Annotated in this window: 58 protein-coding genes and 3 tRNA genes (1 of these 61 only partly in view); 33 read left to right on the top strand and 28 right to left on the bottom strand. The window is 71.7% G+C overall.

What is annotated here, in order from left to right:
• The 11 genes from H2038_RS07775 to H2038_RS07730 form a co-directional block, all read left to right on the top strand.
• On the top strand, positions 1-498 hold the 3' portion of the coding sequence (locus H2038_RS07775) for an isoprenylcysteine carboxylmethyltransferase family protein (protein WP_292111266.1). Its footprint begins 9 nt before the window's first position; 498 of the gene's 507 nt are visible here — the last part of the coding sequence; the start codon falls outside the window, past its left edge; it ends in the stop codon at positions 496-498.
• Positions 489-755 carry a hypothetical protein gene (locus tag H2038_RS07770; RefSeq protein WP_292111263.1) on the top strand — a complete coding sequence of 89 codons (267 nt, stop codon included), beginning with the start codon at positions 489-491 and terminating at the stop codon, positions 753-755. The genes H2038_RS07775 and H2038_RS07770 overlap by 10 nt, the downstream gene beginning before the upstream one ends.
• 88 nt (positions 756-843) lie before the next feature.
• On the top strand, positions 844-1,605 hold the full coding sequence (locus tag H2038_RS07765) for a hypothetical protein (RefSeq protein WP_292111261.1): 762 nt from the start codon (positions 844-846) through the stop codon (positions 1,603-1,605).
• A 50-nt stretch (positions 1,606-1,655) separates the two neighbouring features.
• Positions 1,656-2,663, top strand: coding sequence for a fumarylacetoacetate hydrolase family protein (locus H2038_RS07760; protein ID WP_292111259.1), 1,008 nt, complete (start codon positions 1,656-1,658; stop codon positions 2,661-2,663).
• A gap of 107 nt (positions 2,664-2,770) precedes the next feature.
• Positions 2,771-3,601, top strand: a complete 831-nt coding sequence (locus H2038_RS07755) for a hypothetical protein (RefSeq protein WP_292111256.1) — start codon at positions 2,771-2,773, stop codon at positions 3,599-3,601.
• Positions 3,602-3,805: 204 nt separating this feature from the next.
• Positions 3,806-3,890 (top strand) — tRNA-Leu (locus H2038_RS07750).
• A gap of 80 nt (positions 3,891-3,970) precedes the next feature.
• On the top strand, positions 3,971-5,224 hold the full coding sequence (locus H2038_RS07745) for a multidrug effflux MFS transporter (protein ID WP_292111254.1): 1,254 nt from the start codon (positions 3,971-3,973) through the stop codon (positions 5,222-5,224).
• A gap of 87 nt (positions 5,225-5,311) precedes the next feature.
• Positions 5,312-6,310 carry a hypothetical protein gene (locus H2038_RS14875; RefSeq protein ID WP_366926489.1) on the top strand — a complete coding sequence of 333 codons (999 nt, stop codon included), beginning with the start codon at positions 5,312-5,314 and terminating at the stop codon, positions 6,308-6,310.
• Positions 6,201-7,253: a leukotriene A4 hydrolase C-terminal domain-containing protein gene (locus H2038_RS14870; protein ID WP_366926490.1), complete on the top strand. Its 1,053-nt coding sequence runs from the start codon at positions 6,201-6,203 to the stop codon at positions 7,251-7,253. Before H2038_RS14875 ends, H2038_RS14870 begins: the two co-directional genes overlap by 110 nt.
• A gap of 115 nt (positions 7,254-7,368) precedes the next feature.
• Entirely contained in the window at positions 7,369-8,472 is a 1,104-nt protein-coding gene (gene hppD, locus H2038_RS07735; RefSeq protein ID WP_292111251.1) for a 4-hydroxyphenylpyruvate dioxygenase, read from the top strand.
• Between the two features lie 7 nt (positions 8,473-8,479).
• Entirely contained in the window at positions 8,480-8,671 is a 192-nt protein-coding gene (locus H2038_RS07730) for a hypothetical protein (RefSeq protein ID WP_292111248.1), read from the top strand.
• Position 8,672: 1 nt separating this feature from the next.
• Here H2038_RS07730 and H2038_RS07725 read toward each other — a convergent pair whose 3' ends face one another.
• The 8 genes from H2038_RS07725 to aroA all read right to left on the bottom strand — a co-directional run bounded on the left by H2038_RS07725 (position 8,673) and on the right by aroA (position 18,974).
• Positions 8,673-11,966, bottom strand: coding sequence for an error-prone DNA polymerase (locus tag H2038_RS07725; protein ID WP_292111246.1), 3,294 nt, complete (start codon positions 11,964-11,966; stop codon positions 8,673-8,675).
• Positions 11,963-13,573 carry a DNA polymerase Y family protein gene (locus tag H2038_RS07720; RefSeq protein WP_292111244.1) on the bottom strand — a complete coding sequence of 537 codons (1,611 nt, stop codon included), beginning with the start codon at positions 13,571-13,573 and terminating at the stop codon, positions 11,963-11,965. The genes H2038_RS07725 and H2038_RS07720 overlap by 4 nt, the downstream gene beginning before the upstream one ends.
• Positions 13,479-14,132 carry a hypothetical protein gene (locus tag H2038_RS07715; protein WP_292111241.1) on the bottom strand — a complete coding sequence of 218 codons (654 nt, stop codon included), beginning with the start codon at positions 14,130-14,132 and terminating at the stop codon, positions 13,479-13,481. Before H2038_RS07715 ends, H2038_RS07720 begins: the two co-directional genes overlap by 95 nt.
• Before the next feature lie 95 nt (positions 14,133-14,227).
• Positions 14,228-14,650: a large-conductance mechanosensitive channel protein MscL gene (mscL, locus tag H2038_RS07710; protein WP_292111239.1), complete on the bottom strand. Its 423-nt coding sequence runs from the start codon at positions 14,648-14,650 to the stop codon at positions 14,228-14,230.
• A gap of 4 nt (positions 14,651-14,654) precedes the next feature.
• Positions 14,655-14,945 carry an integration host factor subunit beta gene (locus tag H2038_RS07705; protein ID WP_292111237.1) on the bottom strand — a complete coding sequence of 97 codons (291 nt, stop codon included), beginning with the start codon at positions 14,943-14,945 and terminating at the stop codon, positions 14,655-14,657.
• A 221-nt stretch (positions 14,946-15,166) separates the two neighbouring features.
• Positions 15,167-16,870 (bottom strand): 30S ribosomal protein S1, encoded by a 1,704-nt coding sequence (gene rpsA, locus H2038_RS07700; protein WP_292111235.1) that lies wholly within the window; start codon positions 16,868-16,870, stop codon positions 15,167-15,169.
• A gap of 152 nt (positions 16,871-17,022) precedes the next feature.
• Positions 17,023-17,673, bottom strand: coding sequence for a (d)CMP kinase (cmk, locus tag H2038_RS07695; protein WP_292111232.1), 651 nt, complete (start codon positions 17,671-17,673; stop codon positions 17,023-17,025).
• The gene (gene aroA / locus H2038_RS07690; protein ID WP_292111423.1) at positions 17,670-18,974 is read right to left on the bottom strand and encodes a 3-phosphoshikimate 1-carboxyvinyltransferase; all 1,305 of its coding nucleotides are present in this window, start codon (positions 18,972-18,974) and stop codon (positions 17,670-17,672) included. The genes cmk and aroA overlap by 4 nt, the downstream gene beginning before the upstream one ends.
• A 127-nt stretch (positions 18,975-19,101) precedes the next feature.
• Between aroA and H2038_RS07685 the strand changes: the two genes are divergently transcribed.
• The 4 genes from H2038_RS07685 (at position 19,102) to H2038_RS07670 (ending at position 20,753) form a co-directional block, all read left to right on the top strand.
• On the top strand, positions 19,102-19,578 hold the full coding sequence (locus H2038_RS07685; RefSeq protein ID WP_292111229.1) for a TIGR02300 family protein: 477 nt from the start codon (positions 19,102-19,104) through the stop codon (positions 19,576-19,578).
• A 177-nt stretch (positions 19,579-19,755) separates the two neighbouring features.
• A tRNA-Ala gene (locus H2038_RS07680) sits at positions 19,756-19,831 on the top strand.
• 160 nt (positions 19,832-19,991) lie between these two features.
• Positions 19,992-20,408: an Hsp20 family protein gene (locus tag H2038_RS07675; protein WP_292111227.1), complete on the top strand. Its 417-nt coding sequence runs from the start codon at positions 19,992-19,994 to the stop codon at positions 20,406-20,408.
• An 87-nt stretch (positions 20,409-20,495) separates the two neighbouring features.
• The gene (locus H2038_RS07670; protein WP_292111225.1) at positions 20,496-20,753 is read left to right on the top strand and encodes a DUF1150 domain-containing protein; all 258 of its coding nucleotides are present in this window, start codon (positions 20,496-20,498) and stop codon (positions 20,751-20,753) included.
• A 25-nt stretch (positions 20,754-20,778) separates the two neighbouring features.
• Here H2038_RS07670 and H2038_RS07665 read toward each other — a convergent pair whose 3' ends face one another.
• From H2038_RS07665 to H2038_RS07620, 10 genes are all read right to left on the bottom strand, one after another.
• A complete protein-coding gene (locus H2038_RS07665) occupies positions 20,779-21,246 on the bottom strand; it encodes a PTS sugar transporter subunit IIA (protein WP_292111223.1) in 468 nt (155 codons plus the stop codon).
• Between the two features lie 73 nt (positions 21,247-21,319).
• The gene (raiA, locus tag H2038_RS07660) at positions 21,320-21,985 is read right to left on the bottom strand and encodes a ribosome-associated translation inhibitor RaiA (protein ID WP_292111221.1); all 666 of its coding nucleotides are present in this window, start codon (positions 21,983-21,985) and stop codon (positions 21,320-21,322) included.
• An 84-nt stretch (positions 21,986-22,069) separates the two neighbouring features.
• Positions 22,070-23,578: an RNA polymerase factor sigma-54 gene (gene rpoN, locus H2038_RS07655; protein WP_292111219.1), complete on the bottom strand. Its 1,509-nt coding sequence runs from the start codon at positions 23,576-23,578 to the stop codon at positions 22,070-22,072.
• Positions 23,579-23,722: 144 nt separating this feature from the next.
• Positions 23,723-24,151 carry a glyoxalase superfamily protein gene (locus H2038_RS07650; RefSeq protein WP_292111218.1) on the bottom strand — a complete coding sequence of 143 codons (429 nt, stop codon included), beginning with the start codon at positions 24,149-24,151 and terminating at the stop codon, positions 23,723-23,725.
• A gap of 102 nt (positions 24,152-24,253) precedes the next feature.
• Complete coding sequence (locus tag H2038_RS07645; RefSeq protein ID WP_292111217.1) at positions 24,254-25,465, bottom strand: alkaline phosphatase; 1,212 nt, start codon at positions 25,463-25,465, stop codon at positions 24,254-24,256.
• Between the two features lie 80 nt (positions 25,466-25,545).
• Complete coding sequence (gene lptB / locus H2038_RS07640; protein WP_292111215.1) at positions 25,546-26,340, bottom strand: LPS export ABC transporter ATP-binding protein; 795 nt, start codon at positions 26,338-26,340, stop codon at positions 25,546-25,548.
• Between the two features lie 19 nt (positions 26,341-26,359).
• On the bottom strand, positions 26,360-26,830 hold the full coding sequence (locus tag H2038_RS07635) for an LptA/OstA family protein (protein WP_292111214.1): 471 nt from the start codon (positions 26,828-26,830) through the stop codon (positions 26,360-26,362).
• A 2-nt stretch (positions 26,831-26,832) separates the two neighbouring features.
• Positions 26,833-27,489, bottom strand: coding sequence for an LPS export ABC transporter periplasmic protein LptC (gene lptC, locus H2038_RS07630; protein WP_292111213.1), 657 nt, complete (start codon positions 27,487-27,489; stop codon positions 26,833-26,835).
• On the bottom strand, positions 27,489-28,103 hold the full coding sequence (locus H2038_RS07625) for a ribonuclease D (RefSeq protein WP_292111212.1): 615 nt from the start codon (positions 28,101-28,103) through the stop codon (positions 27,489-27,491). Before H2038_RS07625 ends, lptC begins: the two co-directional genes overlap by 1 nt.
• A gap of 164 nt (positions 28,104-28,267) precedes the next feature.
• A tRNA-Leu gene (locus H2038_RS07620) sits at positions 28,268-28,354 on the bottom strand.
• Positions 28,355-28,528: 174 nt separating this feature from the next.
• Here H2038_RS07620 and H2038_RS07615 point away from each other — a divergent pair.
• Positions 28,529-29,497 (top strand): complex I NDUFA9 subunit family protein, encoded by a 969-nt coding sequence (locus H2038_RS07615; RefSeq protein WP_292111210.1) that lies wholly within the window; start codon positions 28,529-28,531, stop codon positions 29,495-29,497.
• 15 nt (positions 29,498-29,512) lie between these two features.
• Here the strand turns inward: H2038_RS07615 and H2038_RS07610 are convergent, their stop codons facing one another.
• Both H2038_RS07610 and H2038_RS07605 read right to left on the bottom strand, forming a co-directional pair.
• Complete coding sequence (locus tag H2038_RS07610) at positions 29,513-30,319, bottom strand: undecaprenyl-diphosphate phosphatase (RefSeq protein WP_292111208.1); 807 nt, start codon at positions 30,317-30,319, stop codon at positions 29,513-29,515.
• Between the two features lie 29 nt (positions 30,320-30,348).
• Positions 30,349-31,515 carry a citrate/2-methylcitrate synthase gene (locus H2038_RS07605; RefSeq protein ID WP_292111206.1) on the bottom strand — a complete coding sequence of 389 codons (1,167 nt, stop codon included), beginning with the start codon at positions 31,513-31,515 and terminating at the stop codon, positions 30,349-30,351.
• Positions 31,516-31,638: 123 nt separating this feature from the next.
• On the opposite strand from H2038_RS07605, the gene H2038_RS07600 reads away from it, so the two are divergent.
• From H2038_RS07600 to queG, 3 genes are read left to right on the top strand one after another with little or no spacing between them, the layout of a single operon-like run.
• A complete protein-coding gene (locus H2038_RS07600) occupies positions 31,639-32,547 on the top strand; it encodes a cation diffusion facilitator family transporter (RefSeq protein ID WP_292111204.1) in 909 nt (302 codons plus the stop codon).
• A 48-nt stretch (positions 32,548-32,595) separates the two neighbouring features.
• On the top strand, positions 32,596-33,282 hold the full coding sequence (locus H2038_RS07595) for a glutathione S-transferase family protein (RefSeq protein ID WP_292111202.1): 687 nt from the start codon (positions 32,596-32,598) through the stop codon (positions 33,280-33,282).
• Positions 33,283-33,322: 40 nt separating this feature from the next.
• Complete coding sequence (gene queG / locus H2038_RS07590) at positions 33,323-34,369, top strand: tRNA epoxyqueuosine(34) reductase QueG (RefSeq protein ID WP_292111200.1); 1,047 nt, start codon at positions 33,323-33,325, stop codon at positions 34,367-34,369.
• 15 nt (positions 34,370-34,384) lie between these two features.
• Here the strand turns inward: queG and H2038_RS07585 are convergent, their stop codons facing one another.
• Complete coding sequence (locus tag H2038_RS07585; RefSeq protein ID WP_292111198.1) at positions 34,385-34,912, bottom strand: FKBP-type peptidyl-prolyl cis-trans isomerase; 528 nt, start codon at positions 34,910-34,912, stop codon at positions 34,385-34,387.
• Positions 34,893-36,095: a threonine ammonia-lyase gene (locus tag H2038_RS07580; protein ID WP_292111196.1), complete on the bottom strand. Its 1,203-nt coding sequence runs from the start codon at positions 36,093-36,095 to the stop codon at positions 34,893-34,895. Before H2038_RS07580 ends, H2038_RS07585 begins: the two co-directional genes overlap by 20 nt.
• A gap of 136 nt (positions 36,096-36,231) precedes the next feature.
• On the opposite strand from H2038_RS07580, the gene H2038_RS07575 reads away from it, so the two are divergent.
• The 3 genes from H2038_RS07575 (at position 36,232) to H2038_RS07565 (ending at position 37,727) form a co-directional block, all read left to right on the top strand.
• On the top strand, positions 36,232-36,756 hold the full coding sequence (locus tag H2038_RS07575) for a hypothetical protein (RefSeq protein WP_292111195.1): 525 nt from the start codon (positions 36,232-36,234) through the stop codon (positions 36,754-36,756).
• A gap of 47 nt (positions 36,757-36,803) precedes the next feature.
• A complete protein-coding gene (locus H2038_RS07570; protein WP_292111193.1) occupies positions 36,804-37,403 on the top strand; it encodes a BA14K family protein in 600 nt (199 codons plus the stop codon).
• Positions 37,404-37,529: 126 nt separating this feature from the next.
• On the top strand, positions 37,530-37,727 hold the full coding sequence (locus H2038_RS07565) for a hypothetical protein (protein WP_292111192.1): 198 nt from the start codon (positions 37,530-37,532) through the stop codon (positions 37,725-37,727).
• A 3-nt stretch (positions 37,728-37,730) separates the two neighbouring features.
• Here H2038_RS07565 and H2038_RS07560 read toward each other — a convergent pair whose 3' ends face one another.
• From H2038_RS07560 to rplU, 3 genes are all read right to left on the bottom strand, one after another.
• A complete protein-coding gene (locus H2038_RS07560) occupies positions 37,731-38,264 on the bottom strand; it encodes a GNAT family N-acetyltransferase (protein ID WP_292111190.1) in 534 nt (177 codons plus the stop codon).
• A 167-nt stretch (positions 38,265-38,431) separates the two neighbouring features.
• A complete protein-coding gene (gene rpmA, locus H2038_RS07555; RefSeq protein WP_092312565.1) occupies positions 38,432-38,713 on the bottom strand; it encodes a 50S ribosomal protein L27 in 282 nt (93 codons plus the stop codon).
• 27 nt (positions 38,714-38,740) lie between these two features.
• Positions 38,741-39,250 (bottom strand): 50S ribosomal protein L21, encoded by a 510-nt coding sequence (gene rplU / locus H2038_RS07550; protein WP_292111186.1) that lies wholly within the window; start codon positions 39,248-39,250, stop codon positions 38,741-38,743.
• 203 nt (positions 39,251-39,453) lie between these two features.
• Between rplU and H2038_RS07545 the strand changes: the two genes are divergently transcribed.
• Both H2038_RS07545 and H2038_RS07540 read left to right on the top strand, forming a co-directional pair.
• Complete coding sequence (locus H2038_RS07545) at positions 39,454-40,113, top strand: hypothetical protein (protein WP_292111184.1); 660 nt, start codon at positions 39,454-39,456, stop codon at positions 40,111-40,113.
• A gap of 9 nt (positions 40,114-40,122) precedes the next feature.
• Entirely contained in the window at positions 40,123-41,079 is a 957-nt protein-coding gene (locus H2038_RS07540; protein ID WP_292111183.1) for a cation diffusion facilitator family transporter, read from the top strand.
• Here H2038_RS07540 and H2038_RS07535 read toward each other — a convergent pair whose 3' ends face one another.
• Positions 41,080-41,979: a retropepsin-like aspartic protease gene (locus tag H2038_RS07535; RefSeq protein ID WP_292111182.1), complete on the bottom strand. Its 900-nt coding sequence runs from the start codon at positions 41,977-41,979 to the stop codon at positions 41,080-41,082.
• Positions 41,980-42,060: 81 nt separating this feature from the next.
• On the opposite strand from H2038_RS07535, the gene H2038_RS07530 reads away from it, so the two are divergent.
• The 7 genes from H2038_RS07530 (at position 42,061) to H2038_RS07500 (ending at position 49,499) form a co-directional block, all read left to right on the top strand.
• Complete coding sequence (locus H2038_RS07530; RefSeq protein ID WP_292111181.1) at positions 42,061-43,149, top strand: GTP-binding protein; 1,089 nt, start codon at positions 42,061-42,063, stop codon at positions 43,147-43,149.
• Positions 43,146-43,589 carry a DUF1330 domain-containing protein gene (locus H2038_RS07525; RefSeq protein ID WP_292111179.1) on the top strand — a complete coding sequence of 148 codons (444 nt, stop codon included), beginning with the start codon at positions 43,146-43,148 and terminating at the stop codon, positions 43,587-43,589. Before H2038_RS07530 ends, H2038_RS07525 begins: the two co-directional genes overlap by 4 nt.
• The gene (locus H2038_RS07520; RefSeq protein WP_292111178.1) at positions 43,586-43,804 is read left to right on the top strand and encodes a DUF2093 domain-containing protein; all 219 of its coding nucleotides are present in this window, start codon (positions 43,586-43,588) and stop codon (positions 43,802-43,804) included. Before H2038_RS07525 ends, H2038_RS07520 begins: the two co-directional genes overlap by 4 nt.
• On the top strand, positions 43,801-44,766 hold the full coding sequence (locus H2038_RS07515; protein ID WP_292111177.1) for a WD40 repeat domain-containing protein: 966 nt from the start codon (positions 43,801-43,803) through the stop codon (positions 44,764-44,766). The genes H2038_RS07520 and H2038_RS07515 overlap by 4 nt, the downstream gene beginning before the upstream one ends.
• Positions 44,767-44,807: 41 nt before the next feature.
• On the top strand, positions 44,808-45,518 hold the full coding sequence (gene mtgA / locus H2038_RS07510) for a monofunctional biosynthetic peptidoglycan transglycosylase (protein WP_292111175.1): 711 nt from the start codon (positions 44,808-44,810) through the stop codon (positions 45,516-45,518).
• Between the two features lie 78 nt (positions 45,519-45,596).
• Positions 45,597-47,483, top strand: a complete 1,887-nt coding sequence (locus H2038_RS07505) for a M2 family metallopeptidase (RefSeq protein ID WP_292111173.1) — start codon at positions 45,597-45,599, stop codon at positions 47,481-47,483.
• Between the two features lie 120 nt (positions 47,484-47,603).
• Positions 47,604-49,499 (top strand): TadE/TadG family type IV pilus assembly protein, encoded by a 1,896-nt coding sequence (locus H2038_RS07500; protein ID WP_292111171.1) that lies wholly within the window; start codon positions 47,604-47,606, stop codon positions 49,497-49,499.
• 49 nt (positions 49,500-49,548) lie between these two features.
• On the opposite strand, the gene H2038_RS07495 is transcribed toward H2038_RS07500, so the two are convergent.
• On the bottom strand, positions 49,549-50,460 hold the full coding sequence (locus H2038_RS07495) for a 2-oxoglutarate and iron-dependent oxygenase domain-containing protein (RefSeq protein ID WP_292111421.1): 912 nt from the start codon (positions 50,458-50,460) through the stop codon (positions 49,549-49,551).
• A 240-nt stretch (positions 50,461-50,700) separates the two neighbouring features.
• Between H2038_RS07495 and H2038_RS07490 the strand changes: the two genes are divergently transcribed.
• Complete coding sequence (locus tag H2038_RS07490) at positions 50,701-51,369, top strand: OmpA family protein (protein WP_292111170.1); 669 nt, start codon at positions 50,701-50,703, stop codon at positions 51,367-51,369.
• 134 nt (positions 51,370-51,503) lie between these two features.
• Positions 51,504-51,674 carry a hypothetical protein gene (locus tag H2038_RS07485; protein ID WP_292111168.1) on the top strand — a complete coding sequence of 57 codons (171 nt, stop codon included), beginning with the start codon at positions 51,504-51,506 and terminating at the stop codon, positions 51,672-51,674.
• Here H2038_RS07485 and H2038_RS07480 read toward each other — a convergent pair.
• On the bottom strand, positions 51,671-52,981 hold the full coding sequence (locus H2038_RS07480; RefSeq protein ID WP_292111166.1) for a UDP-glucose/GDP-mannose dehydrogenase family protein: 1,311 nt from the start codon (positions 52,979-52,981) through the stop codon (positions 51,671-51,673). The two genes, H2038_RS07485 and H2038_RS07480, sit on opposite strands and share 4 nt — an antisense overlap.
• Positions 52,982-53,136: the final 155 nt, after the last annotated feature.

The raw sequence follows: 53,136 nt of genomic DNA, 5'->3' as shown, positions 1-53,136 counted from the left end.
CGCGACCACCCCGGCGTCATCGCGCCGCCGCCGCTGATCTACTTCGCCTTCCTGCTCGCCGGCTGGGGGCTGCTCGCGCTGGGCCAGCGGCCCGAGGCCGCCGACGCCGGCTTCGGCTGGCTGGCGTGGGGCTTCGGTCTGGATACCCCGGTCCGCCGCGGCGTCGCCCTCGCGCTGATCCTCGGCGGCCTGCTGCTGGACGGGGCGGCGGCCGGCTACTTCCGCCGCATCGGCACGGCGGTGGAGCCGTGGAAGCCGTCGACGGCGCTGGCGACGAAGGGGCTCTACGGCCTGAGCCGGAATCCGATCTATCTGGGCTTTGCGATCACCTATGTCGGCCTGTCGATCGCCATGGACAGCCTCCTCGCCCTCGCCCTGCTGGTTCCCTGCCTCATGGTCGTCGACCGGTTCGTGATCCGGCGGGAGGAACGCTACCTGGCGGCGAAGTTCGGCGCGGAATACGAGGCCTACCGGGCCCGGGTGCGCCGATGGCTGTGAGCGACGACGAACTGTCGGAGATGGCGCTCGAGGAGCTGGACGCCGCCTGCGCCCTGCCCTGGCCCGACATCCGCAAGATCACGCCCTGGGGCGACAGCTTCACCGGCTTCGCCCCCTCGGGCCGCGAGGTCGAGATCGAGCGTCGCTACCTGTGGGCCCACGATTCCGAGGGATCGGTCGCGGTCGAGGTCGAGGTGCGCGCGGTCGGGGCCCGCCAGGGGGCCGAGGCCCGGGCGCTGATCACGCCCAACGCCTGATCCGTTAACCTTTCGCATTGCCAAGCGTGGCCGTGGCGGCAGAATGCGCCGGCCGCGGCAAGCGCGGTCGCGTCAGCGGGGAAGGTTCATGTCGTACGGCGCCGACTACGTCACGGCCGATCCGGCCAACGCGCCGCTGGATGCGCCGCTGCTGGTCGGGGCGGATCCGGTGCTCTGGCTGGCGCTCGCACTGCTCCTGCTGGCCGCCGGCCTGTTCGGCTGGTGGCTCGGCGCCCGTCGCCCGTCGGGCGGGCGGGATGCGACGGCGGCGATCTGGAAGGCCATCGACGCCGCCGCCAAGGAGGCGATGAAGGCTGACGACCACGCCCTGCGCGGCCAGGCCCAGAAGCTGGCGGAGGCTCTCGATCGGCGGCTCGGCCACACCCTGGCGATCTCCGGCGGGGACAAGGGGCTGGGGCGGCGGATCGCCGCCCTGCGCGCGGCCCTCGCCGGCGAGGCGGACCCGGCCCACGCCCACGACCACCGGCCGCACGGCGGCGCGCATGAGGCGCACGAGGCGGGAGGACATGACGGACATGGCGCGCCGGGCGAGCGGCCGGCGGACAGCCCCCATCCCGCGACGATCGCCTCGGCCATCACCATCAACGTCAGCGGCGGCGCCGCCGTCACGCACGACCACGCCGGGCACGACAAGCCGGGCCACGACAGGCCCGGCCCTCACGGCGCCCGGGAGATGACCGCGCGCGAGCAGACGGACGCCCTGCGGCTGGCCGTCGCCGCTTTCAACGAGCACTGGCGGCATGAGGCCCGACGCACGGGGGAACTGCGGGCGGCGCTCGCCGAACTGTCGGGCGCGGCCGGAGACGGGTCGTCCTCCGGGTCCGCCTGAGCCGGCGCCGGAGGTTCCCCCCACCGCCGAAACCGGCTACGCCTCGGAGCATGAAACTCGCCTCGCTCAAGCACGGCCGGGACGGCCGCCTCGTCGTCGTCTCGGACGACCTCGCCTGGTTCACCGACGCCTTCCTGATCGCGCCGACCCTGCAGGACGCCCTCGACGACTGGGAGCGGGTGGAGCCCGACCTGCGCGCCCTGGCCGAAAGCCTCGAGCACGGCGGCGTGCCGCGCGGCCGCTTCCACGAGCGCGAGGCCGCCTCGCCCCTGCCGCGCGCCTACCAGTGGGCCGACGGCTCGGCCTATGTGAACCACGTCGCCCTGGTGCGGCAGGCGCGCGGCGCCGAGATGCCCGAGAGCTTCTGGACCGATCCGCTGATGTACCAGGGCGGCTCCGACAGCTTCCTCGCCCCGCGCGATCCGATCCCGCTGAAGGACGAGGCCTGGGGCTGCGATCTGGAGGCCGAGGTGGTGGTGGTCACCGGCGACGTGCCGCAGGGCGTGTCGCGCGAGGAGGCCCTGTCGCACATCCGCCTCGTCGGCCTGGTCAACGACGTCAGCCTGCGCAACCTGATCCCGGCCGAGCTCGCCAAGGGCTTCGGCTTCGTCCAGTCCAAGCCCGCCTCGGCCCTGTCGCCGGTCTTCGTCACCCCGGACGCCCTGGGCGATCGCTGGAAGGACGGCAAGCTGCACGGAACGCTGTCGGTGCAGCTGAACGGCCAGGACTTCGGCCGCGCCGACGCCGGCGTCGACATGACCTTCGACTTCGGAACCCTGATCGCGCACCTGGCGAAGACCCGCAGCCTCGGCGCCGGATCGATCATCGGCTCGGGCACCGTCTCCAACCGCGACGCCGACGGCGGCCCGGGCAAGCCCGTCTCCGAGGGCGGCCTCGGCTATTCGTGCATCGCCGAGGTCCGGACGGTGGAGACCATCCTCCGCGGCAAGCCGGAGACGTCCTTCCTGCGCCACGGCGACACGGTGCGGATCGAGATGCTCGACGAGAAGCATCACTCGATCTTCGGGGCCATCGAGCAGACGGTGGCGCCGGTCTGAGCTCCGGAAGACCGACCTTCGGCGCCCCTGAGGTGCGCCGACGGCCCCCGAACCATGGCGTGCGTCCCGATCTCTCGCTAGGATGACGCGAAACCCCCGGAGGCCGCATGCGCACATCCCTTCTGTCCGTCGCCCTCGCGGCTCTCCTCGCCGGGCCTGTCGCCGCACAGGACGCCGGTGACGACTGGGATATCGTCCGCGAGCCGGACCAGAAGCTGGTCATGGCCTACACCGCCTTCGACAACGGCCTGAGCATCGGCCTGCGCTGCGCCGACGGGGGCTACGAAGCCCTGATCGCCGGTCTCCCCGCTGTGGCGGAAGATGAGGAAACCCGCTCCCTCGGCATCGCCTTCGGGGACGAGGAGATGCGGACGCAGAGCTGGAACGTCGCCACCAATCCGACGGTGGCTATCGGCGAACTTCCGGCGCCCTTCGCCCGCAAGCTGCGCCTCGGCGGCAGGCTGCAGATCCTCGTCGAGGGCGGCGCCGAGGACGGACGTAACCTCCGCTACGCGCTCGACCTGCCCGCGTCGGCTTCCGCGGTGGACGAAACCCTGACGCGCTGCGGCCGGCCGCTGGTCGACCCGCGGGACGCCGAGCTCGAGGCGCTTCCCGACAGCGGGCTCCCGGCGAACATCGTCTGGACGCAGCCGCCGAGCCCCCGTTTTCCGGCCGCCATGCGCTACTCCCGCGGCTTTGCGGTCCTGAGCTGCCTTACCCGTCCGGACGGCGCGTTGCGCGACTGCGTGATCGAGAGCGAGCACCCCCGCGGCGGAGGGTTCGCCGCCGCCGCCCTGCGGGGAGCGGAGCGGGCCCGGGTGAGCGCCTCCGATGGAGGCCCGATTCCGACGGGCCGACTGGTTTACCGCACCAACTTCCGCATGGCGGAGACCAACGCCCGCTATCGCACCGGCAGTCACGTCGTGCCGGCGGAATGATCCCGACGCCGTCATCGTCACCGACGCCTTCATCCTGTTCGCCGTCGGCCTGATCGCCGCGCAGCGGCTGGAGATGTACCTGCGCGCCCGCCGCCTGCTCGAGACTCCGGCGCCGGCGAACCCGGCCGACGATTGAGACGCCCGGCGGCCGCGGGGCCGATTGCATTGCGCCCGCCCGCGCGATAGGGCGGGTTCGCCGACGCTGCGGGCGTGGTGAAACTGGTAGACGCGCCGGACTCAAAATCCGGTTCCGAAAGGAGTGTCGGTTCGAGCCCGACCGCCCGCACCATCCGCCTCCAGGCCAGGTGAAACCGCGAAATCGGCGGGACCCAGGTTGCGCATGCGACATTCCGTCCGCATTTGCCCGCGATGACCTCTCTCGCGCCCGCCGGCGCCGGGCGCCCGCGGGGGCCCGGCTTTCCCGAATTCGTGTGTCTGATCGCCATGATGATGGCGCTCAACGCGCTCGCGATCGATTCCATGCTGCCCGCCCTGCCGATGATCGGCGAGGCGCTGGGCGTGGCCCGGGAGAACGACCGGCAGTGGATCGTCACCGCCTACCTGCTCGGCTTCGGCGGGGCCCAGATCATCTACGGCCCCCTCGCCGACCGCTACGGGCGCAAGCCGGTGCTGATGGTCGGCATCGGCCTCTATGTGCTGTTCAGCGCCCTGGCGGCCTTTGCGCCGTCCTTCGAGCTGCTGGTGCTGGCGCGGATCGGCACCGGCCTCGGGGCGGCGTCGCTGCGCGTGCTGGCGGTGTCGATCGTGCGCGACCGCTACAGCGGCCGGACCATGGCGCGGGTGATGTCGCTCAGCTTCCTCGTCTTCCTCGGCGTGCCGATCCTGGCGCCCAGCGTGGGCGCGGCGATCCTGCTGGTCGGGCCGTGGCCGTGGATCTTCGGCCTGCTGGCGGCGGCGGGCGCGGCGGTGATGCTGTGGGCGGCGATCCGCCTGCCCGAGACCCTGCACCCGGAGGACCGGCTGCCGATCGACGCCCGCCGCATCGGCGGGGCCTTCCGCGAGGCCCTGACCAATCGCCAGTCGGTCGGCTACACCCTGGCCATGACCGCCATCACCGGCGCGCTGTTCGGCTTCATCAACTCCTCGCAGCAGATCTTCGCCGACGTGTTCGACGCGGCGGACGCCTTTCCCCTCGTCTTCGCCGCGATCGCCAGCGGCATCGCCGCGGCCAGCCTGCTGAACGCCACCTTCGTCGAGCGCCTGGGCAGCCGGGTGCTGTCGCACACCGCCCTGCTGGCCTTCACCGCGGTGGCGGCCGTGCACACCGGCGTGTCGGCGCTCGGCCACGAGTCGATCTGGACCTTCGCCATCCTGCAGGGGCTGACCATGTTCTGCTTCGGCTTCGTGGCCGGCAACTTCGGCGCCATGGCCATGGAGCCGATGGGCCACATCGCCGGCACCGCCTCCTCGGCCCAGGGCTTCATCTCGACGACCGCCGGCTCTCTGATCGGCTTCCTCATCGGCCAGCAGTTCGCCGGCAGCGCCACGCCCATGGCGGCGGGGATCGCCGGCTGCGGCCTTGTCGCCATCGTCTTTGTACTGATCGCCGAGCGGGGGCGGCTGTTCCGGGCGCGCCACCCGTCGCCCGCCGGCTCCGGCTGAGGCGGCGGCCCTTGATCTTTTCGGCGTGACCGGGCGTTGTCCGCGGCGACGAAGACGGCTGCGGCCGACAAGGAAGAGGAACCGCCGATGCTCCGCCTGACTGGACTGGTCTCCGCGCTCGCCCTGGCGACCGCGCTTTCGGGATGCGCGGCCATGGGCGCCTCTTCAGACATGCCGCCGGTTCCCGCCTCCGCCGTGGCGGCGGCGGACTACGTCCGCGACGTGCACAGCCACGCCCGGCCCGAGATCGCCCGGGTCCGGCATGTGTCGCTCGACCTGACGGCGGACTTCGCGGCGCAGGTGCTGTCCGGCACGGCGACCCTGGATGTGCAGGGGGTCCCCGGCGCCAATGAGGTGGTGCTGGACGTGCGGGACCTCGACATCCGCAACGTCACCGACGCCGCCGGCGCGCCGCTGCAGTACGAAACCGGCGCGCCGGCGGAGTTCATCGGCCAGCCGCTGACCGTCCGCTTCCCCGCGCTGGCGCCGGGCGCCACGCAGCGGATCGTCATCCACTACGCCACCCGCCCGGACGCCGCCGCCCTGCAGTGGCTGACCCCGGCCCAGACCGCCGGCGGCGAGGAGCCCTATCTGTTCAGCCAGGGCCAGGCGATCCTGACCCGCACCTGGGTCCCGACCCAGGACAGCCCGGGCATCCGCCAGACCTGGGACGCCCGCATCGTCGCCCCGTCGGACCTGAAGGCGGTGATGAGCGCCGAGATGCTGACGCCCGAGGGCGAGCCGGCCGGCGAGGGGCTGACCGCCTGGCGGTTCCGGATGACCAATCCGGTGCCGCCCTACCTGATCGCCCTGGGCGTCGGCGACGTCGACTTCGCCGCCATCGACGAACGCACCGGCGTGTGGACGGAACCGTCGGAGCTGCGCGCGGCGCACGACGAACTGGTCCCGACGGCCGACATGGGACGTGGCCGAACGGCTGTACGGCCCCTACCGCTGGGGCCGCTACGACCTGCTGGTGCTGCCGCCGAGCTTCCCCTTCGGCGGCATGGAGAACCCGCGCCTGACCTTCGCCACCCCGACCATCATCGCCGGCGACCGGTCGCTGGTGTCGCTGGTGGCGCATGAGCTGGCCCACAGCTGGTCGGGCAACCTGGTGACCAACGCCACCTGGGACGACTTCTGGCTCAACGAGGGCTTCACCGTCTATTTCGAGAACCGGATCATGGAGGCGCTCTACGGCCGGGAGCGGGCGCTGATGCTGCAGTCGCTCGGCTGGGGCGGTCTGCAGGACACCCTGGCCAGCCTGCCGCCGGCCGACACACGGCTCAAGCTCGACCTCGCCGGCCGCGATCCGGACGAGGGCATGACCGACATCGCCTACGAGAAGGGCGCGGCCTTCCTGACCACCATCGAGCGGATCGTCGGGCGCGAGCGCTTCGACGCCTGGCTGAAGGGCTATTTCGAGCGCAACGCCTTCCGGCCCATGACCACCGAGCGCTTCCTCGAGGACATCCGCACCCACCTGATCCGCGGCGACGCGGCGCTGGAGGCGCAGCTGATGATGGACGCCTGGATCTATCAGCCGGGCATGCCGTCGAACTGGGTCCCGCCGGTGTCCGACGCCTTCGTCCCGGTCGACGCCGCGGCCGCGGCCTTCGCCGCGGGCGGTCCCGCCTCGGCCATCCCGTGGGCCGGCTGGTCGACCCAGGAGCGCCAGCGCTTCCTCGCCTGGCGGCCGCAGGGCGGCGCCGAGGGCGCCGACTGGCTGACGTCGGCCCAGCTGGCCGACCTCGAGGCCACGCTGAACCTGCGCCAGGAGGGCAACGCCGAGGTGCTGTTCGCCTGGCTGCAGATCGCCGTCCAGCACCGCTACCAGCCCGCCGTGCCGACGCTGGAGAAGTTCCTCACCACCATGGGCCGGCGCAAGTTCGTCCTGCCGCTGTTCCAGAGCCTGTGGGCCGAGGGCGACTGGGGCCGGCCGATCGCGCGGCGGATCTACGCCGAGGCGCGGTCCGGGTATCATCCGGTGACGACGGGCTCGGTGGACGCGGTGGTGGGCCGCCCCTGAGGGCGGGTCCTCCCGAACCTGTGCACGGGGCGACGCTTGGCTTGGCCGTCCCGGGCCACTAGGTTCCGCGCCACAAGAGCGGTTCCGGCCGCCCCGCCTTCACAGGAGACCCGCCATGCACGACGCCCCGCAATCGGAAGCCGCCGCCCGGCTCGACAAGGAAAATCCGCTCGGCGTCGACGGCTTCGAATTCGTCGAGTTCACCGGGCCCGATCCGGCGGCCATGGTCGCGCGGCTGGAGCTGATGGGCTTCACCCGCACCCATGTGCATCCGCAGACCGGCGCGGTGCGGATGAAGCAGGGCGACGTCACCCTGCTGGTCAACCAGTCGCCGAAGGGGCAGGCCGCGGAATTCGCCCGCGAGCACGGCCCGTCGGCCAACGGCATGGCCTTCCGGGTCGCCGACGCGAAGGCGGCTTACGAGGGTGCGGTCGAGCGCGGCGCCCGTCCGGCCGAGGGTCACGACGGCGGAGCCCTGGGCGACGGCTATCCCTGGATCCTGCAGGGCATCGGCGGCTCGCTGCTCTACATCGTCGACCGCTACGGCGACAAAGGCTCGCTCTATGAGGGCTGGAACGAGATCGAGGGCTGGCAGGAGGCCGAGAAGAAGAACTCGGTCGGCCTCTACTGCCTCGACCACCTGACCCACAACGTGCGCCGCGGCCAGATGCGGACCTGGTCGGGCTTCTACGGCCAGGTGTTCAACTTCGAGGAGCAGAAGTACTTCGACATCAAGGGCAAGGCGACGGGCCTGTTCTCGCAGGCGATGATCGCGCCCGACCGGGCCATCCGCATCCCGCTGAACGAGAGCCAGGACGAGAACTCGCAGATCGAGGAGTTCCTGCGCCGCTACAACGGCGAGGGCATCCAGCACATCGCCCTGGCCACCGACGACATCTTCGAGACGGTCGAGGAGATGCGCCGCCGCGGCATCGAGTTCCAGGACACCATCGAGACCTACTTCGAGCTGATCGACAAGCGCCTGCCGGGCCACGGCGAGGACGTGGAGCGGATGCGCAAGAACCGCATCCTGATCGACGGCTCGGAGCAGGACGGGCTGCTGCTGCAGATCTTCACCCAGGACACCTTCGGTCCGATCTTCTTCGAGATCATCCAGCGCAAGGGCAACCAGGCGTTCGGCGAGGGCAATTTCCAGGCCCTGTTCGACTCCATCGAGCTGGACCAGATCCGGCGCGGCGTCATCAAGGTGGATGCCTGATCCCCGGATGACGGGATTTCGCTTCGGGCCGCCCGGCTGGCTGCCCTGGCTCGGCCCGCTGCTGGCGGCCGGGGTCGGGGCGGCGGTCGGGGAGTACGGCCTCGGCGGCGGCTTCTGGACGGTGCTGATCGCCGCCCTCGTCGGCGGCTTCCTGCCCATTCTGGGTTACCGCATCTGGAAGTGGCGCCACCACCGGTAGGTTAGTGGAAGTCCCGTGATCCCGGCAGCACCCGCACGTCGCGCGGGTGGCGTCCCCGCGCCGGCTCGTGCGCCGAGCCGGGGGCGCGGTCAGGGGTGAGGTCGCCCAGCGCCGGCGTCCAGTCCTCCAGCGCCTCGACCACCAGATGGCTGACGCCGTCGGCGTTCTGGACCCGCCCCTTCGCCAGCACCATGCGCGCCCCCATGGCCGTCGGCCGGAAGCGTTCGAACACCGACTCCCACAGCACCAGATTGGCCACCCCGGTCTCGTCCTCGAGGGTGATGAAACAGACCCCCCTGGCCGTGCCCGGGCGCTGGCGGACCAGCACCACCCCGCCGACCTGCGCCCGGCGGTTGTTGGGAAGGCGGCCGTAGGCTGCGGCCGTCAGCGCCCCCGCGCGGGTGAGGCGCTCGCGCAGGAAGGCGACCGGGTGGCCCTTCAGCGACAGGCGGATCGACTGGTAGTCGCCGACCACCTCCTCGGAGGGGGCCAGCTCGGGCAGGGCCCCGGGCGGGCGGCCGTCGGTCTCGACCAGGCCCATGGCCTCGAACAGGGGCGCCGAGGCGGCGGGCGGGGCGCCCTTCGAGGCCCACATCCCCTGCCGGCGCGTCAGGCTGAGCGAGCCGAGGGCGTCGGCCTCGGCCAGACGGTCCAGCGCCGCCGGGGGCAGTTGCGCCCGCAGCCGCAGGTCCTCGACATCGGCGAAGGGGCCGGCGGCCCGCGCCGCGACGATGGCGTCGGCCCAGGCCTGGCGGAAGCCGTCGATCGACCGCAGCCCCAGCCGCAGGGCGCGCCGCTTGCGCCCGTCGCGCGGCTCCAGCGAGGCGTCCCAGCCGCTGGCGTTGACGTCGGGGTGGCGCACCTCGACCCCGTGCTCGCGGGCGTCGCGGACCAGCTGGGCGGGGGCGTAGAAGCCCATCGGCTGGCTGTTCAGCAGGGCGGCGGTGAAGGCCTCGGGCCAGTGATGCTTCATCCACGCCGAGACGTAGACGAGGTGGGCGAACGAGCAGGCGTGGCTCTCGGGGAAGCCGTATTCGCCGAAGCCCTTGATCTGCTCGAAGCAGCTCTGCGCGAACGCCGGCGGATAGCCGCGTGCGATCATCCGGCCGACGAACATCTCCTCGTACTCGTGGATCGTGCCCATGTGCCGGAAGGTGGCCATGGCCCGGCGCAGGCCGTTGGCCTCCTTCGAGCTGAACCGCGCCGCCTCCATGGCGATGCGCATGGCCTGTTCCTGGAACAGGGGCACGCCGAGGGTCTTGTGCAGCACCCGCCGCAGCTCGTCGCGATCGCCGTGCTCGGGGGCCGGGTGCGGGAAGTCGACGACGTAGGGACGGCCCTGCGCCTCGGCCTCGCGCTTCTCCTTCCGCCGCTGCAGGTAGGGGTGGACCATGCCGCCCTGGATCGGCCCGGGCCGGACGATCGCCACCTCGACCACCAGGTCGTAGAAGGTGCGCGGCTGCAGCCGCGGCAGCATGGCCATCTGGGCCCGGCTCTCGACCTGGAAGACGCCGATGGAATCGCCGCGGCACAGCATGCCGTAGACGGCCGGATCCTCCTGCGGGACGGTGTCCAGCACGAAGCGCCGGCCGTAGGCGTCGGCGATCAGGTCGAAGCCGCGCCGGATCGCCGTCAGCATGCCCAGGGCCAGCACGTCGACCTTCATCAGGCCGAGGAAGTCGATGTCGTCCTTGTCCCACTCGATGAAGGTGCGGTCCTCCATCGCCGCATTGCCGACGGGAACGATCTCGATCAGCGGCGTCCGGCTGAGCACATAGCCGCCGACGTGCTGACTGAGGTGGCGGGGAAATTTGATCAGCTCGGCGGTCAGCTCCAGCGCCAGGGCGAGGCGCGGGTCGTCGCGGTCGAGGCCGGCGCGGTCGACGTGCTCGTCCTTCACCCCGTCGCCCCAGCCGCCCCAGACGGTGTCGGCCATGCGGGCGGTGACGTCCTCGGTCAGGCCCAGCGCCTTGCCCACGTCGCGGATCGCCGAGCGCGGCCGGTAGTGGATCACCGTGGCCACGATCGCCGCCCGGTCGCGGCCGTAGCGGCGGTAGACGTACTGCATCACCTCCTCGCGCCGCTCGTGCTCGAAGTCGACGTCGATGTCGGGCGGCTCGTTGCGGTCGGCCGACATGAAGCGCTCGATCAGCACGTCCTGCTCGGCCGGGTTCACATTGGTCACGCCGAGGCAGAAGCACACCACCGAATTGGCCGCCGAGCCGCGCCCCTGGCACAGGATCGGCTGCGGCTGCGCCCGGGCCCAGGCGACGATGTCGTGCACGGTCAGGAAGTAGTTCGGATACTTCAGCTGCTTGATCAGCTTCAGCTCCTTGACGATGGTCGCGCGGATGCGGGCGGGCACGCCTTCAGGCCACTTCTCCCGCGCGCCGCGGAACGCCAGACGGATCAGCCGGCGCTGGGCCGTCCAGCCCTCGGGCACGGGCTCGTCGGGATAGAGGTACTCCAGCTCGCGCAGCGAAAAGCGGCAGGCGCGCACCACCTCCAGGGTCCGCTCCAGCGCCGCCTCGTGGCCGCGGAACAGGCGCGCCATCTGCGCCGGCGGCTTCAGATGCCGTTCGGCGTTGGCCTGCAGCCGGCGGCCGGCGCGGTCGATGGTGGTCCCCTCGCGCACGCAGGTCAGCACGTCCTGCAGCCGCCGCCGGTCGGGGTGGTGGTAGAGCACGGCGTTGGTGGCGATCATCGGCGCGCCGGCGCGCTCCGCCATCGCCGCCAGCCGGTTCAGCCGCCGCCGGTCGTCGCCGCGCCACAGGGGGGCTGCGGCCAGATACAGGTCGTCGGGCCAGGCCCGCCGCCACGCCGCCAGCCGCGCCTCGAAAGCGGCGTCCGGCCGCTCCGGCGCCGGGACGAGGGCGATCAGGCCCTCGCCCAGGGCGGCCGCCTGTTCGAACGTCAGCCGGGTCTCGGCCTTGGGAATACGTTCCGCCTCCTCCCCGTCCTGCGGCGGGGAGGGGCCGGCGAACACCTCGCTCTTGCCCAGCGACAGCAGGCGGCACAGGCGGCCGTACGCCGCCCGGTCGCGCGGAAAGACGATCAGTTCGGTTCCGTCGACGAAGCCCGGCCGCGAGCCGACCAGCAGCGGGATATCCGCCTCCTCGGCCCCCATCAGGGCCCGCACCACCCCCGCCAGGGTGTTGCGGTCGGCGACGCCCACCGCCGCCAGACCCAGCGCCTTCGCCTGCAGCATCAGCTCGCCCGGGTGCGACGCCCCCTCCAGGAAGCTGAAGTTGGTCATCACGCCGAGCTCGGCGTAGGCGCCGCTCCAGCCGCTCACGGCAGCACCCCGTGCATCCACCACGACGGCGCCCGCTCGCCCTCGCCGCCGCCGTACTCGCGCCCGTACAGCCCCTCTCGGAACAGCCAGTAGCGGCCGCCGGCCTCGTCCTCGACGCGGTAGTAGTCGCGGGTGCGGATCGCGCGGCGGTCCGCGGCGGGCCGCCACCACTCGGGCGACAGGCGCTCGGGACCGTCGGCGCGGATCACCCGCCGCGACAGCCGCCGCCAGGTGAAGCGGGCCGGGGCTCCGTCGGGCAGTTCGGCGATGGCCTCGACCGGCTCGGGCGGGTCGAACAGCAGGATCGGCCGGCGGCCGGGCTCGCCCGCCAGCGCCGCCGGCGGACCCGCCAGGGCGGGACGCCAGCGTTCGGCCCGTTCCGGAATCCAGCTGTCGGCGGTTTCAGGGGTCAGCACCCGGTCCGGACCGAGGCGGGCGGACAGCCGGTCGACCAGCGCCGCCAGATCCTCCGCCTGCCGCGCCGCCGCCTCGTCGTGGAGGGCGGCCTGGCGGACGGCCAGCGGCTCGACCTCCGCCGCGGCCAGCATCAGGGCGTCGACGCCGAAGCCGAGCTCCAGCCGCCCCAGCCCTGCCTCGCGGAACAGGCGCAGCCACACCGCCGCGTCGCGTCCCGGCCGGCCGGTGCGGATCGACAGGGCCGGGGCCCCGCCGTCGGTGCGGAAGCCGGTCAGGGTCAGGCGGCGCGCGCCCTGCCCGTCCCGCTCCAGCGCCGCCGCCAGGTCATCGGCCAGCGCCGGCAACCGCGCCTCCACGCCGGCGAGATCGCCCAGCGGCTCGGCGAAGGCCTGCCAGGCGCGGTAGCGGGCCGGCGGCCGCACCGGCGTCAGGGCCTCGCCCTCGTGGCCCAGCGCCTGGTCCAGCCGCCGCACCAGGTCGAGCCCGCCCGCCCCGCGGAAGCGACGCGCCAGACCGGCGCGGGGCATGGCGTAGAGGTCGCCGATCCGCTTCAGCCCGAAACGCCGGGCCTGCGCCAGGGCGGCGGCGTCGAGCCGCAGCGCCTCCAGCGGCAGCCCGGCCAGCCGCTCGCGCAGGCGGTCCTGACCCACGACCGGCGGGCGGCCCTCCAGGTCGCTCCAGCGCGCCAGGGCCCAGGCCGCGCCCGGCGTCGGAGCGGCGGCGGCCCGGGCGGCGATCCCGGCCTCGGCCAGCCGGTCCCGGATGCGGGCCAGCAGGGCCCGCTCGCCGCCGAACAGATGGCCCGCCCCGGTGATGTCGAGGAACAGTCCCTCCAGCCCGTCGGGCGAGGCGTCGAGGCTGACCGAGGGGGACCAGCGCTCGGCCCAGATCGCCAGCGCCTCCAGCGCCCGGGCGTCGGCGGCCGGGTCGGCCGGTCGACAGACCAGGTGCGGGATCATGGCCAGGGCGTCGGCCTGGCCCTGGCCGCGGCGCAGCCCGGCCGCGCGCGCGGCCGGATTGAGGGCGTGCAGCACCACCGCGCCCCGGCTGTTCTTCAGGGTCAGGGCGAAGGGCTGGCGAGGGTCGAGGGCGGGCTCAGGCGGCGAGGCCGGAGCGCACGCCCGCGCCAGCGACCGCCGCCGGACGGAGACCGGCCAGTCGATCAGCCAGACGGAGACGATGCGTCTCATCATCCTGCTCCAGAATCCAGACGCCCGGGCGTTCGCCGCGGCTGCGGACCAGTTCGACGCTGAACCGGGCCGGACCGGGCGCCCGGGGGTCGTCCCGGTCGCCCTCGCCGATCCGGCTGGAAATCCGCCAGCGGCGGCGGGCGGCGCTCAGCCCGTCCAGACGGCGCGACAGGGTGACGCCCACGGCGCCCCCGTGGCGGGCGGCGAAGTCGAGCCGGCGACTCTGGGCCAGGGTCGCCTCCTCCACCGCGCCCAGCGCCAGCGCCACCGCCCCGGACCGCAGTCCCTGTTCCAGCGCCCACAGCGCCTCGGCCGGCGTCGCCACGGGCGCCAGGATCGGCGGCGGCCCGGCCAGTCCGGGCGCATAGGGCCGGCCATACTCCCCCAGCCACGCCCGCGGCAGGGCCATCAGCACCGGCCGGTCATCCTCCGCCGGCCGTCGCGACAGGGCGAACAGCAGGGCGCCGGCCACGTCCCGCGGCAGGGGCGCGCACGCCTCCTCCAGCGGGGCGGCCGCGGCGGGGAACAGCTCCGGCGATGCGAGGGACGGCAGGCTCATGGGAGTCCGGAAGGGAGGTTGTTCCCTTTTTGTTCCCCCACTTCCGGAGAGTCAAACGCGGAATCCGGCCGCTTCTTCCGAAACCGTGGACGGCGTCAGTCGCGCGAACGCGCCCGCAGTTCGTCGCGGATTTCCGTCAGCAGCGCCTCGGTCGGGGTGGGCGCCGCGGGCGCGGGATCGGGCTGGGCCGCCTGCTTCCGCCGCAGGCTGTTGATCCCCTTGACCAGGAGGAAGACCACCACCGCCACGATCAGGAACTGGATCAGGGTGTTGACGAAGGCGCCGTACTGGATGGCCACCTTCTCGACCGCCTCGGTGGCGGGGTCCTCGGGCCGCAGCACCCACTCCAGCTCGGAGAAGTCGATCCCGCCGGTCGCCAGCCCGATCGGCGGCATGACCACCTGGTCGACCAGACTCTTGACGATGCTGTTGAAGGCGGCGCCGATGATCACCCCGACGGCCAGGTCGATGACGTTGCCGCGGGCGATGAACTCCCGGAATTCCGAGGCCACGCTCATCGGCTCAGGCGTCGCCCGAGGCGTTCAGCCGTTCGCGCAGCTCCTTGCCGCTCTTGAAGAAGGGCACGGCCTTGGCCGGAACCTCGACCGTCTCGCCGGTGCGGGGATTGCGGCCGGCCCGCGCCGGGCGCGAACGGACCGAGAAGGCGCCGAAGCCGCGCAGCTCGACGCGACCGCCCTCGCCGAGGGCGTCGACCATCCGGCCGAGCACCACATTCACCACCCGCTCCACCTCGGCGTGGGTCAGGTGCGTGTTCTCTGCAGCGAGCTTTTCGATCAGCCCGGACTTGATCATTCGGACCCCCGCCCTGTTCAGCCTGCCCCGGCCCCATACGGGTGCATCCGGGCGCCGGATGCAAGCCCACCCTAGCGGTCGCTTGCGGGGGGAAAAAGGGCCAACCGCCGGTTCGGGCGCAGAAATATGAGTTGACCGCCCCGACGCGGGGACGATCCGGAACGACAAAGGGCGGCCGGATCGCTCCGGCCGCCCTCCTGTCTCCGCCGCGGCGGAAGGCCTTACTCCTTCGAGCCGGCCTTCTCGCGCAGGGCCGCGCCGAGGATGTCGCCCAGCGAGGCGCCCGAGTCCGACGAGCCGAACTGCTCGATGGCCTCCTGCTCGTCCTTCATCTCCAGCGCCTTGATCGACACCGAGACGCGGCGCGAGGCCTTGTCCACCGAGGTGATCATGGCGTCGACGCGGTCGCCGACCGAGAAGCGCTCGGGGCGCTGCTCGTTGCGGTCGCGCGACAGGTCCGACTTGCGGATGAAGGCGGTGACCGGCGCGTCGTCCTCGCCGAACTTCACCTCGATGCCGCCGGTCTCGATCGAGGTCACGGTGACGGTGACCTGCTGGCCCTTCCGGTAGGTGTCGCCTTCCATCGGGTCGCCGCCGAGCTGCTTGATGCCCAGGGAGACGCGCTCCTTCTCGACGTCGACGTCCAGCACCTTGGCCTTGACGGTCTCGCCCTTGCGGTAGCGCTGGATGGCTTCCTCGCCCGACACGTTCCAGTCGAGGTCCGACAGGTGGACCATGCCGTCGATGTCGTTGTCCAGGCCGATGAACAGGCCGAACTCGGTGGCATTCTTGACCTCGCCCTCGACGGTCGAGCCGATCGGGTGCGCGGCGACGAAGGCGTCCCACGGGTTGTCCTGGGCCTGCTTCAGGCCCAGCGAGATGCGGCGCTTCGAGGCGTCGACGTCCAGCACGACCACGTCGACTTCCTGCGAGGTCGAGACGATCTTGCCGGGGTGGACGTTCTTCTTGGTCCAGGACATTTCCGAGACGTGGACCAGGCCCTCGACGCCGGCTTCCAGCTCCACGAAGGCGCCGTAGTCGGTGATGTTGGTGATGCGGCCCGACATCTTGGCGCCGACCGGATACTTGGCTTCCACGCCGTCCCACGGGTCGGCCTGCAGCTGCTTCATGCCGAGGCTGATGCGCTGGGTGTCCGGGTTGATCTTGACGATCTGGACCTTGACGGTGTCGCCGACGGCGAGGACCTGCGACGGGTGCGAGACGCGCTTCCACGACATGTCGGTGACGTGCAGCAGGCCGTCGATGCCGCCGAGATCCACGAACGCGCCGTAGTCGGTGATGTTCTTGACCACGCCTTCGCGGACTTCACCTTCCTGCAGCTGGCCGACCAGCTCGGTGCGCTGTTCGGCGCGGGCCTCTTCCAGGATGGCGCGACGCGAGACGACGATGTTGCCGCGCGGACGGTCCATCTTGAGGATGGCGAAGGGCTGCTCCTTGCCCATCAGCGGGGCGACGTCGCGCACCGGGCGGATGTCGACCTGCGAGCCCGGCAGGAAGGCCGAGGCGCCGCCGAGGTCGACGGTGAAGCCGCCCTTGACGCGGCCGACGATGACGCCGTTGACCGGCTGGCCTTCGGCGAAGACCACTTCCAGACGGGTCCAGGCTTCCTCGCGGCGGGCCTTGTCGCGGCTGATGACCGCCTCGCCCAGGGCGTTCTCGACGCGCTCCAGGTAGACCTCGACGTTGTCGCCGACCTTCGGGATCACCGCGCCTTCGCCGATGCCGAATTCGCGGGCCGGGATGCGGCCTTCGGTCTTCAGACCGACGTCGATGATCAGGATGTCCTTTTCCATGCCGACGACGCGGCCGTGGACGACCTGGCCTTCGCCGAGGTCGCGACCCTGCAGCTGCTGGTCGAGGAGGGCGGCGAAATCGTCGCGGGTGGGGGAGAGGGTGTCGGTCATGTAGCTCTTGGGTTGGAGAATGGGTTGTGGCGCGCGGCCGGACGGCCCCGCGCAAGGTGGTGGACTGTGAGACAGGTCGTCGGGATGCGAGGCTGCGAAGGCCAGAACGCCCGCGGCTGGCGAGGTTGGGAGCGTTGGATTTGCGAAGCTGGTCAGAGACCGTGGTTCGCGCGCGCCGCCTCGACGATACGGCGGGCCGCATCGAAGGCGGCCTCTATATCCATATCGGACGTGTCCAGCAAGACGGCGTCGGCCGCCTGCACCATCGGGGCCGCCCCCCGGCCCGCGTCGCGCGCGTCGCGCCGGACGATGTCGGCCAGCATGTCCTCGAAGGCGATCGTCTCGCCCCGGCCGGTCAGTTGTTTCCAGCGCCGCCGGGCCCGCACCTCGGGCGCGGCGGTGACATAGAGCTTGGCGGGCGCTTCCGGGGCGATGACCGTGCCGATGTCGCGGCCGTCCAGCACGGCGCCGCCCGGGCGGGCGGCGAAGGCCTTCTGGAAGTCGAGCAGGGCCGCGCGAACGCCCGGATACCCCGCCACCCGGCTGGCGGCCTCGCCGGCGCCGCGATCGGTCAGGCGGTCGATGTCGGTCAGGTGGCTGGCGTCCAGGCGGCGGGCGACCGCTTCGGCCGCCGCGGCGTCGTCCAGCGAACCGCCGGCGTCGAGCACGCCCAGCCCCACCGCCCGGTAAAGCAGGCCGGTGTCGAGGTGCGGCAGGCCGTAGAGCGCGGCCAGCCGGGCGGCGATGGTGCCCTTGCCCGAGGCGGCGGGTCCGTCGACGGCGATGATGAGAGAACCGGTCATGAGGCCGTCGCGATATCGGCCCCGAGCCGCCGCATCAACTCGACAAATCCCGGAAAGCTGGTGGCGATCATCCCCGGCTCGTCGACCGACACCGCCTCATCCGCCGCCAGACCCAGCACCAGATGGCTCATGGCGATGCGGTGATCGTGGGCGGTGTGGACGGTCGCGCCGCCGCGCACGCCGCCGCCCGTGACGATGAATCCCTCCGGCTCCTCCTCGACCTGCACGCCGCAGGCGCGCAGGCCGGCGACCATGAGCGCGATGCGGTCGCTCTCCTTGACCCGCATCTCGCCGACGCCGCGCATCACGGTCTCGCCCGCGGCGAAGGCGGCGGTGGCGGCGAGGATCGGATATTCGTCGATCATGGAGGCGGCGCGGTCCTCCGGCACGACCACGCCGGTCAGGACGGAGTGGCGGGCGGTGACGTCGCCGACTTCCTCGCCCCCCGCCATGCGCCGGTTGGCGACGGTCAGGTCGGCGCCCATCTCGCGCCAGGTCTCGAACAGGCCCGTGCGCAGCGGGTTGAGCATGACGCCCTCCACCGTCACCTCCGAGCCCGGGACCACCAGGGCGGCGGCCAGGGGGAAGGCGGCGGAGGACGGGTCGCCCGGAACGGCGACGGCGGTTCCGGTCAGCGGCTGGCCGCCGCGCAGCGACACGCGCCACCCGTCTCCCTGCGGCTCCACCCCGACCTCGACCCCGAAGGCCCGCAGCATCCGTTCGGTGTGGTCGCGGCTCTTCTCCGGCTCGGCCACCGTGGTGACGCCCCCGGCGTTCAGGCCCGCCAGGAGGATGGCCGACTTCACCTGGGCCGAGGCCACGGACTGGACGTAGTCGATCGCCGCCAGCGCGCCGCCGGCGAGCCGCAGCGGCAGGCGGTCCTCGTCGCCCAGCCATTCCAGACGCGCGCCCATCTGCGCCAGCGGAGCCGTGACCCGCTTCATCGGGCGCTTGCGCAGGGAGGCGTCGCCGTCGAACGTGGGACTGACCGGATAGCCCGCCGCGGCGCCCATCAGCAGGCGGACGCCGGTGCCGGCGTTGCCGCAGTCGATCACGCCGGCGGGCTGGCGGAAGCCGCCCTGGCCCGTGACCCGCCAGCGGCCCGGGCCGAGCCGTTCGACGCCGGCGCCGAAGGCCCGGGCGGCGCGGGCGGTGGCGAGGACGTCGTCGCCCTCCAGCAGGCCCTCGACCTCCGTCACGCCCGTCGCCATGGCGCCGAGGATCAGGGCCCGGTGCGACATGCTCTTGTCGCCCGGCGCGCGGACGAGTCCCCGCAGGGCGGCGCCCCGGCGGGCGATCAGATGGGAGGGGGTCGTCACCCGGCGGACTCCGGCGGAACAGGGCGGCGCGGAGATCGCTTTTGACAGCGGCCCCGGGCAGTGGCAAGGGAGCCGCCCGAATTCCCCACTCGTTGCGAGAGGCGCCCCCGTGGCCAATCCCGAACTGGGCCAGAAGCAGGTCTGTCCGAACTGCCAGGCCAAATTCTACGACCTGAACCGTCGTCCGGCCCACTGCCCGAAGTGCGACACCGACTTCGATCCGGAGGAAGCGCTGAAGCTGCGCAACCGTCGCGGTCGCCCCGGCGGCTACACGCCGGACGAGACCCCGGACGAGGACGCCGAGGATCAGGTCGCGAAGAAGACCGCCGCCGACGACGAGGACGAGGACGAAGCCGTCTCCGCCCCGGAGATCGACGAGGAAGGCCACGAGCCGATCCTCACCCCGGACGATGACGACGACGACGCCGTCGACCCGACCGAGGAGCCCGGGATGGGCGAGGCGACCGACGACGACGACGACGTCCTCGCGGACGACGACGATGACGACTCCGTGCCCTTCATCGAGGACGAGGACGACGACGCGTTCGACGAGGACATCGTCAAGCCGGAGAAGGACGAGGACTAGGTTTTCGGGCGGTTCCGACGCGGGTCGGGACCGCCGCGAACGCCCTGCCGGCGGCGGTTCCGGGAGGGTGAAAATAAATGCCGGAACCGGGCTTGATCACCAATCGGGCCTGACATAGGTTCCGCCGCCTCGCCGGGGGGTGACACCAATACCCCCGACGATCCGACCGAAAGGTTCGGGGCTATAGCTCAGTTGGTAGAGCGCTTGAATGGCATTCAAGAGGTCAGCGGTTCGACTCCGCTTAGCTCCACCATGAAGGCCCCGCGGGAGACCGCGGGGCCTTCGCCCTTTCCGGGACCGCCCGGCGCCGCGGGCCGTTGAAGACGCCCCCCGCAGATCCCATCTCCGTGGTCCGGAGCCTTGCCGATGCGGGAGGCGCCGGATCGCAACGCCTGCTTCGGGGGCCAGAGACAATGAATACGCGCGCCATCCTGTTCGACAGCCCGTTCCTGCTCGGGTTCGACCACACCCGGGCGCTTATCGACCGGGCCGCGCGGGCGGCGGCCGACAGCTATCCGCCCTACAACGTCGAGCAGCGCGGAGACCGCGCGGTCCGGATTACGCTGGCGGTGGCCGGCTTCGGGCCCGACGACCTGACCATCACCCTCGAGGGGCGGCAACTGACCATCGCGGGCAAGCGCGAGGAGGCGGGCGACCCGCAGGCCTTCCTGCATCGCGGCATCGCCGGCCGCGGCTTCGTGCGCAGCTTCGTGCTGGCGGACGGGCTGGAGGTCGACGGGGCCCGGCTGGAGCACGGCCTGCTGCATGTGGAGCTGAGCCGGCCGGATGACAGCCCGGCGGTCCGCCGCATCCCGATCACGACGGGCTGACGCCGTCGCGATCGCTTCGGTCGCCGATCCCGGGGCCGAACCAGTGCGCCTTTCGGCGCGTTAGCAGAGTGCAAGGAGGCGGTCCTGATGACGCCTATGATGATGACGAGAGAAGACTTCGCCGACCTCGGGGCCCCCGACCTGGTCTATGTGCGGGAAATCCGGGCGGCCGACATCCTGGCCGACGCGCCGGTCGCGGACGTGCAGGGGCTGTCCATCGATCCGGACGCGACCCTCTATGCGGTGCACGGCGCCGACGGCGAACGGCTGGCGGTGATGATGGACCGCGAGACCGCCTTCGCCACGGCCGTCGCCCACGAGCTGGAGCCCGTTTCGGTCCACTGATGAGGGCGGACCGTCCCCGCCTGAGTCAGGCGGCGGTGGCGGGCGCCTGGTCGCGCACGAAGAGCGCGCGGATGGCGTCGGCCGTCCGGGCCTGGCGGAGCTGTTCGCGCATTTCCGGAGAGCGCAGCGCGCGCGACACGGCCGCCAGGGCGCGCAGGTGCTCGGCCCCTTCGCGGGGCGGGGCGAACAGGGCGAACAGCAGATCCACCGGCCGGTCATCGACCGAGCCGTAGGCGACCGGCGTGTCCAGACGGACGAACACCGCCGTCACCCGATCAAGGCCCTCGATCCGCGCGTGCGGAACCGCAACGCCGGCGCCGAGGCCGGTCGAGCCCAGCGCTTCACGTTCCAGCAGGGCCTCGAGGACCCGCTCCACCGGCAGGCCCAGGGCTTCCGCGGCGGCGTCGGCCACCACATGCAGGGCCTGGCGCTTCGACGAAGCCCCGCTGCGCAGGACAACGCCGTCCTCCGCCAGCAACTCACCGATGTCCATGGGAACCCCGACTCTACCCGATCATCCCGTCGGGCGGGCGCCGTTTAGACGACCCGCCCGGTTGTGGGAAGCACTATGAACCCTGACCGTTTACAGAACGGTGTCCGTCGAGCGACTTCATGGTGCGCTCCGGGTCGATCCAGCCGACATTGCCGTCGGGGCGGCGATAGACGACCGAAAGGCCGCCGTGCGCGGCGTTGCGGAACACGACCACCGGATAGCCGGTCATGTCGAGCTCGGCGACCGCACGGCCCACGGTGATGGTCCGGATCTCGGTTTCGGTCTCGGCGATGACCATGCCCACCGGGGGCGGTTCGTCGGGCCGGCCGGCCTCGCCGAAGGCCTCGTCCTCGATCGCGTCGGGGTCGCGCAGGACGATGCTGCGGGCGACCTCGCGGGCGGCCATCTCGGTCTTCTCGGGGGACATCCCCTTGGGACCGATATGGTGGTCCTTCAGCCGGCGCTTGTAGCGCCGGACCCGCTTCTCAAGCTTGTCGAGGCTCTCGGTGAAGGCCGCATGGGCGTCTCCGGCGAGGCCGGAGGTGAAGACCACCTGCCCCGAGGCGAGACGGACCCAGCAGTCGACCTTGAAGCTGTGCCCTTCCTTGGCGACGATGACCTCGGCGTCCTGGGCGCCCCTTTCGAAATACTTCCCGATGCCGTCTTCGAGTTCCTGGGAGATGCGCGAGCCTAACGCTTCGCCGACATCCACGTGCTTGCCGCTGACCTGGACTTGCATGCCCGTAGAACGCTCCCGCGCGGGGTTGGTGTCAACGATGATCACTGTTTTGTGGTGACGCGGATCGCCGCAGCCACGCTTGCCTCAGCCGGCCCGCAGCATGCGCTTGCGTTCGACCGAGGAGGGGATGCGCAGGGCCTCGCGGTACTTGGCCACGGTGCGCCGGGCGATGTCCACGCCCGCCTCCTTCAGCAGCTCCACGATCCGGTCATCCGAGAGCACGTCGCCGTCCCGGCCCTCGCCGTCGATCATCGAGCGGATGCGGTGCCGCACGGCCTCGGCCGAATGCTGGGCGCCGCCGTCGGAGGACTGGATGGCGGCGGTGAAGAAGAACTTCAGCTCGAACACGCCGCGGGGGGTCGAGACGTACTTGTTCGAGGTCACGCGGCTGACCGTCGACTCGTGCATCTCGATGGCGTCGGCGACGGTCTTCAGGGTCAGGGGCCGCAGGAACTCGACGCCGAAGGCGAGGAAGGCGTCCTGCTGGCGGACGATCTCGGAGGCCACCTTGAGGATGGTCTTCGCCCGCTGGTCCAGCGACTTGACCAGCCAGCTGGCCTGGGCGGCGCAGTCCGCCACGAAGGTCTTTTCGACGTCGGAGCGGGCCCCCGCCGCCACCACCCCGTGATAGCGCTTGTCCATGATCAGGCGCGGCAGGGTGTCGGCGTTGAGCTCGACCTTCCAGCCGCCGGCCGGGTCGGGACGCACGTGGACGTCGGGAATCACGGTCTGGGCGGGTTCGCCGCCGAAGCCGGCCCCCGGCCGCGGCGTCAGCGCCTTCAGCTCGGCGACCATCTCGGCCATGTCCTCGGCGTCGACGCCGCAGATCTTGCGCAGGGCGGCGAGATCCCGCTTCGCCAGCAGGTCGAGATGGTCCAGCAGGCAGGCCATGGCCGGGTCGAAGCGGTTGCGCTCGAGCAGCTGCAGCTTCAGGCACTCGGGCACCGAGCGGGCCATCACCCCGGTCGGCTCGAAGCCGTGGCAGACCGTCAGGACGGCCTCGACGCGCGCCGGGTCGACCCCCAGCCGGTCCGCCACCTCGGCGAGGTCGCCGCGCAGGTAGCCGCCCTCGTCGACCATGTCGATCAGGGTCAGGGCGATGGCGTGGTCCGCCGGAGAGAGCCCCGCCTGCGACGCCTGGGCCTGCAGGTGCTCCCACAGGGTGGCGTCGCGGGTGTCCGGCTGTTCGCGCCCCTCCCCGTCCGGCAGCCCCCCGCCCGCTCCCGTCCGCGACCAGTCGGACAGGCCCGGCTGGGCCTCGTCGGTCATCCGGTCGGAGGTCCGCTCGCCCGGCGCGGCGTCGCCATAGAGGTCGTCGGCGCGGGCGTCGACGGCATCGGCCGCCTGGGCGGAGCCGCCCTCGTCGAAGCTCATCTCGGCGCGATCGCCGGTCTCGGCGGCCTCGGGCAGGGCGTCGTTGGCGTCGCCCGGTTCGGCGTCCTCGCGCTGCAGCAGCGGATTGCGCTCCAGCTCGGCCTCGACGAAGGCCTCGAGCTCGAGGTTCGACAGTTGCAGCAGCTTGATCGCCTGCTGCAGCTGGGGCGTGATGACGAGCCCCTGCCCCTGCCTGATCTCCAGCCTTTGTCCGAGCACCCGAGCCCCCAGCCGGGCCGTCTGGCCCGAAACTTGCTGGCGGCCACTGTGTGGCCGGAACGGTTAACGGGGGTCTAAGCCGGAGCGGGGGTCGATGAACCGGCGAGACCGGTTTGCTTCGCCGGCCGCAGAACGGCTGCGGCGTCAGTCGGCCGGGCGCCAGCCGGTCTCCGGCGCGTAGACCCAGCGGGCGCCTTTCGCGTCGATCCAGTCGCCGTCCGGCTCGCCGGTGGCGTCGGAGCCGAACCTCAGCACATTGCCCTCGGTGTCCTCGATGTGCAGCTCGCGGGCGCCCCACGGGTAGTTGGCCGGCCCGGTCCGGACGATCGCCCCCTTGGGCGCGATCTCGTCCCGGAGCGCGTCGACGTCATCCACGCCGACGTATATCCAGCCTTCGCCCCGGCCCTGGTCGCCGGTCGCCAGCATGAGCACCGCCTCATCCCGGCGTACCGAGGCGGAGTGCTCATCCCCCCATTCCCGGGTGAACCCCAGGACATCCCTGTAGTAGGCGAGAGCCCGCTTCTGGTCGGCGACGCGCAGGATCGGCGTGGTCCGGCCAAACGTCACGCTCATCCGAGCCTCCCGCGGTTTGTTGGCAACAGACTATCACAGAACGCCGTTCCGTCACGCCTGCACGCTCGTGCTCTGACCCCCGTCGGGGAGACGGAACAGGGATCAGGGCCGGCTTGAGCCGCGGCGGACCTCGTTCGACGGCGTCGCGTCCGCCGTCCAGCCCCAGGCGTCCATCATCACCCCGAACAGATGCGTATTGGGGAAATAGCCGCGGACGCCCTCGGCGCCGGGGCCGATGGCGAGGACCGGCACCTCCTCGGCGGTGTGGGTGTCGTTGACGATGACATTGTCGAGCCGGACGATCTCGCCCTCCCCGCCCGCGGCCTTCCAGGCGTCATAGCCTTGCAGCAGCGGCTGGCCGCGGCGGCCGCCGTCGACCTGGAGGGCGAAGGAATGGTCGGCGGTGAACAGCAGCAGGGTGTCGGAGAGGTCGACGCGGGCCTGGACCTCGGCGATCAGCCGGTCGAGATCGACCATGTTCTGCAGGCCCCGGCGCGGATCGTCGGTGTGGGCGTCCCATTCGACGACGAGGAAATAGCCGGTCGGGGAGCGCTGCAGGAGGTCGAGGGCGCGCAGGGTGGCGGCGTGGACGTCCATCTCGTCGGCGACGACGACGGGGCGCAGGTTGCTCGCCGGGGCCGCGTCGAGCGCGGCGTAGATCGGCCGGTCGTGCGCGGCGCTGAGGGCGTCGAAGCCCGAGCCGCGGGCGGCCAGCTGTTCGCCGATCTCGTCGCGGCCGGCGCCGAACAGGACGTCGACGCCGTCGCCGAAGCGGGGCGTAAAGGCCTGGGGGAAGATCTCGCCCCATTTCGAACGGTCGTTGGCGTGGGCGTAGTTGGCCGCCGGGGTGGCGTCGGTGATCGCCATATTGGTGACGACGCCGGTCAGCAGGCCGCGCTGCTCGGCGTATTCGAGCAGGGTCTTGGTCGGCGTCCCGTCGGTGCGGCCGCGCACGGCGTCGGGGCCCTGGCTGATCACGCCGTTACGGGTCTTCACGCCGGTGACGATGGCCGACATGCCGTTGGCGGAATCGGAGACGAAGTCGTCGACCGGCGAGGTCTCGCTGAGGCCGAGGTGCGGCCAGGTCTGGACATGCAGGCGCAGCGGCTCGCCATAGGCCATCAGGCTGGCGGCCGAGAGGGTCGGCACCCCGGCGGCGTCGGCGAGGAACAGAATGACGTTGCGGGCGCGGCCGGGCGCTTCGGCCGACACCGCGGCGGGGGGCGCGCCGGCGTCCTGGGCCGCGGCGGGAACGGCCCCGAGGGCGAGGGCGGCGGACAGGGCGAGGGCGGTGAGGCGGCGGAGCGTCATCATGCCCGTCGGATACACCCGCTTCGATGTCAGCCCCGCGACGGACGGATGAAGTCCCGGTATCGCCTTCGCCGGAAGGCCGGTCAGCCGTACATGTCGCCGAGGTAGACGCGGCGCACCTCGGGGTCGCGGATCACATCCTCGGCCTTGCCCTCGAACAACACGGCGCCGCCCGAGATGATCGAGGCGTGGTCGATGATCTCCAGCGTCTCGCGCACATTGTGGTCGGTGATCAGCACGCCGATGCCCTGCCCGGCCAGGTAGCGGATCACCTGGCGGATGTCGGCGATGGCCAGCGGGTCGATGCCGGCGAAGGGCTCGTCCAGCAGCATGAAGGACGGCTTGCCGGCCAGCGCCCGGGCGATCTCGCAGCGCCGCCGCTCGCCGCCCGACAGCCCGGAGGCGGGGGCGTGGCGCAGGTGGTCGATGCGCAGCTCCTCGAGCAGGCGGGTGACCTCCTCCTCGATCGCCTGCCGACCGGCGTGGTGCAGCTCGACCACCGCGCGGACATTGTTCTCGACCGTCATGCCGCGGAAGATCGAGGCTTCCTGGGCGAGGTAGCCGAGACCCATCCGGGCCCGCTGGTACATCGGCTGGGCGGTGATGTCCTCGCCGTCGAGATAGATCTTGCCCGAGTCCGGCGGGATCAGGCCGGTGATCATGTAGAAGCAGGTGGTCTTGCCGGCGCCGTTGGGTCCGAGCAGGCCGGCGACCTCGCCGCGCTGGACGGTCAGGGAGACGTCGCGCACCACCTGGCGCGGGCCGAAGGAGCGGGCGAGGTGCTCGGCGCGCAGCCCCGTCGGGTGCGGCGCGGCGGCCGGCGCCTCGGGGGCGACCGCCTCATGGACGTTGAGGGCCGAGAGTTCCTTGCGCGCCACGCGTCCTCCGAGCCGGGGCTCAGTCCCCGCTCTGCGGGTAGAAGACGCCCTGGACCCGGCCGTTCGAGCCGCCGTCCATCTGCGCGGCCTCGGTGCGCGTGTTGTAGGTCAGGCTGGCGCCGGTCATGACGTTCTCGCCCTGGGTCAGGATCACGTCGCCGGTCAGGACGATGGTGTCGTTGGCCGGCGTGTAGACGGCGCGATCGCCGCGGATGGTCTGTTCCGGGGTGACGAAATAGACGTCCCCGGTGGCTTCGACGCGGGTCAGGTCGCCGTTGGAGATCGTGCCCTCCACCCGGTCGGCGCGGATGCGGCTGTCGCCCTGGGTCAGTTCGGCGCGGCCGCGCAGCGACAGGGTGGTCGGGGTTCGCGCCACCTCGTCGGCCCCCCACATGATCGGCTGGCCTGCCTGGAAGCTCTGGGCGTCGCCGAGGGTCGGCAGGGCCGCCAGCGACAGGCCGAGGATCGCGGCTGCAAGGGTTCTGCTCATGCTCATCCGTCCGAACTCGCCGCGTTGATGGTCCCCCGGACCTTGTTGTCGCCCGAGCCGCTGAACACGACCCGTTCGCCCTGTTCATAGATCGCATAGGACGAAGCGGTCACGGTTCCAAGGGGGCCGGAGCCCTGCACCCCCTTCGTACCGGTCACGACGCCGGTGCGGGTGTCGACCACGGCCTCGGGCGTGACGAGGGTGAAGCCGGAGCCGCCGTCGGAGATGCGGACGTTCGGCCCGATGGTGACCTTGCGCGAGCCTTCGTCGTAGGTCCCGCCGTCGGCGGTCAGGGTGGTGACCTTGCGGCCGCCGAGGTTGAGGCGCAGGGCCGGGCCGACGAGGCGGTAGCGGCCGGTGTCGCCATCGCGCACCGCGCGCTCGAAGCCGACGACGAAGCTGCGCCCCTGGGCGTCCTGGCCGAGGAAGCGGGAGTTCTCCAGCGTCACCTCGCGGCTGGCCCCCGCCTTGCGCTCGACGTCCGACATGACGCTGCGCAGCACGATCCAGCTGATCGTCCCCCCGGCGAGGATCACGATCAGCACCGGCAGCACCCGGCGCATCAGCCGCACCCGCCGCGAACGCGTGCGGAAGGCCTCGGCCGTGGCGGCGACGCGGGCCTCGTCCTCGGCGGCGCGCGGGTCGGCCGGGCCGCTCATCAGGCGTGCGCGAAGATGTCGATCTCGTCCCAGCCGGCGAGGTCGAGGGCGGATCGGGTGGGCAGGAAGTCGAACAGGCGCCGCGCCAGCTCGGTGCGGCCCTCGCGCGCCAGCATCTCGTCGAGGCGCTCCTTGACCGCGTGCAGGTACAGGACGTCGGAGGCGGCGTACTCGAGTTGCGCCGGGCTCAGTTCGGCCGCGCCCCAGTCGGAGCTCTGCTGGGCCTTCGACAGCTCCACGCCGGCGCACTCGCGGACCACGTCCTTGAGCCCGTGACGGTCGGTGTAGGTGCGGGCCAGCCTGGAGGCGATCTTGGTGCAGTACACCGGCCGGGTCTCGACCCCGAGGTGCAGCTGGAACATGGCGATGTCGAAGCGGCCGAAGTGGAACAGCTTCAGCACCGCGGGATCGGCCAGCAGGCGCTTCAGGTTCGGGCAGTCGTAGGCCGGGCGGTTGAGCCGCACCACGTGGGCGTCGCCGTCGCCCGCCGACAGCTGCACCACGCACAGGGGATCGCGGCGGTAGCGCAGGCCCATGGTCTCGGAGTCCACCGCGACCACCGGGCCGAGGTCGAGATCGGCGGGCAGGTCGCCTTCGTGGAGGTGGATCGTCATGGGCGGGTCTTGTGTCAGTGAAAAGTGCGAGTGAGCAAGTGGTGAGCGGCCGGGATCGGCAGCCTGCGCCCTCGGCTCACCTCTCGCTCACTAGCACTTTTCACGACCGGAGACGCCAGAACAGAAACGGCCCCGCCTCGTGCGAGGGGGGCCGTTTCGAAAGATGGTGCCCAGAAGAGGACTCGAACCTCCACGGCCGTTAAGCCACTGGCACCTGAAGCCAGCGCGTCTACCAATTCCGCCATCTGGGCCCAGACATCGCCGCGCGAGGCGCGTTTCCGTCCGGAAGGCGCGGACCCTTAAGGCAGGGTCCGGTGCGGGTCAACAGGGTTTTGTCGCCTTTGCGTTGCGGCCCTCGCGGGCATCGTCTAATCCCCGCCGCACCGCCGGTTCGCGCCGGCGTCCTGTCTCTCTCGGAGTGCATCATGAGCGAAGTCGCGCCCGGTCTGGTCACCGTCTTCGGCGGCTCGGGCTTCGTCGGCAGCCAGGTCGTGCAGGCGCTCGCCCGGCGCGGCTGGCGCATCCGGGTGGCGGTGCGTCGCCCCGACCTCGCCTTCAAGGTGCACACCGCCGGCCACGTCGGCCAGATCTACACCAAGCGCTGCGACGCCACCGACCCGGCCCAGGTGGCCGAGGCGCTGCAGGGCGCCGACGCCGCCATCAACCTGATCGGCGTACTCTACGAGTCCGGGCGGAACACCTTCGAGGCCGCGCACGTCCAGACCGCGCGCAACATCGCCGAGGCCTGCGCCGCCGGCGGCGTCGACCGGCTGGTTCATGTCTCCGCCATCGGCGCCAATCCGGAGAGCGACTCCGCCTACGCCCGCACCAAGGCGGCGGCCGAGATGGCGGTGCGCGAGGTCAAGCCGAACGCCGTCATCGTCCGGCCGTCGGTGGTGTTCGGCCCCGGCGACGACTTCCTGAACCGGTTCGCCTCGATGGCCGGCTGGGCCCCGGCCCTGCCGCTGATCGGCGGCGGCCGGACCCGCTTCCAGCCGGTCTACGTCGGGGACGTGGCCGCCGCGATCGCCACGGCGCTGTCGCGCACGGAGACGGACGGCCGCACGTTCGAGCTGGGCGGTCCCGCGGTGATGACCTTCGAGGACATCCTGCGCCTGATCATGCGCGAGACGCACCGCTCGCGGCCCCTGCTCCCCCTGCCCTTCTTCGCGGCCCGGATGATCGGGAGCGCCGCCCAGCTGACGGCCCTCGTCGGCCTCAAGCCGATGCTGACCCGCGACCAGGTCGTGCTGCTCGAGACCGACAACGTGGTCTCGCCGGACGCCGAGGGACTCGCGGAGCTGGGCGTCGAGCCCACGGGCGTCGAGGCTGTGGCCGCCGCCTATCTGTGGCGCTTCCGCCGCGGCGGGCAGTTCGCCGAAGCCAAGGCCTGAGGCGCCCGTCCTGACTCAGAGGGCCCCGGTCAGCGCCAGGCCGGCGAGGCCGAGGAGGCCGACCGCGATCCGCCACCAGGCGAAGGGGGCGAAGCCGTGCCGGCTGACGAAGTCGAGCAGGAAGCGCACCACCAGCAGGGCCGTCAGGAAGGCGACCACGAAGCCGATGGCGATCAGCCCGGCGTCGCTGAAATCCAGCACGTCCCGGTTCTTGTAGAGGTCGTAGACCACCGCCCCGCCCATGGTCGGCAGGGCGAGGAAGAAGGTGAACTCCGCCGCCGACCGCTTGTCGGTCCCGAGCAACAGGCCGCCGGCGATGGTCGCGCCCGAGCGCGACACGCCCGGGATCATCGCCAGGCACTGGAACAGGCCGATGAGGAAGTAGACGCGGAAGGGATAGGCGTTCACGTCGAGGTAGGTCGGGACCTTCTTCATCCGGTCCAGCAGCAGCAGCAGCACCCCGCCGACGATCAGGGCGATGCAGACGATCAGCGGCGTCTCGAAGAAGATGGTCTTGATGACGTCGTAGGCGAGGACGCCGACGAGGACCGCCGGCAGGAAGGCGATGATCACGCCGATGATGAAGTGCCGCGCCTGCGGATCGGTCGGCCAGCGCGTCGCCAGCCGCCAGAGCCGGCTGAAGTAGACGCTGACGATCGCCAGGATCGCGCCCAGCTGGATGACGATCTCGAAGGTCTTGCCGGTGCTCTCGAAGCCGAGGAAGTGGCCCAGCAGCAGCAGGTGGCCGGTCGACGACACCGGAATGAACTCGGTCAGGCCTTCGACCAGGCCGAGGATGATCGCCGCCAGCCAGTCCGCCATGCGCGCCCCTTGTGCGAGATGCGGGCGAGTCAGTGCGCGCCCGGTTCGGGCCCCACATAGCGCAGCCGCGCCCGGATAGGCGAGCCGTCGATCATCTGGTCGAGCACATGGGCGAGCAGGCCCGCCAGCCGGCCGATCATCAGGATGTCGGCGGCGCCCTCCCGCGGCAGCTCGAGCCGGCGCGCGGTCACCGCCAGGGCGAGGGAGAAGGCGGGAGGGCGACCGGCGGCCAGCTCCCCTTCCCGCACCGCGCGGGCCAGGTCCGGCGGCAGGTCCGCGGCCGCCAGCAGGGCGGCGGCGCGGGGATCGCCCGCCGGCCAGGCGGGGTCCCCGAACCCCTCGAGCGAGCCCGCCTCCGCGGCGCGGCGGGCGGCGTCGAAGGCCTGGCGGCGCACCGCGATGATCCAGGCGGAGGCGCGCGCCATCCCGGTCACCTCCGCGGAAGCCGCCAGCGTCGACAGGCCCGCCAGGGCCGCGGCGGCCGGGGCGGCGCCGCCGGACGCGGCCGCCCGGGCGGCGACGATGGCCGGGTCGAAACCGGGATCGGCCGCGAGCACCAGCGCGCGCCGGAGAAGGGGGCCGTCGCGCTCGGGGATCTTCCAGGCCCGGGCGAGGCGCTGGTGCAGGAACAGGCGCGGCCCCGGGCCGGCGACGGCGTCGACGGCCTCGTCCAGCACGCGGGCGCATTCGAGCCGCAGGGCCGCCGGCGACCGGTCGGGGGTCTCGGCGTCCTCGTCCGCGCGGCGGGCCAGCGCCGCGAACAGCCGGGCGCGGGCCGATCCCCCGGGCGTCGCGCCGATCCGGGGCCGGGTGAGGGCGAAGGGGTTGTCGAGGCGCGCGCTCCACAGCACCCGGGCGGCGTCCTCCAGGGTGGCCGTCTCCGCCAGCTGCACGGCGTCGAGCCCCCGGTAGAACAGCCGCTCGCCGGCGATCACGCTGACCGAGGACCAGATCTCGGCCTCGCCCCGGCCCGCGCTGCTCCGCGCCGCCGGCCGCGGCTCCGGATCTCCGGCGTCCGGCGCGCCCGCGAGCCGGGCGATGTCGCGGGCGGCGTAGAGGCTGCGCCGGGGATCGTCGGGGTCCGGGCGGGCGGCGATCCGGCCGCGACTGACGTAGGCGTAGAGCGTCTGGGCCTTTACGCCCAGCCGCCCCAGCGCCTCGCCCCGCCTGATCCAGCGGCCTTCGTCCGCCGACATCCCAGCTCCTCCGCCTCCCGGCGACGATCGCCGTTCGGCCAACATGCGGCGACTTCATGACGATCCCGCTAACCATCCCGGATGCTCTTGGCGCCGCCGCGCCTTTCCGCGACAAGGGCGGCGATGACCCGCGCCGCCGTGGAAGACGCCAACGCCGCCACCCGCAGCATCACCCGCCTGTCCGTCGGGGTGGCGGTGGTCCTGATCCTGATGAAGGCCTTCGCGCTCGGCGCCTCCGGCTCGGTCTCCATCCTGGCCTCGCTGACGGACTCCGCTCTCGATCTGGTCGCCTCGCTCGCGACCTTCTTCGCCGTCCGCTGGGCGGCGGCGCCGCCGGACGAGGATCACCGCTTCGGCCACGGCAAGGGCGAGGCGATGGCGGCGCTGGTGCAGGCCGGGCTGGTCTTCGCCTCGGCCGTCTTCATCGGCTGGGAGGCGATCCAGCGGATGTTCGATCCCCGCCCGGTGACGGCGGGGCACTGGACCGTCGCCGTGGTGGTGGCGTCGATGCTTCTCACCGGCTGGCTGATCTGGCGGCAGGGACGGGCGATCCGCGCCAGCGGCTCGGTCGCGGTCGAGGCCGACCGCTCCCACTACGCCGCGGATCTCGCCTCCAACCTCGTGGTTCTGATCGGCGTGATCTCGGGCGCCTGGCTGGCCGCGCCGGGGCTGGACGCGGCCGCCGGCCTGGTCGTGGCGGTCTGGCTGTTCTGGGGCGCGGCCGGCGTGCTGCGCGGCGCCGCCGACCAGCTGCTGGATCGCGCCGCGCCCGAGGCGGATCGCGTCGCCATCACCACCGCCATGCTGTCCGACCCGCGCATCACCGGGGTGCATCGCCTGCGCACCCGCCTGTCCGGTCCCGTCATGACCATCCAGATGCACGTCGACATGGACCCCGGGCTGTCGCTGGCCGAGGCGCACGGGATTCTCGTCGAGGCGGAGAACCGGCTGCTGGAGCGGTGGCCGGCCGCCGACATCCTGATCCACCCGGACCCGCGCGCGGCGCCCGCCGGCAAGGGCCCGTGGAGCTGATCCGCGGCCCATGGCTAACGCCCGCTTAACGGGCTCGGGCGCATGGACATGCGGATGTCCGCCGTCCTCTACCATTTCGCTTTCGATCCCGGCTCGCGTGCGGCCCGGCTGGCGCTGGGCGAGGCGAAGGTCGCGTTCGAGGAGACCCCGGTCCGTCCGTGGGAGCCCGGCTGCCCGGTGGCGGGGCTGAACCCCTCGGGCATGCCGCCGGTGCTGCAGGTGTCCGAGACCTCCCGCCCCCTGACCCTGTGCGAGACCGCGGCCATCCTCGGCTGGCTCGAGGATCGCGCGCGCGAGCCCTTCCTGATGCCGGCCGATCCCGCCGAACGGGCCGAGACCCGCCGGCTGGTGGGCTGGTTCGACCGCCGCTTCACCGACGAGGTCGACGCCGTCCTGCTGCACGAGCGCATGGAGAAGCCCCTGCTGCGCCTCGGACCGCCGGAGGCCCGCGCCCTGCGCGCCGGGCGCGAGGCGCTGCGGGCCCACCTGGGCCAGTTCGAGGGCCTGCTTGCCGAGCGCGACTGGCTGGCCGGGCGGCGGCTGGGCCAGGCCGACATCGTCGCCGCGGCGCACCTGTCGGTGCTCGACTACTTCGGCGAGGTCGCCTGGGCCAACTGGCCGGGCCTGAAGACCTGGTACATGAAGCTGAAGTCGCGGCCCTGTTTCCGGCCGCTGCTGACGGACCGTTTCCCGGGGGTGCAGCCCTCGGCCTCGTACGCCGACCTCGACTTCTAGCCCGACTTTCGCCCCCATCGGCGCTATGAAGGCGCCGACCATGGCCCGCGACCCCCGCATCTTCATCCGCGAGCGCGCCGCGGCGCTGGGCTTCGACGTCTGCCGTTTCGCCTCGGCGTCGGAGCCGTGGAGCGCCGGCGAGCGGCTGGCGCATTTCGTCGGCGAGGGCCGCCATGGCGAGATGGGCTGGATGGAGACGACGCTGGCGCGCCGGGCCCACCCGACCGCCATGTGGCCGGAAGCCCGGACCGCCGTCGTGCTCGGCCTCAACTACGGGCCGGGAAAGGATCCCCTGCCCGAACTGGACGACCGTTCGGCCGGATACCTGTCGGTCTACGCCCGGGGCGACGACTATCACGAGCTGATCAAGGGACGGCTGAAGACGCTGGCGGGGCAGATCGCCGCCCGCACCGGCGAGGCGGTCAAGGTCTTCGTCGACACCGCGCCCCTGATGGAGAAGCCGCTGGCCCAGCGGGCCGGCCTGGGCTGGCAGGGCAAGCACACCAACCTGCTGAGCCGCGACCACGGCAACTGGCTGTTCCTCGGGGTGATCCTCACGGCTGCGGAGATCGAGCCGGACCCGCCGGAGCGCGAGCACTGCGGCAGCTGCACCGCCTGTCTCGACGCCTGCCCCACCCGGGCCTTCCCGGCCCCCTTCCAGCTCGACGCCCGGCGCTGCCTGTCCTACCTGACCATCGAATTCTCGGGGGCGTGGCCGGAGGCGTTCCGCGTCGCCGCCGGCAGCCGCATCTACGGCTGCGACGACTGTCTGGCGGTCTGCCCCTGGAACAAGTTCGCCGCCGAATCGCACGAGAGCCGGCTGCAGGCGCGCGAGGCGCTGGTCTCGCCGCGTCTGGCGGATCTGGCGGCGCTGGACGACGCCGGCTTCCGGGCGCTGTTCTCCAAGAGCCCGGTCAAGCGCATCGGCCGCAACCGCTTCGTGCGCAATGTTCTCTACGCCATCGGCAACAGCGGCGACGTGGCGCTGCTCCCTGCGGCGCAGGCCCTGCGGGCCGACCCGGACCCGGTGGTGCGGGACGCGGCGGCGTGGGCGGCGTCGCGTCTGGACTCCCTCTCGCCGGTCTAGGGGATCAGAGGCCCCTCACCCCGCCGCCACGCCCACGCCGCGGTTCCCGCCGGGCGCGCGGGCGATGTCGAGCAGCTTGACGCGGAAGACCAGCACGCTGTTGGGCGGGATGCCCGGACGGCCCTGCTCGCCATAGGCCTGCTCCGGCGGCAGGTAGACGATCCACTCGTCGCCGACCCGCATGTGCTGCAGCGCCTCGGTCCAGCCCTCGACCACCTCGCCGAGGGTGAACACCGCCGGCTGGCCGCGCTGGAACGAGCTGTCGAACACCGTGCCGTCGGTCAGCGTCCCCTCGTAGTCGACGCGGACGAGGTCGTTGCTGTCGGGGCTCTCGCCGCCGGACGGGCCCGACTGGACGACCTTGTACTGCACGCCGGACGGCAGGGTGCGGACGCCCTCCTCCCGCGCATTCGACTTGAGGAAGAACTCGGCGGCCCGGGCGTTCTCGGCCGCGGCGTCGGCGGGGTTTCCGCCGCGATCGCAGCCGACCAGCGCCACGGCGATCGCGAGGACGACGGCGCCCCTAGCCCATGCGAAGTTCATAGCCTGCTTCCTCCAGCGCCTGTCTGATGTCGTGCGCGTGCGTCTCGCCGCGCGTCTCGACCATGATGTCGAATTCGGCGCCCTTGGCCGGCACATCGAGCGCCAGCCGGTTGTGCACCACGTCGATGATGTTGCCGCCCAGACCGCCGATCACGGCGCTCATCTTCGACAGCATGCCGGGGCGGTCGTCGCCGAGGATGCGGTAGACGACCAGCCGCTTCTCGCGCACCAGCTCGCGGTTCAGGACCACGGCCAGCATGCGGGAATCGATGTTCCCGCCGGTCAGCTCGAGCCCGACCTTCATGCCCCGGAACCTGTCGGGATAGGCCAGCAGGGCGGCCAGGCCGCCGGCGCCCGCGCCCTCCGCCACCGTCTTCTCGAGGGTGGCGAGGAAGGCGACGCCCTTCTCGAAGTCCGCCTCCTGGCAGACCATGACGTCCTCGACCAGCGGATCGGCGAGGGCGAAGGGGATCTCGCCCACCGCCTTGATGGCGATGCCCTCGGCGATGGTCTGGCCGCCGCACTTCGGCGGCTCGCCCCGGCGCCGGGCCGTGAACGACGGGTACATGGCCGCCTCCACCCCGAAGATGCGCACCGACGGCTTCAGCCCCTTCGCGGCGATGGCCGAGCCGGCGATCAGGCCGCCGCCGCCGATCGGGATGATCAACGCCTCGAGGTCGGGCGCGTCCTCCATGAACTCCAGCCCGCAGACGCCCTGACCGGCGACGATGCCGGCGTCGTCGAAGGCGGAGACGAAGACGAAGCCCTCCTCGTCGCGCAGGCGGTGGGCCTCCTCGGTGGAGCCGGTGAAATCCTGTCCCTTGATGACGACGTTGGCCCCGTGGGCGCGGGTGCCGTCGATCTTCACGAAGGGCGTGCCCTCGGGCATGACGATGGTCACGGGCACGCCGAGGCGGCCCCCGTGATAGGCCAGGGCCTGGGCGTGGTTGCCGGCGCTGGCGGCCACCACGCCGCGTCGCCGCTCCTCGGGCGTCAGCTGCAGCAGCCGGTTGAGCGCGCCGCGCTCCTTGAAGCTGCCGGTGAAGTGCAGGTTGTCGAACTTGATCCAGACCTCGGCGCCGGTGAGCTGCGACAGGCGACGGGAGTGGCGGACCGGGGTGCGGTCGACCTGGCCGGCGATGCGCTGGCGGGCCGCCAGGATGTCGTCGAACGTAACCGTCATGGGCGCTCCCCGGACCCCGGTCTCGGGCCGGGCTCGGGCGCTTGTGAACCACCGCCCGGCCGCTCGCAACCTTGACCTTGGGCGAACGTTCAGCCTCTGATCCGGCGTTCGACCCGCGCGTCCCACGGAGAGAGCCATGCCCGCCGCAAAGTCCGTCCCGTCCCTGCTCGCCCTCGGCGCCGCCGCCGCCCTCCTGACCGCCTGCGAGACGGTTCCCGTCGGCGGCGGATTCGGCCCCGCGCCCGGCGGTCCGGCCCCGTTCCGCCCGGACGACTTCGCCTGGTCGGCCCGCCCCGGCCGGGCGGTGATCGACGGCCGCGTCGACTACCGCCGCGACGGGCAGCGCTACGACTGCACCGGATCCGTGGCGCTGACGCCGGACACGCCCTACACCCGCGCCCGCTTCCGCACCCTCTACGGCGCGACCGATCGCGCCGCCGTGCCCGAGGCCGTGGTCCGCGCCCGGACCGTGCCGGATCCCAACGCAGACTACCGCTCGTTCGTGCGGACGGAGACCTGCCGCGACAACCGGTTCGAGTTCACCGGCCTGCCGTCCGGCGGCTGGTTCATCATCGCTCCGGTCAGCGCCGGCGGCGACGACCGGATCGTGCTGATGCGCCATGTCGACACCCGCAACGGACGGGTGTCGGTCACCCTCTGAGTCAGATGCTTCCCGGCCGCGTATCGGGCCGCTCCGGAGAGTTCGCCATGTCCCGCCTCGCCCCGATCATCCTCGCCGCTTCGCTCCTGATCCCGGCGCACGCCGCCGCCCAGAGCCGGGGCGATTACGGCGGCTACGGTCCTGACCGGTTCCATGCCGGCGAGCGGCGGGAGGACGGCGACGGCTGGAACGCCGCGCCCTCCGCCTTCGACTGGCGCAGCCAGCTGGACCGGCCGGGCGATTATCGCTGCGACGCCTACTGGGACGCGCACCGTGCCGATTGCGGCGCCGGCTGGCGGGACCAGCGCCGCCGGGCGAGCCCGGAGGCTCGCCGGGACTACCGGGAACTGGCCGGGTACGACGCCGGCTACGGGTACGGGGACGGCTATGCGGATCGCTACGGCTCCCACGGCCGCCCGTGGTCACGCCGCGGCTATGGCTCCGGCCGGGGCGACGGGAGCCGGTCCGGCGACGTCTACACCGCGGCCTACGGCCGGCCGGACATCGTCTATCCGGGCGGCGGCGGGCGCGGATGGAGCGCCCGCGACCCGGGCCGGATCGCCTGGTGCCGCGCCACCTACCGGTCCTACGATCCACACAGCGGCTACTATCGCGCCTGGAGCGGCCGGCTGATCTTCTGCGGCTGAGGGCGAGGCAGAACCCGGTTCGTCCGATCACAGACGCGTGCCCGATCCGCGTTCGCCATCCTTTCGCCCTGACCACACCGCTTCGCTGCCCCTTCGCCCGCGGGCGCAGTCGAGGGGAAGCGTTCCATGTCCCAGCACAACATCTCCGGGTCCGAAGTCTTCGGGCCCAAGCCGTTCGTCATCCTGCGGTCGGTGAAGACCGGCGGCCTGCGCCGGCAGCGCCGGGCCCGGACCTGGCTGGCCTTCGCCGCCGGCCTGTCGGTGGCGCTGGTCGGCGGCGCGATCGCCGTGGCGGCCGTGTTCGGCCCGGGCCTCGCCGGCTGACGCTCAGGCCAGCCAGATCATCCGCCGGGTGCGCGCCTCGCCGCCCCGGGCGCGGCTGAAGCCCGGCCTGACCTCGCCGGTGTACAGGAAGCCGGCCTTTTCCAGCACGCGGCCGGACGCCGGATTGTCGTCGAAGTGGCCCGCCACCAGCGCGCGCCGCCGCCACTTGCGGCTGGCCCAGACCACGCCCGCCTCCAGCGCCTCGGTGGCGTAGCCGCGGCCCCAGAAGGGCCGGCCGATCCAGTAGCCGACCTCCGGCGCCAGATCGCCGGCCTCGAACAGGCCCAGCACGCCGACCGGACCGTGATCCTCGTGCTCGATCAGGAAGGTGCGGGCGCGGTCCGGATCCTGCCCCGCGACCTGCAGCACGAAGTCCTCGGCGTCCCGCCGCGAGAACGGATGCGGCATGCGCAGGGTCATGCGGGCGATGTCGGGGTCGTTGGCGAGGGCCGCCAGGCGGCTGACGTCCTGGGCCTGCGGGCTGCGCAGCGCCAGACGCCGCGTCTCGATGACGGGAGAGGGTTCGATCACGCACATGACACGCCTCGGTCGTATTCGCCGCCTCCTTGGAGGGCTCGGGCGGCGTTCGAGGCGGGGAACGAAAACGGGGAGCCTGGTGATCCAGACTCCCCGCGGAATATTTCCCTTGGTCCGGATCGCGGCCCTTTCGGCCTTGCGCGATCCGGTCTGTCTTCCGTCTCGCGCTATTCGGCGGCCATGGCCGGCATGTCGTTGGCGGCGAGAATCGACACGTAACAACGGCCGCCGCGCTTCTTGGTGAACTGCACGGAGCCGTTGGTAAGGGCGAAGAGGGTGTGGTCACGGCCCATGCCGATGTTCTCACCCGGGTGGAAGGTGGTGCCGCGCTGACGCACGATGATGTTGCCGGCGAGCACGCGCTCGCCGCCGAACTTCTTCACGCCGAGGCGCTTCGACTCGGAGTCGCGCCCGTTACGCGACGAACCACCGGACTTTTTGTGAGCCATTGTTGCGCTCCTGTACTCGTCTTGATCTTAGGCTTCGTCGCCGGCGGCGGCGGTTTCGGTCTTCTTGGCGGCGGCCTTCTTCGGCGCGGCCTTCTTCGCGGCCGGCTTCGGAGCCTCCTCGGCGGCCGGGGCGGCCTCGACGCGCGGGGCGAGGCCGCGGGCGCGGGCGTTCATTTCGGCCTTGGTCAGCAGGGCGACCTCGCCGTCCCACTTCGCCTTCTCGCCGGCGCCTTCGATGCCGGTGATGCGCAGGACCGACTCCATCTGGCGATGGCCGTTGGTGCGGCGATAGCCCTGACGGCGGATCTTCTTGAAGATCTTGATCTTCTCGCCCTTGCGGGTTTCCACCAGGGTGGCCGCGACCGACGCGCCGTCGATCAGCGGGGCCCCCACGGTGACGCCCTTGTCGCCGCCCAGCATCAGGACTTCGCCGAACTTCACGTCCGAGCCGGCCTCGCCGTCGAGCTTCTCGACCACGATCACGTCGCCCGGTTGGACCCGGTACTGCTTGCCGCCGGTCTTGATCACCGCGTACATGTTGAAGCCTCAGCGAAACGCAAAAAGAATAGCGCCCGACGGGGACCCCCGCGGGCGAAGAGCGGCGACATATACGGAAGAGGCCCGCGGAGTCAACGCGGGCGGCGGAAAAAGGGGCCCCGCCCCGCACGACCGTCCGCCTGCGGCGCCAAGGCCCTCGCCGGCCTCTCGACCGTTACAAAGTAACAGGCTAAGGAGGCGCGATGAACCCGTCCGACCTCCAGCAATCCGTGTTGCTCTCCGTGATCGGGGCCGGGTTCGCGACGGCCTTCCTGCACGCCGCCCTGCCGACCCACTGGCTGCCCTTCGTGCTGGTGGGCCGCGGGCAACGGTGGAGCCTGTCGCAGATGCTGGGCGCGATCGTGACGGCGGGCCTGGCCCACATCGCGACCACCGCCCTCGCGGGCGGGCTGATCGTGGCGGCCGGGCTGGCGCTGGAGCAGTGGATTTCCGGCCTGCTGCCCAACCTGTCGGCGGGACTGCTGTTCCTCTTCGGCGCCTTCTATCTGGGGCGCGGCCTGCTGCGGCAGCCGGTCATGGGCGGCGGTCCGGCCCTGGAGCTGTCCGAGCCGACCGTGACCCACGCCGCCGCCTTCTGGGGGCTGGTGGCGATGATGGCGCTGTCCCCCGGGGAGGTGCTCCTGCCCATCTATCTGTCGCAGGCGACGGAGGGGCTCCTCGTGCTCGCAGGGCTGACCGTCGCCTTCGCCGCCGGGACGGTGCTGGGCATGACGGCGTTCACCGTCCTGGCGCGGGCGGGCTGGTCCGTCCTCCGCCTCGAGCGGTGGGCGCGGTACGAGGGCGTGATCCTCGGCCTGGCCCTGATCCTGATCGGCCTTCTCGTCGTGCTGCGCCAGCACTAAGGAAGAGCGATGGCGCACGCCCACCAGCACGGCCACGGCCACGACCACGACCACGGCCACGGCCATGGCGACCACGGCGCGCACGGCCATCACCACCATCACGGCCCGGTGGACACCGGCGACTGGCGCTATGCGGTGGGGCTGGTGGTCAATCTCGCCTTCGTCGGCATCGAGTTCGGCGCCGGGGTGTTCAGCGGCTCGACCGCGCTGATGGCCGACGCCGGTCACAATCTCTCCGACGTGCTGGGGCTGGCCATGGCCGGCGGGGCCGCCTGGCTGGCGCGGCGCGCGGGCAGTCCGCGCAAGACCTACGGCTACGGCAAGGCCACCGTCCTCGCCGCCCTCGCCAACGCCCTGCTGCTGATCTTCGCCTGCGGGGCCATCGCCTTCGAGGCGGTCCGCCGCCTGGCCGAGCCGGCCCCGGTGATGTCAGGCCTGATCATGGCCGTCGCGGCGATCGGCTTCGTCATCAACCTCGGCACGGCCCTGCTGTTCATGCGCGACCAGCACGCCGACCTGAACGCCCGGGGGGCCTACCTGCACATGCTGGCCGACGCGGCCGTCTCCATCGGCGTGGTGGCGGCGGGCGGAGTCATCTGGCTGACGGGCTGGTCGCTGGTCGACCCGCTGGTCAGCCTGGGCATCGTCGCCGTCATCCTCGTCGGCACCTGGAGCCTGCTGCGGGACTCGCTGGACCTGGCCCTGGACGCGGCTCCGGCCGGGGTGGACCTCGACGCCCTGCGCGCCGCCCTGCTCGCCCTGCCCGGCGTCAGCGCCGTGCACGACCTGCATGTGTGGGGCCTGTCGACCACCGAGACGGCGCTGACCGCCCACCTGTGCCACGACCGGCCCGACGCGGCCGCCCTGCTCGTCGAGGCCCAGTCGCTGATCCGCAGCCGGTTTGGCATCGGCCACACGACGCTGCAGCTGGAAGCCGAGCCCCTGCCGGATTGCCCGACCTGCTGATCAGCCGGCGGGGGGCACCGTCAGCCGGCCCTGCGAATAGTCGATCACCACCATCCCGAACGGACGGAAGGCGGCGTTGCCGATGAAGCCGACCGCCTCGGGACGCGCGAAGTAGCCCTGCGGCGGCTGGATGATCAGCCGCGGCCCGGTCCATTCGATGCCGCCCAGGCGGAAGCGCTCCGCCGCATGGACCGGCAGGCGCACCGACCCGCCCGTGCCGCTCCCGCCCAGCACCTCCAGGGGCTCGCCCGGATCGCGGCCGTCGAGGATCGCCGCGTGCTGGGGCTGCGACAGGTTGATCCAGAGGTGCGGATCGTCGAACAGGCCGGCGCCGGAATCGTAGCGCAGGTCGATCGGTCGTCCGTCCAGCTCGCCGGTCACCCGGGGGATGCCGTTGTCGTCGCGCATCGGCGCGCTGCGGCCGCAGGCGGCGGCGGTCGCGGACGCTTCGCCGGCCGGGGCCAGCGCCAGTCGCCCGCGGGCGAAATCCAGGGTCAGCACCCGCTGGCCGAACAGGTCGGAGCCGAGGATGCCCGCGGCCGGCTCGCCGTTCGGTCCGGACAGGCCGGAGAGATCGGAGACTGTCGGCGACAGGCGCGTCGTCACCGGTCCCAAGGTGAAGCGCGGCACAGTGGTGCTGGAGACCTCGACCACGCCGCCGGCGCCCTCGACCGTGGTCCCGCCCTCGTCGGGCAGGCCGAGCGCCCGGGCCACCCCGGCGTCCAGCGCGCTGCGGTTCGCGCCGGTGTCGACGAGGAACCAGCGCGGCTGGCCGTCGCCGGGGTCGGCGCGGACCCAGGCGACGTGGGCGACATAGACGGCCTCGACCGAATCGCGGGTCCGCAGGGCCTCGAAGGCGGCGGCGCAGGTCAGGTCGGCGGCGAGCAGGAGCGAGATCATGCCGTGATGAACCGCCGCCGCGCGGCCGGACGCAAGTTAAGTCTCTTTCATCCTCGGGCCGCCCCTCCTAGATGGTGCGCCATGACCGACACCGCCCAAGGCAAGATCCCCGTCACCGTCCTCACCGGCTATCTCGGCGCCGGCAAGACCACCCTGCTGAACCGGATCCTCACCGAGGACCACGGCAAGCGCTACGCCGTCATCGTCAATGAGTTCGGCGAGATCGGGATCGACAACGACCTTGTGGTCGGGGCCGACGAGGACGTGTTCGAGATGAACAACGGCTGCGTCTGCTGCACCGTGCGCGGCGACCTGATCCGGGTGGTCAGCGGCCTGATGAAGCGGCAGCGCCCGGGCAAGCCGGCGTTCGACGCCATCATCGTCGAGACCACCGGCCTGGCCGACCCGGGTCCCGTGGCGCAGACCTTCTTCGTCGACGACGAGGTCAAGGCGAAGACCGTCCTGGACAGCGTGACGGCGCTGGTGGACGCCAAGCACGTGATGGCGCGGCTGGACGATTCGAAGGAGGCGCGCGAGCAGGTCGCCTTCGCGGACCGCATCATCCTGAACAAGACCGACCTCGTCTCCGGGGAGGAGCTGACGGCCGTCGAGACCCGCCTGCGAGCGCTGAACCCGCTGGCCCCGATCACCCGGGCGCAGCGCGCGAACGTGCCGCTGGACCAGGTGCTGGGAGTCCACGCCTTCGACCTGGAGCGGATCACCGAGGTGCGGCCGGACTTCGTCAACCCGCCGCACGGCGCCGAGGGGCACGTGCACGACGAGCACTGCGGCCACGACCATCACCACCATGACCATGACCATGATCATGGCCACGACCACCACCACCACGGCCCGCGGGGACACGCGCACGAGGACGACATCAGGGGCGTCGCCCTGTCGCTCGACCGGCCGCTGGACGGACAGAAATTCACGCAATGGCTGGACATGCTGCTGGGATCGCAGGGCCAGAACATCCTGCGCGCCAAGGGCATCATCGACGTCAAGGGCGAGGACCGCCGGCTGGTCTTCCAGGCCGTGCACATGATCCTCGAGGGCGATCTCCAGAAGCCGTGGGGCGAGAAGGAGCGGCGCTGGTCCCGTGCGGTCTTCATCGGCCGCGACCTCGACGAGGCCGAGCTGCGCGCCGGCTTCGAGGCCTGCGCGGCATGAGCGGCGGTCACGTCGATCCCACCCGGGAGGCCATGGCCCTGTTCCGGGAGCTGCCGGTCGAGGGCGAGATCGCCATGATCAACCTGCTGCGCTTCCGCGCGGCGGCGGCCTACCCCGCGGACCACGCCGACGCCGGCGCGGGCCGCACCGGAGCCGAGGCCTACGCCGCCTACGGCCGGGCGGCGGCTGCGCCGTTCGCCCGCGCCGGCGGACGCCAGATCTGGCTCGGCGTTCCCGAACTGACGGTCATCGGTCCGGCCGACGAGCGGTGGGACCTGGCCTTCATCGCCGTCTATCCCGACGCGAAGGCCTTCCTCGGCATGCTGAAGGATCCGGAATACCAGGCCGCGGTGGCGCACCGTCAGGCGGCGGTCGCCGACTCCCGCCTGATCCGCTGCCGGCCGAAGGCGCCGGGCGCCAACTTCGGAGCCGCCGCGTGAACCCGCTGCCCCGTCCGCATCGCGAGGCCGTGCTCCGCTACGACACGCCGGACTTCGACATCCTGCAGCCCGGCGACTTCGTCCGCTGCGCCGTCTCCGACCGGCCGATCCCGCTGGACCGTCTCGCCTACTGGAGCGTGGAGCTGCAGGAGGCCTACGCTTCGGCCGAGCTGATGACCCGCCGCTGGGTCGAGACCCACAAGGGCGACGCATGAGCCGCTTCGAATTCGACGCCCAGCCGACCGCGGCCCTGTTCGACCGCGCCGGCGCCGCCTTCGCCCTGGGCGACGGCTCCGTCCGCTTCGAGGGCGGAGCGTTCAGCGTCGCCCACGACGGCGCCATCCTGTGCGCCGTCCTTCATCCATCGGGCGACGGGGTGGTCACCGGCGGCGACGACGGCCGGGTGATCTGGCACCGGCGCGGCGAGGCGGGCCTGCTGGCGACGGCGAAGGGGGCCTGGATCGACGCCATCGACGCCTCGGCCGAGAGCGGCCTGATCGCCTTCTCCCACGGGCGGACCCTGTCGGTGATCGACGCCAAGGACGCCCACTTCCGCCGCGACTTCCAGCACGAGCGCACCGTCTCCGGCGTGGCCTTCGAGCCGAAGGGCCGCCGTATCGCCACGTCCACCTACGGCGGCGCGGCCCTGTGGTTCGCCCGCATCGCCGACCAGAAGCCGACCCTGCTGAAGTGGGCCGGCTCGCACACGGGGGTGGCCTTCTCCCCCGACGGCGCCTTCGTCGTCACCGCCATGCAGGACAACCAGCTGCACGGCTGGCGGCTGAAGGACCAGAAGAACCTGCGCATGGGCGGCTACCCGACCAAGGTGAAGTCCGTGGCCTTCCTGTCGAACGGGCAGCTGATGGCCACCTCCGGCGCCCAGGGGGCGGTGCTGTGGCCCTTCATCGGCGCCAACGGGCCCATGGGGCGGGAGGCGACCGAGATCGGCTATGACGAGGGCAGCCACGTCGCCCTCGTGGCCGCCCGGCCGAAGCACGGCGTGCTGGCCGCCGGGCTCAGCGACGGCCGCGTCTGGCTGGCCGACCCGGCCGGACAGGGGCTGAACTTCCTCAAGGCCGAGCGGGGCGCTCCCGTCGTCGCCCTGGCGATGAGCGAGGACGCCCGCCGGGTCGCCTGGGCCGACGAGGACGGCCACGCCGGCGTCGTCGACGTCTGACGCGGCTTGCATACGGCGACGCCCGCAGGCCAGATCGAGCCATGGACACGACCCCGCCGCGCCCGAGACGCAAACGGCCGCTGCTGACGGCTGTCCTGGCCATCGCCCTGGTGCTGCTCGGGGGCGTGGCCGCCTATGCGGTCGTGCCGCCGCCCGTCACCTTCCTGATGGCCAAGAGGGCCCTGGAGGGCGAGGGCCTGTCGCGGCGCTGGCGTTCGCTGGACGACATCTCCCCCCGTCTGGTCGAGGCGGTGATCGCCGCCGAGGACTCGACCTTCTGCCGCCACCGCGGCTTCGACATGAAGGCCATCGAACAGGCGCTGAAGGCCAATGCGCGGGCGGAGAAGCGCGGCTCCGGCCGCATCCGGGGCGGCTCGACGATCAGCCAGCAGACCGCCAAGAACGTCTTCCTCTGGCCGGGCCGCGACTGGATCCGCAAGGGGCTGGAGGCCGGTTACACCGTCCTGATCGAGACCGTCTGGGGCAAGCGGCGGATCATGGAGGTCTACCTCAACGTCGCCGAGTGGGGGCCGGGCGTCTACGGCGCCGAGGCGGCCGCCCGTCACTGGTTCGACAAGGGCGCCGACGAGCTGACGCCGCGGGAGGCGGCCCGGCTGGCGGCGATCCTGCCGTCGCCGCGGCGCTACAACGCCAGCGCTCCCGGCCCCTACGTGCGCCGCCGCGCCGCGCGCATCCAGGCGGCGATGGGAACGGTGCGCAACGACGGCCTCGCCGCCTGCGTGCTGGACTGAACGGCCGCGCTTGACCTCACGGCTCCGCTCGCGTCCCTTGCCGCGGACAAGCGGCGGAACGGCCGCGAAGGAGGAAGCATGAAGCGCCAACTGATGACCGCCGCCGCCGTCTGCGCCCTCGGCCTCGGCCTCGCCGCCTGCGCCGGGATGGCCATGGCGAATGCGAACGCCGCCCCGACGACGGAAACCGCCCCGGCGACGGGGCAGGCCGCGGCCGCACAGGACTTCCCGGCCACCGCCGAGGGCGCCGCCGCCTTCGTGGCCAGCGCTGAAGAGCGCCTCGCGGCCCTCAGCGAGGAAGCCGCCCGCATCCAGTGGACCCGCGCCACCAACATCACCTTCGACACCATGTGGCTGGAGTCGAAGATCAACGCCGAATACACCGAACTGCAGGTCGAGCTGGCCAACAGGGCGGCCGCCTTCAACGACGTCCGGGTGCCCGAAGACGTCCGCCGCAAGCTGAACCTGCTGCGCCTCGGCATCGTCCTGCCGGCCCCGAACCGTCCGGGCGCGGCGACCGAGCTGGCCGAGATCACCACCCGTCTCGACTCGACCTATGCGACCGGCAAGTTCGAGTACAAGGGCGAGGAGATCACCCTCGACGAAGCCAGCATCCTGATGGCCGAGAGCCGCGATCCGGCCGAGACCAAGGCGCTGTACGAAGGCTGGCGCACCGTGTCGCCGCAGATGGCGCCGGACTACGCCCGCATGGTGGAGATCGCCAACGAGGGGGCGCGCGAGCTGGGCTTCGCCGACACCGGCGCCATGTGGCGGGCCGGCTACGACATGGACCCGGACGCCTTCGCCGCCGAGACCGACCGCCTGTGGGAGCAGGTGAAGCCGTTCTACGAGAACCTGCACTGCTATGTGCGCGGGCGGCTGAACGAGAAGTACGGCGACGCGGTGCAGCCGGACGAGGGGCCGATCCGGGCCGACCTGCTGGGCAACATGTGGTCGCAACAGTGGGGCAACATCTACGACGTCGTCGCCCCGGCCGCCGGCGGCGAGTCCAGCTACGACCTGACCGAACTGCTCCGACGGCAGGACTATGACGCCGAACGCATGGTGAAGACCGGCGAGGGCTTCTACACCTCCTTGGGGCTGGCGCCGCTGCCGCAGACCTTCTGGGAGCGGTCGATGATCACCCGGCCGGAAGACCGCGAGGTGGTCTGCCACGCCTCGGCCTGGGACCTCGACAACGAGGAGGACATCCGCATCAAGATGTGCACCCAGGTGAACGCGGACGACTTCTACACCGTCCACCACGAGCTGGGGCACAACTACTACCAGCGCGCCTACAAGGATCAGCCGTTCCTGTTCAAGAACGGCGCGAACGACGGCTTCCACGAGGCCATCGGCGACTTCGTCGGCCTCTCGGCGACCACGCCCACCTATCTGAACCAGATCGGCCTGCTTGAGACGGTGCCGGGCGAGGAGGAGGACATCCCCTTCCTGCTCAAGATGGCGCTCGACAAGATCGCCTTCCTGCCGTTCGGCCTGATGGTCGACCGCTGGCGCTGGGACGTGTTCTCCGGCGAGACGACGCCGGCCGCCTACAACGAAGCCTGGACGGCCAACATGCTGAAGTACCAGGGTCTGGTGCCGCCGGGGCCGCGCCCGGAGAACGCCTTCGATCCGGGCGCCAAGTACCACATCCCGGGCAACACGCCGTACACCCGCTACTTCCTGGCCCACATCTACCAGTTCCAGTTCCACCGCGCGGCCTGCCAGCAGGCGGGCTGGACCGGCCCGCTGCACCGCTGCTCGATCTACGGCAACGAGGAGGTGGGCCGGCGCTTCAACGCCATGATGGAGATGGGCCAGTCGCGGCCGTGGCCGGAGGCGATGGAAGCCTTCACCGGCGAGCGGGGCAACGACGCCTCGGCGGTGGCGGAGTATTTCGCGCCGCTGAACGCCTGGCTCACGCGGCAGAACCGCGGCAAGGACTGCGGCTGGAGCGCCTGAACCGCGCCGCGGGCGCGACCGGCGTTAACCTTCGCCGGTCGGCATCCCTTAACCCAAGGGGGCGATCATCCCTGACCGATCGTGGGCGCACCGCGTCCGCGATGATGATCGGGGCTGCCCATGCTGTTTGGAGACTGGATCGGACGGACGACGCGAGGCATCGCGGCCTTCGCCCGCCGCATGGCGCAGGAAACGCGCGGCAACGTGGCCATGCTGTTCGGCCTCAGCCTCCCCGTGCTGATCCTGATGACCGTCGGCGGCGTCGATATCCACCGCGCCTCCACGGTGCGCGTGAACCTGCAGGACGCGCTGGACGCCGCGGCGCTGGCGGCGGCGCGCTCGCCCTACGTCCGGAACGAGGACATCCAGCGGGTCGGCATGGCGGCGCTGAAGGCGAACCTGAAGGCTTATCCGAGCATCACCCTGCTGGAAGCGGACACCACCTTCGTGCTGGAGGACGAGGTCGTCGTCGCGAACTCGAAGGTCAACGTCAAGACGCTGGTGGCCAACATCTTCCTGCCGCCCTACGGCAAGTTCATGGACGACTACCTGCCGGTGGGGGCGCACTCGGAGGTCGACCGCTCGTCGCGCAACATCGAGGTCGCCCTGGTGCTGGATGTCACCGGCTCCATGGCGGAAGGCACCCGGATCGAGGACCTGATCGCCGCGGCCAAGGAACTGGTCGACATCGTCGTCCAGCCCGTTCAGACGCCCTACTATTCCAAGGTCGCCCTGGTGCCCTATTCCTCCGCGGTCAACGTCGGAAACCTGGCCGACGACGCGCGCGGACCGGCCGCCACCTATGTGAACGTCACCAACGCCTCCTGGTCGGTGGCCGACTCGGCGCGCTCCATTTCGGCTGTGTCCAGGGCCAACCCCGCCGTGGTCACCTCCTCCCGCCACGGCTTTGCGGCCAACGATGTGATCTGGATCAGCGGCGTCCGCGGAATGACGCAGCTGAACGACAAGGCCTTCATCGTCCACAACCCGACGACCGACACCTTCCAGCTGAAAACGCTGTCCGGCAATGTCGTGAACAGCCGCAACTACTCGAACTATGACAGTCGCGGCACGATCCGGAAGTGTCAGACCAGCGACTGCTCGGTCGTGGTGACGGCGCCCGGGCACGGGCTGCGCAACAATGAATACGTCCGGTTCAGCGACGTTTCGGGGATGACGCAGCTCAACAACCGGACCTTCCTCGTCGGGAACAGCACCAGCAACACCTTCACGATCGACCTCGAGCCGGACGAGGTCAACACCTACACCGGCGGCGGCAAGGCGTGGTGCGCCCAGGCCGGCTGCACCTGGTTCGCCTTCGAAAACGTCTATGGCGACATCCGCACCCACCGCATCAGCGACGAATGCGTCACCGAGCGCTCCGGCGCCCAGGCCTACACCGACGCCGCGCCGTCGGGGGCGCGGGTCGGGCGGCACTATCCCGGCACCTCGGGAGAGTGCGGCATTGACGCGGAGATCGTTCCCCTGTCCAGCAACGCGGCGGCGCTGAAGTCCGTCATCGACGACTTCGAACCCGCAGGCTCCACCGCCGGCCAGATCGGCATCGGCTGGGGCTGGTACATGGTGTCGCCCAACTTCAACAGCCTGTGGCCCTCCAACGGAGCTGCGCCCTACAACACGCGCGAGACCCTGAAGGCGGTCGTCATCATGACGGACGGCGAGTTCAACACGCCCTACTGCTCGGGGGTCGTGCCGGACAACTGGGGCGGCGGCGTGTACAGCGCCTCGAGCCGCATCGACTGCTCCCAGGGCGGCTCGGCGCAGTACGCGAACCCCTTCGTGCAGAGCAAGGCGCTCTGCGACGGCATGAAGGCGCAGGGGGTGGTGGTCTATACGGTCGGCCTGCAGATCGATAACGGCGGGCAGGCCGCAGATCTGCTGTCCTACTGCGCCTCCACTCCGGCGAACTTCTTCCTGCCGGCCAACGGCGGGGACCTGTCCGAGGCCTTCGCGGCCATCGGCCGCGACATCACCCAGCTGCGCATCTCGAAATAGCCGGCCGCCGCCGGGGGCGACCGGCGACGGCCGCCCCTTTCCCCCGGCTTCAGATCAGCCGGATCTCGCGCAGCCGCTCGGTCAGGTAGTCCTCGGCCATGATCGGCTTGCCGGCGTAGCGGTCGGGGTTCTCCGGCGTCACGGTCGAGGGCAGGCTCTCGATCACGAAGTCCGGGTTGAAGTGCAGGAAGAAGGGCGTCGAGTAGCGGGCGAAGCCGCGCCGCTCGGGGGCCGGGTTGACCACGCGGTGGGTGGTCGAGGGCAGCACATGGTTGGTCAGGCGCTGCAGCATGTCCCCGATGTTGATCACCAGGGCGCCGGGCGGCGGCGCGATGTCCAGCCATTCGCCGTCGGCGTCCTTCAGCTGCAGGCCCGCCTCCTCGGCGCCCAGCAGCAGGGTGATGACGTTGATGTCCTCGTGGGCGCCGGCGCGCACGCCCGGCGCATCGGCCGGCACCGGCGGATAGTGCAGCATGCGCAGCACGCTGTTGCCCAGCTGGACCTTGTCCTCGAAATAGTCGTCGCCGAGCTGCAGGTGGCGGGCGATGGCGCGGAGGATGCGACGGCCGAGGGCGTCCATGGCCGAGTACATGCCGTACAGGTGCTCGCGGAAGCCGGGGACCTCGGTCGGCCAGACGTTGTCGCGCATGTATTTGCGGTAGGGGTGGCCCTCGGGCAGCTCGCGGCCGACGTGCCAGAACTCCTTGAGGTCGACCGCGGTCGCGCCCTTGGCCGCCTCGACGCCGAACGGCGTCAGGCCCCGCGCCCCGCCGGTTCCCGGCTGGTGGTATCTGCGCTTCACCTCCTCCGGCAGGGCGAAGAAGGCCTTGGCGTCGTCGAGGGCCGCATCGATGATCGTCTGATCGAGGCCGTGGTCGGCGACGACGGCGAAGCCGTAACGCTCGAAGGAGGCGCCGAGGCGGTCGGAGAAGGCCTGGAAGTCGGCGTCGTACAGGCGCATCGAGACCGGCTCGATGCCGCGGGCGGACAGGTCGGCGGTTCCGGGAGTGGCGGTGACGGTCACGGGAGAGCCCTTCAGGTCTTGATCGCGGCTTCCATACGCCCGCCGGGGCCCCGATGGCAAAGCCGGCCGCCGCGAACGATCGCCGCGCCCGAAGCGTTCAGCTTCCGTACAGACTGGAACCTTGACCGTAAGCGCGGCGTTCCAGCCGCAACTCCAATCACGAAGAAGGATCGACCCATGCGCGCCAAACTCGCCATCTCAGGCGTCGCCGTCGCCGCCCTCCTGGGCGCCTGCACCACCACCGACCCCTACAGCTCGACGCCGCGCCGCAACAACACGGGCACCGGGGTCATCGCCGGCGCGCTGGGCGGGGCGCTGCTCGGTTATCTGACCAACACTTCGGACTCCGAAGAGGGCCGCAAGAACGCCCTGATCGGCGCCGGCATCGGCGCGCTGGGCGGGGCCGCCGTCGGGGCCTACATGGACCGCCAGCAGCGCGAGCTCGAGGCCGAGCTGTCCGGCAGCGGCGTCGGCGTGGCGCGGCAGGGCGACAATCTCGTCCTGCGCATGCCGGCGGACGTCACCTTCGCCACCAACCAGGCGTCGATCGACCCGCGCTTCTACGCGACCCTCGACGATGTGGCGGGGGTGCTGAACCGCTACGACCAGTCCGTCGTCGACATCATCGGCCACGCGGACTCCGACGGCGCCGAGGACTACAACCTCGACCTGTCGCGCCGCCGCGCCTCGTCGGTGGCCCAGTACCTGGTCAGCCGCAACGTGCTCGCCGACCGCCTGTACGTCGACGGCCGCGGCGAGAGCGCCCCGATCGCCTCGAACGCCACCGCCGCGGGCAAGGCGCAGAACCGCCGGGTCGAGATCCTGATCCGCCCCTTCCGCGGCTGATCGCCGGCGCCGTCGGAGCGAAAGGGGCGCCTCCCACAAGGAGGCGCCCCTTTTCGTGACCGGACACCGTTCCGTGACTTGCAGCCTGTCGCCGCGAATGCTGGATACGGGGGGCGGGGAATCGGGGGAAGCGCGTGCGGCCGGACCATCAGGAATTCATCGCCGGCGCGCGACTGGCGGCCATCGCGGCGGTCTCGGCCGTCGTCACCGCCACCCTGGTGATCGGAGTCGGCCGCGCGCTGCTGCCGGAGGCGGCGGCGGCCGGGGCGGCTGAAGCCCCCCTGATCCGGGTCGCCGCCCGCTAGGCCCGGGGCCGCCCGATCGAGCTGTAGCGGAAGCCGCGGGCGCGCATGTCCTCGGGGCGGTAGATGTTGCGCAGGTCGACCATGACGGGCTGGCGCAGCAGGCCCTTGACCCGGTCGAGGTCCAGCGCCCGGAACTGGTTCCATTCCGTCAGGATCACCACGGCGTCGGCGCCCTCGACGGCCTCATAGGGGCCGTCCTTGAAGACCACCCCGTCCAGCAGCTTCGCCGCCTCATGCATCCCCTCGGGATCGAAGGCGTGGACCTCGGCGCCCATGGCCTGCAGGGCCGGGGCGACGTCCAGCGAGGGCGCGTCGCGCATGTCGTCGGTGTTGGGCTTGAAGGTCAGGCCCAGCAGGGCGATGCGCTTGCCGGACAGGTCCCCGCCCAGGGCCGCGGCGATGCGGCCGGCCATGGCCTTCTTGCGCGCGTCGTTGATCTCCACCGTGGTCTCGATCAGCCGCACCGGGCTGCCGGCGTCGGTGGCGGTGCGCACCAGCGCCAAGGTGTCCTTGGGGAAGCAGGAGCCGCCGTAGCCGGGGCCGGCGTGCAGGAATTTGGAGCCGATCCGGTTGTCGAGCCCGATGCCGCGGGCGACCTGCTGCACGTCGGCGCCCACCGCCTCGCACAGGTCGGCCATCTCGTTGATGAAGGTGATCTTCATCGCCAGGAAGGCGTTGGCGGCGTACTTGATCAGCTCCGAGGTGCGACGGCCGGTGAACAGGATCGGCGTCTCGTTGAGGTTCAGCGGCCGGTACAGCTCGCGCATCACCTCGCGGGCGCGCTCGTCGTCGGTCCCGACCACCACCCGGTCGGGCCGCTTGAAGTCCTCGATGGCCGCGCCCTCGCGCAGGAACTCCGGGTTGGAGACGACGGCGAAGTCCGCGTCGGGACGCCGCGCGCGGATGATCCGCTCGATCTCGTCGCCCGTGCCCACCGGCACCGTCGACTTGGTCACCACCACGGTGAAGCCGTCGATCAGGCCGGCGATCTCCTCGGCCGCCGCATGCACATAGGACAGGTCCGCGTGCCCGTCGCCGCGTCGCGACGGCGTGCCCACGGCGATGAACACCGCGTCCGCCGAGCGGATCGCCTCGGCCCCGTCCAGGGCGAACGACAGCCGGCCGTCGGCGACGTTGCGGGCCACCAGGTCGTCCAGACCCGGCTCGAAGATCGGGATCTCGCCGCGCTCCAGCCGGTCGATCTTCGACGGATCCTTGTCGACGCAGGTCACGACGTGGCCGAAGTCGGCGAAACAGGCCCCCGACACCAGCCCCACATAGCCGGTTCCGATCATCGCGACGCGCATGCGGGTTCATCTCCTGTGACAGCCGGGCCGCAATAGCCCCCCGGGCTGGCCGTGGCCAGTCGGACAAAGCAAAACCGCCGGCCCCTTGCGGGACCGGCGGCTCTGTAGGTCCGGCCTGTCGGTCCCGGCCGGAGCCGGGACCGCATCGCCTTCCG

The sequence above is a fragment of the Brevundimonas sp. genome (genome assembly GCF_013912005.1).
In the GTDB taxonomy this organism is placed as follows: domain Bacteria; phylum Pseudomonadota; class Alphaproteobacteria; order Caulobacterales; family Caulobacteraceae; genus Brevundimonas.
This window is presented reverse-complemented; position numbering and strand designations above follow the sequence as displayed.

What these genes read in the sequence shown, in the direction of transcription:
- H2038_RS07615 (WP_292111210.1), top strand. Translation starts at nt 28,529, where the DNA reads ATGAGCGAAGTCGCGCCCGGTCTGGTCACCGTCTTCGGCGGCTCGGGC.
- H2038_RS14875 (WP_366926489.1), top strand. Translation starts at nt 5,312, where the DNA reads ATGCTCCGCCTGACTGGACTGGTCTCCGCGCTCGCCCTGGCGACCGCG.
- raiA (WP_292111221.1), bottom strand. Translation starts at nt 21,985, where the DNA reads ATGCAAGTCCAGGTCAGCGGCAAGCACGTGGATGTCGGCGAAGCGTTA.
- H2038_RS07580 (WP_292111196.1), bottom strand. Translation starts at nt 36,095, where the DNA reads ATGACGGTTACGTTCGACGACATCCTGGCGGCCCGCCAGCGCATCGCC.
- H2038_RS07560 (WP_292111190.1), bottom strand. Translation starts at nt 38,264, where the DNA reads ATGTGCGTGATCGAACCCTCTCCCGTCATCGAGACGCGGCGTCTGGCG.
- H2038_RS07760 (WP_292111259.1), top strand. Translation starts at nt 1,656, where the DNA reads ATGAAACTCGCCTCGCTCAAGCACGGCCGGGACGGCCGCCTCGTCGTC.
- H2038_RS07595 (WP_292111202.1), top strand. Translation starts at nt 32,596, where the DNA reads ATGCGGATGTCCGCCGTCCTCTACCATTTCGCTTTCGATCCCGGCTCG.
- H2038_RS07515 (WP_292111177.1), top strand. Translation starts at nt 43,801, where the DNA reads ATGAGCCGCTTCGAATTCGACGCCCAGCCGACCGCGGCCCTGTTCGAC.
- H2038_RS07585 (WP_292111198.1), bottom strand. Translation starts at nt 34,912, where the DNA reads ATGAACTTCGCATGGGCTAGGGGCGCCGTCGTCCTCGCGATCGCCGTG.
- H2038_RS07575 (WP_292111195.1), top strand. Translation starts at nt 36,232, where the DNA reads ATGCCCGCCGCAAAGTCCGTCCCGTCCCTGCTCGCCCTCGGCGCCGCC.
- H2038_RS07570 (WP_292111193.1), top strand. Translation starts at nt 36,804, where the DNA reads ATGTCCCGCCTCGCCCCGATCATCCTCGCCGCTTCGCTCCTGATCCCG.
- H2038_RS07530 (WP_292111181.1), top strand. Translation starts at nt 42,061, where the DNA reads ATGACCGACACCGCCCAAGGCAAGATCCCCGTCACCGTCCTCACCGGC.
- H2038_RS07565 (WP_292111192.1), top strand. Translation starts at nt 37,530, where the DNA reads ATGTCCCAGCACAACATCTCCGGGTCCGAAGTCTTCGGGCCCAAGCCG.
- mtgA (WP_292111175.1), top strand. Translation starts at nt 44,808, where the DNA reads ATGGACACGACCCCGCCGCGCCCGAGACGCAAACGGCCGCTGCTGACG.
- H2038_RS07525 (WP_292111179.1), top strand. Translation starts at nt 43,146, where the DNA reads ATGAGCGGCGGTCACGTCGATCCCACCCGGGAGGCCATGGCCCTGTTC.
- H2038_RS07505 (WP_292111173.1), top strand. Translation starts at nt 45,597, where the DNA reads ATGAAGCGCCAACTGATGACCGCCGCCGCCGTCTGCGCCCTCGGCCTC.
- H2038_RS07600 (WP_292111204.1), top strand. Translation starts at nt 31,639, where the DNA reads ATGACCCGCGCCGCCGTGGAAGACGCCAACGCCGCCACCCGCAGCATC.
- H2038_RS07715 (WP_292111241.1), bottom strand. Translation starts at nt 14,132, where the DNA reads ATGAGCCTGCCGTCCCTCGCATCGCCGGAGCTGTTCCCCGCCGCGGCC.
- rpmA (WP_092312565.1), bottom strand. Translation starts at nt 38,713, where the DNA reads ATGGCTCACAAAAAGTCCGGTGGTTCGTCGCGTAACGGGCGCGACTCC.
- H2038_RS07645 (WP_292111217.1), bottom strand. Translation starts at nt 25,465, where the DNA reads ATGATGACGCTCCGCCGCCTCACCGCCCTCGCCCTGTCCGCCGCCCTC.
- H2038_RS07540 (WP_292111183.1), top strand. Translation starts at nt 40,123, where the DNA reads ATGGCGCACGCCCACCAGCACGGCCACGGCCACGACCACGACCACGGC.
- H2038_RS07675 (WP_292111227.1), top strand. Translation starts at nt 19,992, where the DNA reads ATGAATACGCGCGCCATCCTGTTCGACAGCCCGTTCCTGCTCGGGTTC.
- H2038_RS07730 (WP_292111248.1), top strand. Translation starts at nt 8,480, where the DNA reads ATGACGGGATTTCGCTTCGGGCCGCCCGGCTGGCTGCCCTGGCTCGGC.
- H2038_RS07635 (WP_292111214.1), bottom strand. Translation starts at nt 26,830, where the DNA reads ATGAGCAGAACCCTTGCAGCCGCGATCCTCGGCCTGTCGCTGGCGGCC.
- H2038_RS07670 (WP_292111225.1), top strand. Translation starts at nt 20,496, where the DNA reads ATGACGCCTATGATGATGACGAGAGAAGACTTCGCCGACCTCGGGGCC.
- lptC (WP_292111213.1), bottom strand. Translation starts at nt 27,489, where the DNA reads ATGAGCGGCCCGGCCGACCCGCGCGCCGCCGAGGACGAGGCCCGCGTC.
- H2038_RS07720 (WP_292111244.1), bottom strand. Translation starts at nt 13,573, where the DNA reads ATGAGACGCATCGTCTCCGTCTGGCTGATCGACTGGCCGGTCTCCGTC.
- H2038_RS07535 (WP_292111182.1), bottom strand. Translation starts at nt 41,979, where the DNA reads ATGATCTCGCTCCTGCTCGCCGCCGACCTGACCTGCGCCGCCGCCTTC.
- H2038_RS07495 (WP_292111421.1), bottom strand. Translation starts at nt 50,460, where the DNA reads ATGCGCCTGTACGACGCCGACTTCCAGGCCTTCTCCGACCGCCTCGGC.
- H2038_RS07545 (WP_292111184.1), top strand. Translation starts at nt 39,454, where the DNA reads ATGAACCCGTCCGACCTCCAGCAATCCGTGTTGCTCTCCGTGATCGGG.
- cmk (WP_292111232.1), bottom strand. Translation starts at nt 17,673, where the DNA reads ATGACCGGTTCTCTCATCATCGCCGTCGACGGACCCGCCGCCTCGGGC.
- H2038_RS07755 (WP_292111256.1), top strand. Translation starts at nt 2,771, where the DNA reads ATGCGCACATCCCTTCTGTCCGTCGCCCTCGCGGCTCTCCTCGCCGGG.
- H2038_RS07605 (WP_292111206.1), bottom strand. Translation starts at nt 31,515, where the DNA reads ATGTCGGCGGACGAAGGCCGCTGGATCAGGCGGGGCGAGGCGCTGGGG.
- H2038_RS07745 (WP_292111254.1), top strand. Translation starts at nt 3,971, where the DNA reads ATGACCTCTCTCGCGCCCGCCGGCGCCGGGCGCCCGCGGGGGCCCGGC.
- hppD (WP_292111251.1), top strand. Translation starts at nt 7,369, where the DNA reads ATGCACGACGCCCCGCAATCGGAAGCCGCCGCCCGGCTCGACAAGGAA.
- H2038_RS07765 (WP_292111261.1), top strand. Translation starts at nt 844, where the DNA reads ATGTCGTACGGCGCCGACTACGTCACGGCCGATCCGGCCAACGCGCCG.
- H2038_RS07490 (WP_292111170.1), top strand. Translation starts at nt 50,701, where the DNA reads ATGCGCGCCAAACTCGCCATCTCAGGCGTCGCCGTCGCCGCCCTCCTG.
- queG (WP_292111200.1), top strand. Translation starts at nt 33,323, where the DNA reads ATGGCCCGCGACCCCCGCATCTTCATCCGCGAGCGCGCCGCGGCGCTG.
- H2038_RS07625 (WP_292111212.1), bottom strand. Translation starts at nt 28,103, where the DNA reads ATGACGATCCACCTCCACGAAGGCGACCTGCCCGCCGATCTCGACCTC.
- mscL (WP_292111239.1), bottom strand. Translation starts at nt 14,650, where the DNA reads ATGAGCGTGGCCTCGGAATTCCGGGAGTTCATCGCCCGCGGCAACGTC.
- H2038_RS07770 (WP_292111263.1), top strand. Translation starts at nt 489, where the DNA reads ATGGCTGTGAGCGACGACGAACTGTCGGAGATGGCGCTCGAGGAGCTG.
- H2038_RS07610 (WP_292111208.1), bottom strand. Translation starts at nt 30,319, where the DNA reads ATGGCGGACTGGCTGGCGGCGATCATCCTCGGCCTGGTCGAAGGCCTG.
- H2038_RS07705 (WP_292111237.1), bottom strand. Translation starts at nt 14,945, where the DNA reads ATGATCAAGTCCGGGCTGATCGAAAAGCTCGCTGCAGAGAACACGCAC.
- rpsA (WP_292111235.1), bottom strand. Translation starts at nt 16,870, where the DNA reads ATGACCGACACCCTCTCCCCCACCCGCGACGATTTCGCCGCCCTCCTC.
- H2038_RS07665 (WP_292111223.1), bottom strand. Translation starts at nt 21,246, where the DNA reads ATGGACATCGGTGAGTTGCTGGCGGAGGACGGCGTTGTCCTGCGCAGC.
- H2038_RS07650 (WP_292111218.1), bottom strand. Translation starts at nt 24,151, where the DNA reads ATGAGCGTGACGTTTGGCCGGACCACGCCGATCCTGCGCGTCGCCGAC.
- H2038_RS07500 (WP_292111171.1), top strand. Translation starts at nt 47,604, where the DNA reads ATGCTGTTTGGAGACTGGATCGGACGGACGACGCGAGGCATCGCGGCC.
- H2038_RS07480 (WP_292111166.1), bottom strand. Translation starts at nt 52,981, where the DNA reads ATGCGCGTCGCGATGATCGGAACCGGCTATGTGGGGCTGGTGTCGGGG.
- rplU (WP_292111186.1), bottom strand. Translation starts at nt 39,250, where the DNA reads ATGTACGCGGTGATCAAGACCGGCGGCAAGCAGTACCGGGTCCAACCG.